This window comes from Brevibacterium sp. Z349TD_9 (genome assembly GCF_056173565.1).
This window is the reverse complement of record NZ_CM149680.1, coordinates 2,968,546-3,026,216: the sequence shown is the minus strand read 5'-3', so window position 1 is coordinate 3,026,216 and position 57,671 is coordinate 2,968,546. Positions and strand designations below refer to the sequence as shown.

Below are 57,671 nucleotides of genomic sequence, written 5' to 3'. Positions count from 1 at the left end.
ATGACGCTGGTCAGGGGAGTGGTCATGGGGTCCTTTCGCTGCTGAGCACGGCCGCGGGGGAGCACGACGCGTGCATGTGCTCAGACGATGGTAGACAGGGTCGGGTAACTCGCGGTGACTGACCGGTGAACCAGACTGCGCGTGCTATTCACCCGAAGTTCGCATTCCAGTTGTCTGGGTCGACGGTTCGGTGGCAGACAGCGGCCTGGCGCATTCATCTGCCGTTCGGTCGGGTCCACTACAGTCGTTCTATGGCGGACCTCTTCCACTTCGACATCCCGACTTGGGGCAACTACGGGGACAAAGCGCTCTTCCCCGTCGTCCGCGACGCCTTCCGCGCCTTCGACGGTGAGGCGGCGTTCACCTCGGCGGCGGCCCTGCGGCGGGAGGTCGACGGCGGCCTGGTCGACCGGATCAACGCCCGCGCCGATGCCGTCGTCATCGGCGGCGGGGGACTGTTCCTCCAGGACACGAATCCCAATCGGCTCTCCGGGTGGCAGTGGAAGATCTCCGCCGAGACGCTGGCTGGGATCGAGGTTCCCCTCATCGTCTACGCCGTGGGTGACAACCGGTTCCCCGGTCAACCGGAGTTCGACGATCTTCTCCGCACCCACGTCGAGCAGGTCCGTGAGCAGTCGGTGTTCTTCGGTCTGCGGAACTCGGGGAGCATTGCGTCGATGTCGGCGCTTCTCGGTCCCTCAGCGGTGCCGATCGACTTCCAGCCGTGTCCGACGACCCTGGGTGGTCTGCTCTACGAACCGCTGCAGGGGAGCCGACCGGATCCCCGAGAGAAACTCATCGCGATCCAGATGCTCGTCCACGGCCGACAGCAGGCGGCCGGCTACGACGCCGAGGTGATCCACCGGGCCGTCGTCGACAGCGCCCGCGCGCTCGTCGCGGACGGTTGGAGAGTCCTCAGTGTGCCCTTCCATCCTGACGACGCCGAGGTGTCACGCCGTCTCCGCGCGGAGGTGCCCGAGGTCGAGGAGATCCGCCTGTGGGGTGCGGACATCGGCTTCTTCTCAGGCTTCACACTCTTCTCCTCCGTTCCCTACGTCCTCGGCGGCCGGGGTCATGCGCAGATGATCCCCTTCGGGGTCGGTTCGATCCCTCTCTCGCTCGATCTCCACGCGAAGCTCGGGTACTTCGCCCACGACATCGGCCATCCCGAGTTCGTCGTCCCGGTCGGACCCGAAGGGATGGTCGCGGGCGGTCCCGAGGAAAGGGCCGCCGAGGCGGGATGGCTGGGCGCTGACGTCGCGCGAGGCACGGGCGCGTGCGGTGCGGACACGAGCGACGGCAGCGTCGGCCGACGCGCCCGCGGTCTCGCGGACCGGATCGTTGCGGCGGTGATGGACGCCTATTCCTACGGTGTCGACCTGCAGGAGGACCTCGCGGCGACGAGGGAGCGGTTCTGGGAGGTGACCCGGGACAATCATCGTGCCATTGGGGACGCTCTGGGGGAGTCCGGTCGGCCGCGGCGAGCGGTCCGGACCCGGAGCGCAGACCACGTGCGCGCAGAGGAGTTCCACCTCGCGGCGGTCGCCGAATCGGAGGAGGCAGGCGTCGCACAGACGCGGGCGCTGGCCCGGGTGCGCCGAGAGGCGGGTGCCGACCGCGCAACGCTCGAGCGGGTCACTTCCGAACGCGACATGGCACAGGCGGCGCTCGAGACCGCGCAGTCGGCCGTCGACGAGGCGACGGCGGCGACGAGGGAACTCGCCCATGAGCGGGACGGGTTGCGTGCGCGTGCCGAGCGTGCCGAGAACGACCTGCGCTCGCTGGCCGGAAGGACGGCACAGGCCGAGGCGCGTTCGGCCATGGCCAAGGCGGCGAAGGGACTGAGGCGGCGCGTGCGGCGCCTGCGTCGCACCCGGTGACGGACGCAGAATTGCCCCGGAGCCGTGCGGCTTCGGGGCAGTTCCGTGAGTGCGGTGCCTCAGCTCAGTGCCTCAGCTCAGGCAGTGACCTTGCGCAGAGATTCGATCTTCGACTCCTCGCCGGGCATGACGCGCTTGACGCCGTCGCCCATGGCCTTCTCAAGGACGCGGACGCCCTTGACGAGGGAGGAGAATTCGCGCGGCTCCATCGACGCCGACTGGTCCGAGCCCCACATCGTCGAATCGAGGGTGATGTGGCGTTCGACGGTGACGGCGCCGAGGGCGACCGCGGCGAACGAGATCTCGAGCCCGAGCTCGTGGCCGGAGTAGCCGACGGGCACGCCGTAGCGCTCGACCATCGCCGGGATCGCGCGGAGGTTGACCTCTTCCGGGGGCAGCGGGTAGGTCGAGGTCGCGTGCATGAGGACGAGCCTGTCCTTGTCGAAGACCTCGACGGCGGCGTCGAGCGTCGCCCAGTCGGACATGCCCGAGGAGCAGAGCACGGGCTTGCCCGTCGCGGCGATCGCACGCAGCAGCTCGAAGTCGGTCAGCGACGCCGAGGCGACCTTGTAGGTGAGGGCGTCGAACTCGTTCTCGAGGAAGTCGACGGAGTCGGTGTCCCACGGCGAGGCGAACCATTGCAGTCCGAGTTCCTTCGCGTACCGGTCGATCTCCTGGTACTCGTCCTTCTCGAACTCGACGCGGAACTTGTAGTCGAGGTAGGTCATCTCGCCCCACGGGGTCTGACGCATCTTCGACTTCTGGTGTTCGGGGACGGCGACATCGGGGTTGCGCTTCTGGAACTTCACGGCCTGAGCGCCTGCGGTGGCAGCGGCATCCATGAGCTGCTTGGCGATCTCGACGTCGCCGTTGTGGTTGATGCCGATCTCGCCGATCATGTAGACGGGCTGGTCCGGGCCGACGAGCTGGTCGCCGATGGCCACGGGGGCGATGTGATCAGTCATGAGTCCTGCTTTCGTTTCGAACGCGGTGCGATGCCTCCGCGCTGGGGTGGGTGGTGCTGTTCCGTGTGAAGTTGTCGGTGGGGTGACGGGGCCCGGGCGGCTTCGGCTCTGCGCCGAGCCGAACGGCGGTCTCAGGCGCGGACCGGGATGAGGTCGCAGACCTCCCGGACCGCACCCCGCCCGCCCGGTCGGTCGAGGACCACTCGGGCTGCCGCGAGCACCTTGGGGTGGGCGTCCGCGACGGCGATGGGCCAGCCGACGACGTCGAAGGCTTCGAGGTCGTTGATGTCGTTGCCGACATAGGCCACGCGTGCTGCGTCCAGGCCCTGCTCGTCGATCCACGACTGCAGGACCTCCGACTTATTGTCGACACCCTGGGTTACGCCAATATGAAGTTTCTCCGCCCTGCGGGTGACCACGGGGTTGCGTTCCTTTGAGAGAATCATGACAGGGAAACCTGCTTTCGCCAAGCGTGAGACCCCCATTCCGTCGCCCCTGTGGACGCGGACGTGCTCATTGCCGTCCTCGTCGACGTAGGCACCGTCGTCGGTGTGGACCCCGTCGAAATCGGTCACCAGCGCATCGACGTCGATGACCTGCGCGGTCTCCTGCGTCGAGGCGATCGCGCGGACGAGGGTGAGGTCGGACATGTCGTCGATCTCTCTCGCATGCTCGGGCGGGACCTCTTCGATGCCGACCCGGCCGAAGAAGCGGTGACCGGATTCGAGCAGTCCCGCGGTGCGCATGACGTAGAACGCTCCGGTCTCGTTGTAGTGCTTGGTGCGGTCCTGCCGGCGCGGACGGAACGCCTTGTCATGGCCGACGGAGACCGCCTCCCCGTCGTCGCCGAGGCGCCAGAGGAACGAGTGGTCCTCGACAGCTGAGAAGACGACGTCGTCCTCGTCGTCGCGGACTCGGCACACGGCGTTGTCGATCGACGCCGAGTCGATGAACGGCGAGGTGCACTGGAGGAAGACCGTCACCCCGTAGTCCTCACCGAGGTCGCCGAGGGTGTGGATGATCGCCGATTCGCTCGTCGCCGTGTCCCCGGCGATCTCTGCGGGACGGTGCGACACCTCGGCGCCGGCCCGGACCGCCTCGGCGGCGATGCCCTCATGGTCGGTCGAGACGACGACCCGGTCGATGCTCGGCGTGGCCTTCGCCGCGTTGATCGCACGGGCGAGGAGGGAGACGCCGGCGACCTTCTGGAGGTTCTTCAGCGGGATCCCCTTGGATCCTCCACGGGCGGGAATGATGGCGACGACCCCTGGTCCGGGGCCGGTATCCGAAGAGGGATTCGCCGAGGTGGGTGCTGGGTGGTTCAGTGTCGCTTCGTCAGTCACAATGCCCCGACGCTAACGACGGGTCGTGTCCGGGAGGTGAACGATCGGTGTCGGACAGACGACGAGGTCATGTCCGGTTCAGATCAGCGCCAGGTGACGTTCCACATCCGGTTGTTCCACGCCTCGAAGGGGATGACCTCGCCGGTGTAGATCGGCCAGAAGTACGCGAAGGCGAGGACGGCTGCGGCGAGGACTGCGCCGACGGCGAGTCGGCGGCCGAGCAGCGGCCACGGGGGGCGCGAGCCCAGGCGCCCGCGGTGCGTCGGCGACGCAGGCTGGTCGTCGGTCGGTGGCGTGGTCGGTGCGTCGGAGTCGGTGGCGGCCGCCTCGGCGGGACCAGAGGCAGCGGCGGCGGACGTCGGGTTCGGCTCGGTGGTGGGAACCGCCTCGGCGGGGGAGGGGACGGGCATGGTCGACGTGCGGATCTGCGGGGCGAAGGGCGGGTTCGGGGTGCGACGGCCCCAGAGGAGGGTGAGGCAGTAGACGAGCGCGAGGACGACGAAGGGGACCATGACGATCGTGTAGAAGGTGAAGATCGTCCGGTCCTGGTAGGCGAACCACGGCAGCCAGGTCGCAGCGATTCCGGAGAGGATGACGCCGGCGCGGACGTCGCGGCGCACGATCCACGCGGCGAGGACGATGAGGAGCGCGACAGGGGCGAGTCCCCAGATCACGGGATTGCCCACCGAGGTGATCGCCGAGGAGCACTTCGCCGCCGCGCAGCCGAGGTCGCCGCGGCTGAGCGATTCGTAGTAGAACGAGGTCGGCCGCCATTGGACGATCCAGCCCCAGGGGTTCGACATGTAGGGGTGCTCGGCGTCGAGGCCGACGTGGAAGGAGTACGCGGTGTAGTGGTACTGCGCGAGCGAGGGCAGCCAGTCGAGCCACGAGGGCAGGGCCTGCCACCAGCCGGGGGTCTCGGCCGCCCACTGCCGGTTCCATGCGTCGTCGGAGAGGATCCACCCGGTCCACGTCGCGATATAGGTGATGAGCGCCGTGGGCACGAGCTTGAGGAACGACGGGACGCTGTCGCGGATGAGGGCACCGAGCCACGGATGGACGACGCCGGCCCGGTAGCGCGAGTGGACGTCCCACGCGACGACGAGGATGCCGAAGGCCGCGAGCGCGTAGAGGCCCGACCATTTCACGCCCATCGCCATGCCCAGCGTGATGCCGGCGGCGATGAGCCAGGGACGCACGCCGAGGCGGGGGCCGAAGTTGATGAGGTCCGCGCGCTCGGCATCGGCGGACCGGCGGCCGCGGGCGGCCACGGGAACGCCGTCCGTGGTGTCGGCTGCCCAGCGGGCCAGGCGTTTCGTCACCTGCTCGCGGTCGAGGAGGATGAACCAGAAGGCGAGGAGGATGAAGGCCATGAGCACGATGTCGAGCAGGCTCGTGCGGGAATGGACGAAGTGCTCGCCGTCGATCGAGAGGAGGACCGCCGCCGCACACGCGAAGAACGCGGAGCGGAAGAGCTTCCAGGCGACAAGCCCCATGAGGAAGACCGTGAGCGTGCCGACGACGGCGACGGAGAATCGCCAGCCGAAGGAATCGTCGGCGCCGAAGAGATCGATGCCGAGCCCGATCACCCATTTGCCCAGCGGCGGATGGACGACGTACGCCGGCGCCGACCCGATGACGCTCGGGTCGCCGGCGTTGAAGGAGGCGTCGGCGTTCTCGGGCCAGGAGCGCTCGTATCCGTAGGTGATCATCGAGTACGAGTCTTTGACGTAGTACGTCTCGTCGAAGATGAGGCGGCCGGGGAATTCGAGCCGGAAGAGGCGCAGGATGCCGCTGATGACGGTGATGACGATGAGGGTCGGCCACATCCAGACCGGCGCCCGCGTCGCCCACATGCCGGCGGTGAAGGACTTCCGGCGCAGCGCGGCGGCGCCGGCGAGGATCTGCTCGCGGCGGCGGGCCCGCTCCTCCTTGGCGATCCGGCCCGACGCGGGCTGACGGTCCTTCGTGGCGGTGGCTGCGGCTGGGGCAGAGTTTGTGGAGCTCGGGCTCGTCGCGGCCGTGGAGTTCGAGGTCGACGCTGTTGTGGGGCCCGGGGTCGACGCTGTCGCCTCCGCGGTCGGGTGCGGGGCGGACGGGGAAGTCGAACCGGATCGGGGATCGGTCGGTCGCCTCGGCGTCGGGGGATCTGCGGGTGCTGTCATCACGGCCAAGTCTAGGGTGCGGACACTCGGAAGCCGCTCAGCCTCGGATGCGTCGTGTCCGAGGAGTGCCAGGAGCGGAGCAAGACCTCTGCGGGCGGGCAGGCTCCGGGCGTGCTGAGCTCCGTGCACGCGGAGCGGAGTGGCCGGGCTGACGGTACCGCGGGAGAGCCGGGGCGGTTAGGGTGGAGACTACGGCTATCGCACCGGTACGGGTGCGAGCGCCCCAGCACACGAGCGAAGACGGTGATGAGAGTGTCGAACAACCCGGACTACCGCCCGAGCGATCCTCCGCAGGTGGGATCGCAGCAGTTCGGCTCGGGGGCTGGGGCCTCCCCGTCGCCCTACGGCTCCGGCCAGGCCGGGTACGGCTCCGGCCAGGCCGGATACGGTCAGAGCGGGTATGGCGACCCGTCGCAGGCCGGGTACGGCGGTGGGCAGTACACCGACTACGGTCAGTACCTCGATTCGGTGGGACCATCGGGCGGGCAGCCGTATTCGGTTCAGCCGGCGTCCTACAGCCAGCCGGTCACCCACGGCACGTACGGAACGCCGATGGTCGTCTACCGCAAGTTGAACGGCCTCGCCGGTTGGGCGATGTGGATGGGCATCATCGGATTGGCGGGCGGGTTCGTCTGCGGACTGCTGTCGATGATTCCGTTCATCGGGTGGTTCTTCAGTTTCATCCTCATGTTCCTCTGGATCGCCCCGTTCCTCGCGGTGATCTTCGGCCACGTCTCCCTGGGCCAGATCAAACGCTCCGGAGAAGACGGCCGAGGGCAGGCGATGGCCGGCCTCATCATGGGATACATCAGCATCGGGCTCGGCCTCCTCGCCATCATCGTTGCCGCGGTCGTCGGCGTCGGCATTCTCGCGCTGCTGTCGACGACCTCATGATCTGGCGCATGACGTCCTGAACCGGTGGGCGGACCGGCGCGACCTCCTGCCCGTGTTTGCCTGAGTTGACTGTGCTGTGTTCGCCTGTGTGGACTGCGACGACGATGCAGGATTGCAACACGCTCGCCTTTTGCCTCGTCGTCCGCGTCTGTACCGTTGGTAGTGACCCCGAGGAGAGAAGACATGAGCAGCCAGAACAACTGGAACAACCCAGACATGTACTACCAGCAGCCCCAGTCCGGGCAGCCTGCCGGCAGCTACAGCTCGAACAGCTACCAGGCGGCGAACTACAACGCGGCGTCGAGCTACGGCAACGCGGGAGTCGCCTACCAGGCGCTGCCCCCGAACAACACTCTGGCAATCATCGCGCTCGTCGCCTCGATCTTCGGCGTCGTCTCGAGCTTCTTCATCGCAGGCATCGCCGGCATCGTCATGGGACACATCGCGCGCAAGCAGATCCGTGAACGCGGCGAACGCGGAGACGGCATGGCTGTCGCCGCCCTCTGGGTCGGCTACATCGGCACCGCCCTCTGGATCCTCGCTTGGTTGTTTATCATCCTCGCGTATCTAGGGATGTTTGCGCTCGTGTTCTTTGGCTCGTCGTCGTCCTACAGTTGAGCAGCCGACTCAATCCGCGCTCGAGCGATGCGGGCCGCGCGGACGCATCGACTGATCCAGGCATGAGCGCTGCGAGCCTTGACGGCTCAACCCTGGCGAGCGCAGACGACACGGCCCCGGCGAACGCTGACGGCGCGACCGACGAGGCGCGTGCGGCCGGGGACGGCTCGACCGCTGCGGCAGGCGAGCAGTCGCCGGAGACCGACACGCCTGCGGCGGGCATTGACGATGACGGAGCCCCGAACGCAGAACAGTCCTCAGGCCCTCGGCTCCTCGACGGCACCGGCGGGGGACTCATCCTCGTCGGGACTCCGATCGGCAACCTCGGCGATGCGGGACCGCGGATGCGGCAGGCGATCGAAACCGCCGATGTCATCGCCGCCGAGGACACCCGTCGGTTCCTTTCGCTTGCCCAGCGGCTGGGACTGAGCCACACGAAGCGCGTCATCAGCGTCTTCGACCACAACGAGGCGGGGCGGGCGCCGGAGATCGTCGACCTCATCCGCGACGGCCGGACGGTCGTCCTCCTCAGCGACGCGGGAATGCCCGCGGTCTCCGATCCCGGGTATCGGGTCGTCAGGGCCTGCGCCGAGGCGGGGCTGCCGATCACCGCGACACCCGGGCCGTCCGCGGTGCTCATGGCGCTTGCGGTCTCGGGCCTGCCGAGCGATCGCTTCAGCTTCGAGGGTTTCATCCCGCGCAAATCGGGGGCGCGCACTGCTCTGTTCGAGGAGCTCGCGAGTGAGAAGCGCACGATGGTCTTCTTCGAGAGCCCGCACCGGATCGCCGAGACGATGGACGACCTGCTCGCCGTCATCGGTCCCGACCGCCCGATGAGCATCAGCCGGGAGCTGACGAAGACCTTCGAGGAGACCCTGCGCGGAACCGTCGGCTCGCTGCGGGACCTCGCCGCCGACGGTCTGCGCGGCGAGCTCACCCTCGTCCTCGCCGGCGCCACCGAGGTGGAGACGGCTCCGGAGGACCACCTCGGCGAGATGGAGAACCTCGTCGCATCAGGGGTGAGGGCGAAGGAGGCGGCCGGGCAGATCGCGAAGCGCTTCGGTCTGTCCAAGCGCGAGATCTACGAGGCCTGGCTCCACCGCGAGTAAGCGGTGACTTGCGTGCGGACGGCTGTGCGTCGACCCGTGCTCAGGTCGGTGTGAACGGCTCACTGTCTCCGCACTGCTCTGGCTCACGCTCCCGGGACTGCTGTGAACCACTTTCCGCCCGTTTGGTCGGGTTTCGAACCGACCGATCGGGCGGAAACTGACTCGTTTCGGCGGAGGACGGTCGCGTCGTCCGGCGGCTCGGGCGTGTGGCGACTCATGGGCATCGGCGTGTGGACGGTTCCCGCACCCGTGTGCGTGAGCGCTGTGGACATTGGGCCCGGATCCACAGGTCTCCGATCGATTCTTGTGAGTGCGAGCTGAGGCGGCGAATCTGCTGTGATGGATGAGAGGGTCGAACTCAGATGCAACGTCGTTCGCAGGGATGACCTCACGGCCGCAGGCGTGTCGAACACAGAGATCAGCCGCGCCACGGACTGCTGCCTCCTGCGGCTAAGCCCGGGTGTCTACTCGATCGTGTCCGAGTGCGAGAAGCCGCGGCATGAGCGCATCCGCTCGCTCATCACCGACGCTGCGTGGACGGACTACTTCCGCACCACGACGCGCCGGCAGAGGGCCGAGGATCGGAAGTTCGCCGCCCACGTGGCCAGGCTGAAGGCCATTCACTATCCGCACTATCGGCCCGATGACGCGGTCGTCGGCACCTCGGCCGCAGTGCTCCACGAGCTTCCGATGTTCGACCTGCCGCTCGAGCCGCTGACCATCGCCCACCCGAGCTCCACTTCGACCAGTTCTGCGGTCTCGCGGCGACGACGGGCGATCCCGGACGACGACCGGACGGTGCGAAGCGGCGTGCCGGTGACCACCGCGGCGCGCACGGGTCTGGACCTCATCGAGGTCGGAGGGCCCATCGCGGGTCTGGCCGCACTCGACTCCGCGGTGCGGTCGCAGGTGCTCGCAGCCAAAGGCAACGCCCGATTGGGGATGACGGACCCGGATCGCCTGTTCGAGTTCGGACGCGAGGTGGTCGAGTCCGAGTTCGTCCCGGCTGCACACCGCCTGACCCGGGGTACGAAGAGGGCACTGACCGTTCTCGGCATCGTCAGTCCGCTGTCCGAGAGCTACGCGGAGAGCTGCTGCTCGCTCAACCTCCACCGGCTCGGGCTGCACGACTTCGCCCAACAGCGGAACGTCTTCCACGACGGGGACTTCCTCACCCGCCTCGACTTCCTCCACCGGCAGACCCGGACCGCGCTGGCGATCGACGGTACGGTCAAGTACGTCGACTTCAGCCGAGACGTGCTGAAGAAGGAGAGCTACCAGCAGAACATGCTGCTGTCGATGGGCTTCACCGTGATCCACTTCAGCTTCCGCGAGGTCATCAATCCGACTGCCTTCTCCCTCAAGCTCTTCGAACAGGCGCCGAGGCTCATGGAGTTCCGGACCGAGCCGACCCGGCTGTAGGGCGCAGCGGTCGCTGCCTGACGGCGGGTCGGCCGGGCAGATGGGCTCGGCAGCACGGTGGACTCGGACCGGTGCGGTCGTTCGATTCACTTTCCGCCCGATCAGTCGGTTCGCATTCCGACCGATCGGGCGGAAAGTGAATCGTTGCCGCCAACGGGTGGCGGAAGCCGACCGATCGGGCGGAATGCGACTCACTTCGGGCCGAGGGCTCTTGGCTCGGGGGCGTTTGGCCCCGGCACCCCCGGCGCAGCGGCTCGCCGCCTGCGGGCCCCGGCACCCCCGGCGCAGCGGCTCGCCGCCTGCGGGCCCCGGCACCCGCACCACCCCGCCATACCGCCACCACCCGCGCCACCCCGCGCGTCCCCACGTCGCCCCTGCCCACGAGCCGAACCGCGGCAAGCGGTGCGTCGCGCGTCCTCTAGACTGAGTTGCCTATGGGTTACTACGTGACAACAGCCATCGCCTACCCCAATGGGGCCATCCACATCGGGCACGCGTACGAGTACATCGCCGCCGACACGATCGCGCGGTTCAAGCGCCTCGACAACCACGACGTGTTCTTCGCCACCGGCACCGACGAACACGGCCTCAAGATGCTCCAGGCGGCGAACAGGCTGGGGATCACGCCGAAAGAGCTCGCTGACGACAACGCGAAGAACTTCCGCGACACGCAGCTCGCGCTCGGCTCGACCTTCGACCGGTTCATCCGGACCACCGACCCCGACCACTACGCCGCCTCGCAGGAGATCTGGCGTCGGCTCGAAGAGGCCGGTGACATCTACCTCGACTCGTACTCGGGCTGGTACTCGGTGCGCGACGAGGCGTTCTACACCGAGGACGAGACCGAGGTCGTCGACGGCGTGCGCCTGTCGAAGGAGACCCGCACCGAGGTGACCTGGACGGAGGAGGAGTCTTACTTCTTCCGTCTCTCGAAGTACCAGGAGCCCCTCCTCGAGCTCTACCGCGATCACCCCGAGTTCCTCGGCCCCGACTCCCGCCGCAACGAGGTCGCCTCGTTCGTCGCCTCCGGCCTCAAGGACCTCTCGATCTCGCGCACGACCTTCGACTGGGGCGTGCCCGTGCCCGGCAACGACAAGCACGTCATGTACGTGTGGATCGACGCCTTGACGAACTACCTCACCGCCGCCGGCTTCCCCGACGACACCGAGGCGTTTGCCAAGTGGTGGCCCGCCGACGTCCACATCATCGGCAAGGACATCATCCGCTTCCACAGCGTCTACTGGCCCGCGTTCCTCATGTCCGCAGGCATCGAGCTGCCCCGTCGCGTCCACGCCCACGGCTTCCTCTTCAACGCCGGGGAGAAGATGTCGAAGTCCGTCGGCAACGTTGTCGACCCCATCGACCTCGTCGACGCGTTCGGTCTCGACACCGTCCGCTTCTTCCTCTTCCGCGAGTTCTCCTACGGCCAGGACGGCTCGTACACGAAGGACTCGATCATCACCCGCAAGAACGCCGACCTCGCCAACGAGTACGGCAACCTCGCCCAGCGCTCGCTGTCGATGATCGCGAAGAACTGCGACGGACAGGTGCCGCAGCCCGGCGACCTCACCGAGGCGGACGAGTCCCTGCTCTCCCTCGCCCGCGGCACCCTGGAGACCGCCCGCCGGCACGTCGACACCCAGAGCCTCCACCTCTACGTCGACGCGTGCTGGAAGGTGCTCACCGAGGCCAACCGCTACTTCTCCGCGCAGGAGCCCTGGAAGCTGAAGAAGACCGACCCCGAGCGCATGGCCACCGTCCTCTGGGTGACGATCGAGGTCGTGCGCATCGTCTCGATCCTCATCCAGCCCGTCATGCCCGAATCCGCAGGGAGGATCCTCGACCTCCTCGGCGTCGCCGAAGGATTCCGCCGAGGCGGGCGCGAAAGTCCTGCCCACCGCGATCGAGACCGGCACCGGTGCCGAGGTGATGGACACCGTGACCGCGAGTGCCGCGGTCGGCGTCGCCGCCGGAGCGGGATTCGCCGGTGCCGGCATCGCCCCGGCCGCCGCTGAGACCGCCGAGGGCGGGGTGTCGGCCGCCGACGTCGACCCCCGCTCGTTCGCGGCCATCGACTTCCCACTCGTGCCCGGCACCCCGCTGCCCAAGCCCGAACCGGTGTTCCCGAAGTTCGTGGAGGAGACGGAGTAATGGCCTCGCGCGCTGCCGGAACGTACCCGCCGGTGCCCGAACCGCTGCCCCACCCGATCGTCGACACCCACACCCACCTCGACATCGGCACGGGCGTGCGCCTGCCGCTCGGTGCCGGCGAACCCTCCCCGGAGGTCACCCCGTCCGAGGACGAGGAGTTCCCCGATCTCGACTTCTTCTTCGACACCGCCGAGGCGGCCGGAGTGCGCCGGATCGTCCAGATCGGCTGCGACCTGCCCGCTGCCCGCTGGACGACCGCGCTCGTCGCCTCCCAGTACGCCGGGCAGGGGAATGCGGCCCTGGCCGCCGCGGCGAACGTCGACCCGGCCGTCGCCGCCCGCGTGCCGACACCGCCTGTCACCGGGCGGACGTGGATGCTCGGGGGAGCGGCGCTCCACCCGAACGAGGCCCCGCGGCTGGCAGAGCGCGGCCTCCTCGACGATGCGCTCACCGAGATCGAGGCGCTTGTGACGAGTGAGGACCGGATGCGCGTGGTCGGGGAGACCGGCCTCGACTACTTCCGCACCGGTGAGGACGGCATCGGGCAGCAGCAGCGGTCGTTCCGGGCGCATATCGAGATCGCCAAGCGGACCGGCCGGGCCCTGCAGATCCACGATCGTGAGGCCCATGCCGACGTCCTGCGCATCCTCCGCGAGGAGGGGGCGCCCGAGGTGACGATCTTCCACTGCTTCTCCGGCGACGAGGCGATGGCCCGCGAATGCGCCGAGCACGGCTACTTCATGTCCTTTGCCGGCAACATCACGTTCAAGAACGCCGATGAGCTGCGCCGGGCCGCCGCGAGCGCCCCGCTCGAGCTCCTCCTCACGGAGACCGACGCCCCCTTCCTCACCCCTCATCCCTACCGCGGCAAGCCCGGCGGCCCCTACCTCACCCCGATCACGGCCAGGATGCTCGCCGAGGTGCGGGGGATGGACGCCGGTGACCTCGCCGAGGCGGTGTGGGCGAACGCGGAGACCGCGCTCGGCAGCTGGGACTGAGCCCCCGCCTCGGCGAGGGGGAGGGCCAAGATCACGGTCGTTACGGACGTCACATCACGGTCGCCAGTCGTGCCGTGGATGACGTCTGACCTGGACGGATGCCGACTGCTGTGAACCCCGGAAATCCGGGAGTCTGAGAGATTCCTGTTACGGTTTCGTAATCTTTTGCAAGCGATGTAACGAATCGGTTACAGTGGATGAGTCGCAAACAGCTGGTCAACTCTGCTCGGGGATATTTCTGTGATTGATTTTCTCAAGAACCGCAAGGTGCAGATCGCCGCACAGGCGGTCGTCATCACCGGACTCGTCGGTGGCACCGGTGCCGTGCTCACCATGAACAAGCCCGTCACCCTCGAGGTGAACGGCAAGGCCGAAGAGATCCGCACCTTCGGGGGAACCGTCGGTGAGATCCTCGACAGCCAGAACATCGAGCTCGAGAAGCGCGATGAGGTCAAGCCGGGTGTGAACACGAAGATCGACCGCGATATGACGGTCACGGTCAACACTGCCAAGGACGTCGCGCTCACCGTCGACGGCAAGAAGACCGACGAGTGGACGAACGCGAACACCGTCGGGCAGGCTCTCGCCGACCTCGGCGTCGAAGCCAAGGATGCCGAGCTCAGCGCCGAAGCCAACGACAAGCTCAAGGTCGACGGCGAGACGAGCATCGACGTCACCACCGCGAAGGCGCTCACCGTCGTCGCCGACGGCAAGGACCACAAGGTCACCGCGCCCGTCGACACCGCCGGCGCCGCCCTCAAGGAAGCCGACATCAAGCTCGACAAGGACGACTACCTCTCCGTGCCGATGAGCGCATCCGTCACCGACGGTCAGGTCCTCACCGTCAACCGGGTGGAGAACAAGACCGTCAAGGAGAAGCAGGACATCGAGCCCAAGGTCGAGAAGAAGAAGTCGGAATCCCTCTTCGTCGGTGAGACGAAGGTCGAGGAGAAGGGCAAGGCCGGGCAGAAGGAAGTCGAGTACCAGGTCAAGATCGTCAACGGCGAAGAGGTCGAGAAGGAGAAGAAGGGCGAGAAGGTCCTCTCCGAACCGAAGGCCAAGGTCGTCGTCGAGGGCACGAAGAAGAAGGAGAAGCCCTCCTCGAACGACTCGGGCTCGGGCTCCGGCTCGGGATCCGATGACAGCGGAAGCGGCTCCGGCGGAGGCTCCGACGACGGCGGCTCGAGCTCCGGTGGCGGCGGTTCGATGACGACCGAGGAGATCAAGGCGATGCTCGGCGGACCCGGCTCCAAGTGGTACCAGGTCGCCAAGTGCGAGTCGAACTTCAACCCGCGCGCCGTGAACAAGCAGAACAACGCCCACTTCGGCCTCTTCCAGTTCAAGCTCGCCACGTGGCGCAGCGTGGGCGGCTCGGGCAACCCGATCGACGCCAGCCCGCGCGAGCAGTTCGACCGTGCGAAGAAGCTCCAGGCCAAGGCCGGCTGGGGACAGTGGGCCTGCGCCTGAGCGCAGCGCTGATGCGCTGACCGCGCGCCGGCACCAGCCGACCGTCCGCGGTCACGGCTGAGATGAGCTGAGCGATGAGGGACTCCGGATCCGTCCGGGGTCCCTCTCGCGCATTCATGGGCTTGCGCGTCCCGCCGAGGTAGCGGTGCTCGGGCCGTGGCCCTGCGGTAGCGTGCCCTGGCCGCCGAGGCGGGGGTGCGGGCCGCCGAGGTGGCGGTCCGCGCACCCCGAGGCTGAGCTTTCCCCGAGAGCCCCGCGAAATCTTGGCACTCGAGTTGACCGAGTGCTAAAGGAGTCATAGAGTCGCATTAGCACTGACACTCAGTGAGTGCCAGTTTCATCGGACGGTCGAACTCCTCGGCACCCGCGACGACGAGAGGTTCCTCAGGCGCACGCCGCCGTCTGACTCCACCAGTATCGAACCCAGCGAAGGGAGAGAGCCCGATATGTCGGTCTCCATCAAGCCACTCGAAGATCGGATCGTCATCCGTCAGGTCGAAGCCGAGCAGACCACTGCCAGCGGTCTGGTCATCCCCGACACTGCCAAGGAGAAGCCGCAGGAAGGCGAAGTCGTCGCAGTGGGCCCCGGCCGCGTTGCTGACAACGGCAACCGCGTTCCCGTCGACGTCGCTGTCGGCGACAAGGTCATCTACTCGAAGTACGGCGGCACCGAGGTCAAGTACGCCGGCGAGGAGTACCTCGTCCTCTCGGCCCGCGACGTGCTCGCCGTCATCGGCTGAATCCCCTGAACGACTCTCAAGACAGGAGGACGAATGCCTAAGAATCTGGAATTCAACGACGAGGCCCGTCGTTCACTCGAAAAGGGTGTCAACACTCTCGCTGACACCGTCAAGGTGACGCTCGGACCCCGCGGCCGCAACGTCGTTCTCGACAAGAAGTGGGGCGCACCCACGATCACCAACGATGGCGTGACCATCGCGCGTGAGGTCGAGCTCGACGATCCCTACGAGAACCTCGGCGCACAGCTGGCCAAGGAAGTCGCCACCAAGACCAACGACATCGCCGGTGACGGAACCACCACTGCGACCGTCCTCGCCCAGGCCTTCGTCAACGAGGGTCTGCGCAACGTCGCCGCGGGCGCCGCTCCCGGTGCCCTCAAGCGCGGCATCGAGACCGCCGTCGAGGCCGTCTCCGACGAGCTCGGCTCCATCTCCCGCGATGTCGCCGGCTCCGAGGAGATCGCCCACGTGGCCGGTCTGTCCGCCCAGTCCGAGGAGATCGGCGCACTCATCGCCGATGCCTTCGAGAAGGTCGGCAAGGACGGCGTCATCACCATCGACGAGTCCCAGGCCTCCGATGTGGAGCTGGAGATCACCGAGGGCATGCAGTTCGACAAGGGCTACCTGTCCCCGCACTTCGTCACCGACGCCGACCGCCAGGAAGCCATCCTGGGCGATGCGCTCATCCTCATCAACCAGGGCAAGATCTCCAACATCCAGGAGCTCCTGCCCGTCCTCGAGAAGGTTCAGCAGGCCGGCAAGCCGCTGTTCATCATCGCCGAGGACATCGAGGGCGAGGCACTGTCGACGCTGGTGGTCAACAAGCTGCGCGGCATCCTCAACGTCTGCGCGGTCAAGGCTCCCGGATTCGGTGACCGCCGCAAGGCCATCCTCGAGGACCTCGCCGTCCTCACCGGCGGCCAGGTCGTCACCCCGGACATGGGCATGAAGCTCGACCAGGTCACCCTGGACGAGCTCGGCAATGCCCGCACGATCACCGTCACCAAGGACACCACCACCATCGTCGATGGTGCCGGTGCCGATGACGCTGTGGCCGGGCGTGTGGCCCAGATCCGCTCCGAGATCGAGAACACCGACTCCGACTGGGACCGCGAGAAGCTGCAGGAGCGCTTGGCCAAGCTCTCCGGCGGTGTCGCCGTCATCAAGGTCGGCGCCGCCACCGAGGTGGAGCTCAAGGAGCGCAAGCACCGCGTCGAAGACGCTGTGTCCGCGACCCGTGCTGCCATCGAGGAGGGCGTCGTCGCCGGCGGCGGTTCGGCTCTCATCCACGCCGCCAAGGTCCTCGACGGCAAGGACTTCGGCCTCGACTACGACGGTGCCACGGGCGTGGAGATCGTCAAGCGCGGAATCGTCCAGCCGCTGCGCTGGATCGCCGAGAACGCCGGTCAGGACGGCTACGTCGTCGTGTCCAAGGTCCAGGACCTCGAGTCCGGCCAGGGATACAACGCCGCCACCGACTCCTACGGCGACCTCATCTCCGCAGGCATCATCGACCCGGTCAAGGTCACCCGTTCGGCTCTGCGCAATGCGGCGTCGATCGCGGCCCTGGTGCTCACCACCGAGACCCTGGTCGTGGAGAAGAAGGACGACGAGGACGAGGACTGACCTCCGTCCCCGCTCAGGCTGAGCCCTCAGCCTGATCCCTCATCGGATGGCCCGGAACGCCTGTTCCGGGCCATCGGTGTGTCCGGGATGTCCCTCGCCGAGGCGGCCGACCGACTCCGGCCCGGCCCCCTGACATCGTCGTCCGGCCCCGCCCCATGCACTCGTCCCCTGCCCCAGCTGTGAGTTCGCCGCCTGTCGTTGCCACCGCCTGTGATGAGTGCCATACTCGTGAACTGTTGAAACGTGAACGATCTCATCAGAGGCGAGGGCGAGTGGACTACCGACAGACCGCGATCTTCCGCGCCGGTGCCGCACAGCGACGCGCGCGCATCGAGCACGCCGCCCGCTTCGTCGTCGCCGAACGCGGCTTCGGCGCTGCGAGCATCGGTGCGATCGCCCGCGCCGCCGACTGCACCCCGCGGCACATCCACACCCTCTACGGCAACCGCGTCGCCCTCCTCCTCGCCGTCTTCGCGAGTGCGGCCGGCCGTGAACTCGAGGTCGTCTCCGACGCCGTCGAGTCCTGTTCGAGCCCGGCACAGATCGTCGACGCCGTCGTCGACGTCTTCGTCTCCCGCGCCGTCGCCGGCCGCGGACTCGCCCATGCCCTCCTCCTCGAGGACGTCCCCGATGCCGTGCAGCGCGAACGCCGAGCCCTGCGCCGCGGGTACGTCGCCGTCATCGCCGCTGGACTCCGGCGCACCCTGGGAGGCGACTATCCCGCCGAGATCTTCGCCCGCTCCCTCATCGGCGCGATCTCGGAGAACCTCGTCGATCTCCTCGACCCGGACCGGGCGCGACCGAACCCCGCCGAGGTGCAGTGGCACATCGCAACGATCGCGTCCTACTCACGGGCTGCTCTGACCGCCCTGCCCCGCGACAATGCCCCGCTCACCCGCGTCCCCGCAGGCAGCTGACGTCACCGCTGTTCGAGCACCGATCTCAATCGCTCGAGATCCGCGGCCACGGCCGCGGCATCGCGGTCGACATCGGCGGCGCTCATGCCCGGGTGCTGGGCGACGGTGAAGACGACCTCGCAGCCGGATCCGCAGACGCGCACCCGCAGGCGATTGCGATTGACCGTGCCGTCGGGGAAGACGACATCGTGGTCGAGGACACCGGAGCCGACGTCGCCGACGAAGCGGACCTCGACCGGGCCCATGGGAGAGTCGGCGATCCACCGGCCGTTATCGTTGCGGATGCCGGTGCTCAGTCCGGCCGCCCACCGGGGAAGATTCGCAGGGTCCCCGGCGAAGGCGGCCACCTCGGCGAGGGGCCGGGAGAACATGCAGGCGACGTCGCGCGGGTGGGCTTCCATGTGCCCAGTAGACCACACGGTCCTCGTAGACTGAAGGGCATGCCGCGCAGTCCGTTACCGCCGAGAGAGGGGATCTCGGCGACCGTGCTCCGCGCTCCCGGCGGACTCGCCACCCATGCGAAGGCCCACCTCCCGGTGCCGGCGACGATCGGCCGCTGGCTGGGCGAGGAGTTCCCCTCCGCTTCGGAGTCCGCCAGACGCGCCCTCGTCGCCCAGACCCCCGCCGAGGCGGCAGAGATCGTCGATGCTGACGTGGAAGGCAAGGGGAGGCTCGGCGAGCCACTTTCCGCCCCCGAGGCACTCGGCCCATTGCTGCCCGGCCAGATGTGCGACAGCCTCGGCGTCCCGGTGCACTGGGATGACCCCGTCACTCCCGGAGGCTTCTACTTCTTCCACCGGCCGGTTCCCGCCGAGGAGCGCATCCCCTTCGAGGTGAGCATCGTCTGGGAGGACGACGATCTCCTCGTCGTCGACAAACCCCACTTCCTCGCGAGCACCCCGAACGGCCGGTTCGTCCGCGAAAGCGTCGTCACCCGACTGCGCGTCGACGCAGGCGCACCCGACCTCGTCGCCATCCACCGCCTCGACCGAATCACCGCGGGCCTCCTCATCCTCTCGAAGCGGCCCGAGACCCGCGGTCGCTACCAGCGCCTCTTCCAGGACCGGCGGGTGACCAAGACCTACCGGGCGCTCGCCCCGACCCCGATGGGCGACCTCGACTTTCCGCTCACCCGGCACTCGCGCCTGCACAAGCCGACCGGGGGCCGCCAGGTCCTCGAAGTCCCGGGGGAGGCCAATGCGATCAGTCGGATCGACCACCTCGGCGAGGTGGCGGGGCGTGTGGGAGTGAGCGAATACCGGCTCGAACCGCTCACGGGAAAGACCCACCAGCTGCGGGTGCACATGAACGCGCTCGGGCTGCCGCTCCTCGGCGATCCCGTCTACCCGCGCGATCTCAGTCCGGACCCCTACGATTTCGCGTCCCCGCTCCAGCTGCTCGCTGCGACGATCGAGTTCACGGACCCCCTCGACGGGCGCCCGCGGCGCTTCGAGACGGGCCTCGCCCTCGACGGCGGTGCCGGCGCCGATGCCGTCACCGGGGACGGCCGACGACCGGACGGGCCATCAGCAGAGATCACGGGTATGCCGCAGGCGTAGTGACCCCGTGGCGCGCGCGACGGGTGGACACGGTAGCCTGGAGGGTATGAGCCCGAACGCACCCGGATGCACGTCAGAGGCGATCGTCGCCTTGGTCCGGACCCGAATCACCACCGGCGAGTACCCTGCGGGGTCCCCGGTCCGCGACGGTGCCCTGGCCAAGGAATTCAACGTCTCCCGCAACACCGCGCGCGAATCGCTCAGCCTGCTGCGCCACGCCGGCCTGCTCACTCAGGAGCCCAACCGCGGGTTCTTCGTCCGCACCTTCGGCATCGACGAGCTCAAGGATCTCTACCGCGCCCGCCGGGTCTTCGAGATCCGCGCCGTCCAGGAGTCCCAGGACGCCACTGACGAGGCGATGGCGGCCGTCGAGGCCTCGGTCGTCCGCGCGGAGAACGCCCCGGAGAACGAAGGCTGGGCCGATGCGCAGGAGCACTCCGCGTCGTTCCACCGCGCGATCGTCGGACTCCTCGGCTCGCCCCTGCTCGATGAGTTCTACCTCAATCTCATGGCCCGCCTGTCGACGACGTTCTCCCGCTCGCCCGAACCGGGGAAGTACCACTCACACTGGGCGAACCCGCACCGCGACATCCTCGAGAAGATCAAATCGGGGGACCGCCAAGGCGCCGAAGGACTCCTGCGCATCCACCTCGACGACTCAGAGGCCTCGACCCTCGACCTCGCGCGTTCGGTCGGCGCGGGTCGCTGACACCGCTGGTTGGCCGGGCGGAGGGCTGACTGTGTCGATGTTCGTGCCGACGCGATCGACCGGCTGTTCCATGAAGGGTCAGAGGCCCTCGGGACTGCCGGGCGGGGTGAAGTACCGTTTCCTCAGCAGATACAGGACGAACCAGACGACGGTGGCTGCGACGATTGCGGTGTACACCAGGTCGACCACGTCGGCACCACGAGCGAAGAAACCGGGAAGCACGAACGCGAACACATAGGTGCACAACAGTGCCGCGCCCCGCGGAATGCTGCCGACGAAGCTCTTCACCTCGGGGCGGACACCTTTTGACCGGAAGAGCAACCAGACTCCCACTGCACCGAGTGCCGAGATGACCAATGCCGTCCAGACGGCACCCGCCACCGGTTGCTGTCGTAGGAGAGCTTTGACGATCTCAGCGAGGGAACCCCACGCGCAGAGCACAGTGGCGCCGAGCAGGACCGTGTAGAACTTCGACGTCATTCGAGTGCAGGTCTTTCGAGCGGGTGGCCTCCATGGTAATTCGCCCACGGCACTGACGACGGGGACAGGATTGCCGAGCGATCGACCGCCTCGGCGAGGTGTCCATTCTCACAGCCCGAGGTAGTTGAAACCGTAGAAGCCTCACAGTCCGCTCCGATACCATGGATCAACTGATCTTCCGCGTCGAAAGGCTGGACTCATGGGGAACTCCGAGCAGGAATCACAGGCCGCACACGATCCGTTCGCGCTTACCGGACTCACGTACGATGACGTGCTCCTCCTGCCCGGCGACACCGATGTCATTCCCTCCGAAGCCTCGACGACGACCCGCCTGACCAAGGACATCGAACTCAACATCCCGCTCGTCTCCGCGGCGATGGACACGGTCACCGAATCGCGGATGGCGATCGCCATGGCCCGCATCGGGGGACTGGGCATCATCCACCGCAACCTGTCCAAAGAGGACCAGGCCGACCAGGTCGACTACGTCAAGCGCTCCGAGTCGGGGATGATCAACGACCCGCTGACGATCACCCCGGAGAAGACCCTCGAGGAACTCGACGAGATCTGCGGCCGCTACCGGATCTCCGGCCTGCCCGTCGTCGATGAGAACGACGTCCTCGTCGGCATCGTCACCAACCGCGACCTCCGCTTCGTCACGCGCAGCGAATTCCCCACGCGCACCGTCGCGGAGACGATGACTCCGATGCCGCTCGTCACCGCCCCCGTCGGCGTCTCTCCGGAGAAGGCGTTCGAACTGCTCGCCGACAACAAGGTCGAGAAGCTGCCGCTCGTCGATGAGAACAACGTCATCAAGGGCCTCATCACCGTCAAGGACTTCGTCAAGACCGAGGAGTACCCGTTGGCGACGAAGGACTCCGAAGGCCGCCTGCGAGTCGGCGCGGCCGTCGGCTTCTACGGCGACGCCTACGAGCGCGCAGGTCTCCTCGCCGAGGCGGGCGTCGACGTCCTCGTCGTCGACACCGCCAACGGCCACGCCCGCGGGGTCACCGACATGATCAAGACGATCAAGGCCGACCCGGCGTTCTCCCACGTCCAGATCATCGGCGGCAACGTCGCGACGAAGGAGGGCGCTCAGGCGCTCATCGACGCAGGCGTCGACGCCGTCAAGGTCGGTGTGGGCCCCGGCTCGATCTGCACCACTCGCGTCGTCGCCGGCGTCGGCGTCCCGCAGGTCACCGCGATCCACCTCGCCGCGCAGGCCGCCCGTGCCGCCGGCGTCCCGGTCATCGGCGACGGCGGCCTCCAGTACTCCGGCGACATCGGCAAGGCGCTCGTCGCCGGTGCCGACACCGTCATGCTCGGCTCGCTGCTCGCCGGCTGCAACGAGTCGCCCGGAGAGCTCATCTTCGTCAACGGCAAGCAGTACAAGGCCTACCGCGGCATGGGTTCGCTCGGCGCGATGGCACCGCGGAAGGGCAAGTCGTACTCGAAGGACCGCTACTTCCAGGCCGACATCGCCACCGACACCGACCTCATCCCCGAGGGCATCGAAGGCCGCGTCGCCTACCGCGGGCACCTCAAGCAGGTCGCCCACCAGCTCACGGGCGGTCTGCGCCAGACGATGTTCTACGTCGGCGCGCGCACGATCGACGAGCTCAAGGCCAAGGGCAGGTTCGTCCGCCTCACCACGGCCGGGCTCAAGGAGAGCCACCCGCACGACATCCAGATGACCGTCGAGGCCCCGAACTACGTCTCGAAGTGAGGCACACTGAGCGCGCTGCGCTCAGCGCGCTTCGCTGAGCACGCCTCGCGGAACACCGGATCGGCCGCGGCACCCCGCACACGCAGGGCGCCGCGGCCGTTCTGATTCACTTTTCGCCCGATCCATCGGGTCGCGAACCGACCGATCGGGCGAAAAGTGAATCAAGCGGGCGCGAGGCGGCGACGCGGCGGACCGGGAGTGGCTCCGACCGGCCGCAGACGTGCCCACGAGTGCGGGTGTGACGGGAATCACAGATCGGATCTCAGGGCAGGAGACCTTGCGCAGGCGGTCCCTGCGATCCGCGCGCCTGCGGGGATCTCCCGCACGGGCATTCCGGCAAGGTCACTTCTGTAGTCGCCGCGCGCGGGTGGTTGCTCAGCACATTTCCGTCGACTTAGGGTAGGTTTCCCTAATGCAATCGGGTTGACCCGGTCCGCATACGAAGGAGGCTGCCGAACGCCCATGACTGCCCAGCATTCTCACACGCACGCACCGCCGTCCATCTCTCGATCGAACCCCCAGGTGAGCGACCCGGGTCGACAGCAGATCAGCGCCGCTGACACCCGTGTCCACGACATCGTCGGCATCGGCATCGGGCCCTTCGGCCTCGGGCTTGCCGCCCTGTCCGACCCGCTGCCCGACGTCGACGCGGTCTTCCTCGACCGGCGACCGGAGTTCCGATGGCATCCGGGCATGATGATCGAAGGTGCCACGGTCCAGGTCCCGTTCCTTGCCGACCTCGTCACCATGGCCGATCCGACCTCACCCTTCTCGTTCCTCCAATTCCTCAAGGACCGCGGCCGGCTCTATCCGTTCTACATCCGCGAATCCTTCTATCCCCTGCGCGCCGAGTTCGACGAGTACTGCCGGTGGGTCGCCGCGCAGCTCGGGAGTCTGCGCTGGAACCGGGCCGTCACCTCGGTGACCGATGTCGATGGGATCTATGAGATCACCGCCGAGGTGACCGACACTTGCGGACGGATCGTCGACATCGAGAGCTACCACGCTCGCCACGTCGTCCTCGGCGTCGGCACCCAGCCGGTCCTGCCCGAGGCCCTCGCCGAACTGCTGACAGGCGAGCGGACCGAGACCGGCATCAGCACCGCCGGGACTCGTCGCGGTGACGCGGGCGCCGCTCGCAGGGGCGGGCCGGTCATCCACACCGCGGACTACCTCGATCACCGCGAGGAGCTGCTCGAGAGCGGATCCGTGACGATCATCGGCAGCGGACAGTCCGCCGCCGAGATCTACCGCGACCTCATCGAAGACGCCGAGGCGCGCGGTGTCCGCCTCGACTGGGTGACCCGCTCGCCGCGGTTCTTCCCGATGGAGTACACGAAGCTCACCCTCGAGATGACCTCCCCGGAATACACCGACCACTTCCGCGCCCTGCCCGATGACCTGCGCGGACGCATCGGCCGTGAACAGCGCACCCTCTACAAGGGCATCAGCGGCGACCTCATCGACGACATCCACGACACGCTCTACCGGCTCAGCCGCGGCGGCCGATCGCTGCTGACGAACCTCGTCACCGACGCCGAACTCATCGCCGCGCACACCGATGAGCGAGGCGCCGCCGCCCACCCTGATGGGCCAGGTGCGTCCGCGCACCCGCACGAGCACGGAGCTGACACCCGCAGCGCCCCGGGGGAGTACCTCCTCGAGTTCCGCCACACCGTCCTCGATGAGCGCTTCACCCGCCGGACCGGGGCGATCGTCGCGGCGACCGGCTACCGAGCGAGCGTTCCCGACTTCCTCACCCCGATCCGAGAGGAGATCCGCCTCGACGATCAGGGGCGGTTCGCCGCCGACCGCGACTACACGCTCAACGAGGCGGGGACGCTCCACGTCCTCGGAGTCGAGGAGCACACCCACGGCGTCACCGCGCCTGACCTCGGCTTCGGCCCGTGGCGTGCCTCGGTCGTGCTCGCGCAGGTGACCGGCCGGGAGCCCTACCTGATCGAACGTCGGATCGCCTTCCAGACCTTCGGAGTCCCCAGCGCCGAGGCGCCTGCGCAGTCCCCTGCGGCCGCTGTGGCCCAGCCCGGGCACCCTGATGACCCCGGAGTCCCAGCCCATCCCGGCGACACGGCCCACCCCAACGACACGCATCCCGACGACACCCATCTCGGCGACGCAGCCGCACCATCCAAGGAGATGACCCACGCATGAGCACCGACACGACAACGGCCGACACACCGACGGTCGACCCCACGACCGAGACCAGGGGCACGAGCACCTCGGCGCCGGAGATCATCATCCTTCCCCTGCGCCCCGACCGGCACTCCGCAGACGTTCATACGTGGCTGAGCCATCCGCGTTCGCACTTCTGGCAGATGACCGACCTCGACGAACCGGCGGTGCGGAACTACCTCGCCGCAATCCGCGCCTCGGTCGATGAGAACGGATGGATCGGGCTCGTCGACGGGAGACCGACCTTCTACGTCGAGACCTACCTGCCGGCGATCCTCATCCCCACCGAGGTGGTCCCCGAGACCCCGGGCGACATCGGCATGCACCTGCTCGTCGCGCCACCGGACGGGCGCGTCGTCCGCGGGCTGACCGATCGGATCATGGCGCACGTCATCGACTTCTGCCTCCGCCCGCGAGTGGAGGGCGGACGGGGTGCCACCCGTGTCATCGTCGAACCCGACGTTCGCAATGCGGCGATCCATGCGAAGAACGCGGCGGCCGGGTTCGAGGTCATCGGCGAGGCCGAGATCCCGATGGGCAATGAGACGAAGACAGCGCTCGTCAGCGTGTGCACAAGGGCGGACTTCGCGGCGAGCAGGCTCGCTGAGCTCATCGACTCGCCCGTGCGTGCGGCAGCGAGAAGCGTGGGCGACGGGAACTCCGCGGGCGCAGCCTCGGGGGCGACGCGGGCCGGGACCCACCTCGGCGGGGAGGGCAGCGCTCACCTCGACGGGGAGGACTATGCCCACCTCAGCCCGGAGGTGTTCGCCGAGGTCAACAGGCACCTCGTGGCCAAAGCGCTCGCCGAGTTCGCCCACGAACGCCTCATCGCCCCGGTCCGCGTCGGGGAGAGCAGTGAGGAGAGCGGTCCGGACGGTGGTCCAGAGAGGACTGCGGCGTCCTGGGTGCTCACGATCCCCACCGGAACCGGCCCTGACACTGGAACCGGCACGATCCACTACACCTTCGACGCCTCGCTGCTGCCCCTCGAGCACTGGGTCATCGACGAGACGACGATCGTGCGCCGTCGGGACGGGCAGGCCATCGGTCTCGACGCGCAGGAGTTCGTCCTCGAACTCCAGGACGTCCTCGGAGTGCCGGAGAACCTCATGTCAACGTATCTCGAGGAGATCGCGTCGACCCTGGCAGGCGGGGCCTTCAAACTCACCGAGGCGCGTGAGGGCAGGAGACCCACTGCCGCGGGACTCGCCGACGCGGACTTCCAGACGATCGAAGCGACGATGACCGAGGGTCACCCGGGTTTCGTCGCGAACAACGGCCGCATCGGCTTCGGGCTGCGCGACTACCGGCGCTGGGCCCCGGAGAACGGGCGGCGCAACCGTCTCGAATGGGTCGCCGTGAGCCGGGAGCATGCGCACCTGGCGCTCGGTGACGGACTCGACGAGAGCGGGCACCTGTCCTGGGCGCTCAGCGACGATGAACGCGAACTCTTCAGCGCTCGCCTCACCGCAACCGGGCGTCGCCTCGACGAGGTCCACCTCATGCCGATCCACCCGTGGCAGGCCGAGCACCGGCTGGCGATCACGTTCGCCGCCGACATCGCGCGGGGCGATCTCATCCCTCTCGGTCCCGGCCTCGACGAACACCAGGCCCAACAGTCCCTGCGGACGTTCTTCAACCACACCCGTGCCGGAGCGCCGTACGCCAAGGTCGCCCTCGCCGTGCAGAACATGGGATTCCTCCGCGGGCTCTCACCTGCCTATATGCGGGACACCCCGGCGATCAACGACTGGGTGGCCCGCCTCGTCGACGGTGATCCGACCTTCGCCGACTCCGGGTTCGGGGTGCTGCGGGAGCGCAGCGCGATCGGCTACACCGGTGACGCCTACCACCGCACTCGGGAGACGAATCCGCACCGGAAGATGCTCGCCGGGCTGTGGCGGGAGAACCCGCTGCCGCTGCTCGGCGAGGGGGAGCGGACGATGACGATGGCCGCACTCCTGCACCGCGATCACCTCGGCGCCCCCGTCGTCGGCGAACTCATCCGTCGGTCGGGACTGGATGCCGAGGACTGGATCCGGGCCTATCTCGAGACCTATCTCCAGCCGCTCGTCCACGCGCTGCTCGCCCACGATCTCGTGTTCATGCCGCACGGGGAGAACCTCATCCTCGTGCTCGAGGACGACGTCGTCACCGGGGCGTTGATGAAGGACATCGGCGAGGAGGTCGCCTACCTCGGTGAGGGCCGACTGCCGACCGAGGTCGAGCGGATCCGGGCGATCGTGCCGGGAGAGGAGAAGGCGCTGTCGATCTTCACCGACGTCTTCGACGGGGTGCTGCGCCACCTCGCGGGGATCCTCGACGTCGACGGCATCCTCGCCGCCGGTCGGTTCTGGTCGCTTGTCGCCGAGGTGCTCGACCGTTACGAGTCCACGCATCCCGAGACTGCCCGTGGGCTCGCGGGTGACATCGACCTGCGCGCCGGACGCTTCAGGCACTCGTGCCTCAACCGTCTGCAGCTGCGCAACACGACGCAGATGGTCGACCTCGGCAACCAGGCCGATTCGCTCATCTATGCGGGAACGATGCGCAACCCCGTGGGACGGTGAGTGGCGGGCCGCCGGCTGCCCGGTGCTGGGTGGAATTCCCGGCCTCCGGCTATCATCGATCCCACGGTCGCCTGCTCCGAGGCGGCTGCCGGGGCCGATGCTCCGGACTGTCCTGAAGGCGCACACATGGTCAAGCAGCACGACCGGCCGACGCTGGCCACGGTCGCCGAGCGCGCCGGAGTGAGCATCAAGACGGCCTCCCGCGTGCTCAACGGGGAGAAGCACGTCGCCAGCACCACCGCCGCCAAGGTCGAGACGGCTGCGGAGGAGCTCGGATTTCGGCTCAACTCGGCCGCGCGCCGGCTGCGGGAGGGCAGTCGCTCGCCCTACATCGGAGTCGTGCTCTCCGACATGGGCGACCCCCTCCAGGTGCGCATCCTCGCCCGCCTCGAACACGACCTCGCCGACCGCGGGCTGCGTCCCGTCGTCACCGTGACCGGGGGAGACCCGGACATCGAGCGCAGCTTCGTCGACGACTGCCTCGGCGGGGACATGTCGGGGATCTGCGTCGTGTGCTCGCAGCCGGAGTCCGCGGACCTCTACGCCCGAGTCCCAGGGCAGGCCGCCTCGGCGAAACCAGGAGAAGTCGGGGTCGTCTCCCTCGATCCCGCCGTCGCCGGACCCGGAATCACCACGATCGCCGCCGACGACGTCGCCGCAGGCCGCCGAGCCGCCGAACAGCTCGTCCGTCACGGCCACATCAGCATCGGCGTCATCGGCGACCGATCCCTGATCGAATCGCAGGCGCGGAGGTTCGCAGGCATCCGCGAGGTCCTCGCCGGTCGCGGGGACATCGGCTGGCGGGCCTACCTCGAGACGGGTGCCCACGACCAGTCGAGCGCGAAGAACGTCGTCGCCGCCCTGCTCGGGTCCCGGGCCGCCCCGACCGCGCTCATCACGCTTTCTGCGACGGTGACGATGGGGGCGATCGACGCGAGCCGGCGACTCGACCAATGGCCCGCGGTCGTCGGCATCGACGACTTCCCCGGAGCAGACCTCCTCGACGTCACCGTCGTCGACCCGGATGTCGACGCGATGTCCGCCGAGGCAGTGCGGGTCCTCACGGGCGACCACCGTCGCAGCTCCGCAACAGGGTCGATACCCCTCCTCACCTCGGCGAACGGCCTCACCCCGGTCCGCCTCATCCGTCGCGGCAGCGGTGAGGAGTCACCGCGCCAGGTCGCAGCACGCTGAGCAGGCGGCTGTCGGATCCTCGGAGGGAATTCCGCGCGGACAGTTGACAAACCTCATCGGTGAGCGAAGTATGACTACCATCCTGACAACGTTGTCAGAATGAGGAAAGGTTTCGAGAATGCGCAGTTCCCACACCCGCGAATCAGCATCGCCGAGGCGCGCCCACCGCCGGCTCACCATCCTCGGTGCCGCCGTCGCGATCTCCGCGCTCGCCCTCAGCGGCTGCGGCAACCAGAAGGGCCAGGGCAACGACGAGGCCGGATCCGGTACCGGCTCCGACGGTGACGTCACCATCGCCCTTCTCCTGCCCGAGTCGAAGACCACCCGCTACGAGTCGCTCGACAAGCCGAACTTCGAGAAGTACGTCGCCGAAGCGAACCCGGATGCGACGGTCGAATACCGCAACGCCAACCAGGACGCCTCCCAACAGCAGCAGCAGTTCGAGGCTGCGGTGACCGAAGGAGTCGACGTCATCGTCCTCGACCCGGTCGACGCCTCGGCGGTCGCGTCGTCCCTGGCGAAGGCCGAAGCGAAGCAGATCCCCGTCGTCTCCTACGACCGCTTCTTCGACGGAGCCGACTACTACACCTCGTTCGACAACAAGAAGATCGGCAACCTTCAGGGTCAGGCCCTCCTCGACGGGCTCAAGGCCAAGGGCGTCGACCCGAAGTCCGGGCCGGTGTGGATGGTCAACGGCGACCCGAAGGACCCCAACGCCGCCGACTTCAAGGCCGGTGCCGAGGAGACCCTCAAGGCCGCCGGCGTCGACATCGCCGCCAGTCACGACACCCTCGACTGGAACCCCGATGACGCCCGGCAGTGGGTCGAAGGCCAGCTGCAAGGCGGAGGAGAGAAGCCGATCGCGATCTACGCGGCCAACGACGGCACGGCCGGTGGGGTGCTCGCCGCAACGACGAAGGCGAAGCAGGAACCCGTCGTCACCGGCCAGGACGCCGAAGTCGACGGCCTGCAGAACATCCTCAAGGGCGAGCAGTACGCGACGATCTACAAGTCCATCCCGCCGCAGGCCGAGTACGCGGCGAAGGCCGCGGTCGCGCTCGCCAACGGCGAGGAGCCGAAGGCTGCGACGACGTACAAGGACACGCCGACGGACTTCGTCGAAGCCAAGGTCGTCACGAAGGACACGATCAAGGACATCGTCGGCGATCAGATCAAGGCCTCGGACATCTGCTCGGGCATCGATGAGAAGCTCTGCGCCGACGCCGGAATCGAGTAGGGGACGCTGAGCGCACGCCGATGACTTCACAGACGAACGAGCCGATGCCCGCCTTCGGGCGGGCGTCGGCGACCACACAGCCCGTGCTCGAACTGCGCGGAATATCCAAGCGCTTCGGTGCCGTCCAGGCACTGACCGACATCAATCTCACCATCGGCCGCGGCGAAGTCGTCGGGCTCGTCGGCGACAATGGTGCCGGCAAGTCGACGCTCATCAAGATCATCGCCGGCGTCCATGGCGCCGACGACGGCGAGCTCCTCATGGACGGCCGCCCGCAGAGGTTCTCCTCACCCAAGGACGCGCAGAAGGCGGGGGTCGCCACGGTGTTCCAGGACCTCTCCCTGTGCGAGAACCTCGACGTGGTGGCGAACCTCTTCCTCGGCCACGAGGACACTCGCGCAGGCGTCCTCGACGAAGTCGCCATGGAGGCGAAGTCGTGGGAGCTGCTGCGCAGCCTCTCGGCGAAGATCCCCAGCGTCCGGGTGCCCATCGCCGCCCTCTCCGGCGGGCAGCGGCAGACAGTCGCGATCGCTAGGTCCCTCCTCGGTGAACCGTCGATCGTCATGCTCGACGAGCCGACCGCGGCCCTCGGAGTCGCCCAGACCGCCGAGGTGCTCAACCTCATCGAACGCCTCCGCGACCGCGACCTCGGCGTCCTCCTCGTCAGCCACAACATGGCCGACGTCCAAGCCGTGTGTGACCGCGTCCACGTCCTGCGCCTGGGCAAGGACGCCGGCGACTTCCCCGGTGATGAGCGCACCGACGTCCTCATCGCCGCCATCACGGGAGCCAACGACAACGTCGTCACCCAGCGGGCGGCACGCAGGGGTGAGCGCCGATGACCCGGAACTCGTTCATCACTGACGAACGGATCTCGCAGGAGGGGTTCGTCCGCACCTTCGTCCGGCGGATCAAGGAGGGTCAGCTCGGCTCGTTCCCGGTCATCCTCGCCCTCGTCATCATCGTCATCGTCTTCCAGTCGGCGAACAGCAACTTCATCTCCCCTGCCAACCTCGTCAACCTCTCCACGCAGGTCGCCTACCTCGCGATCCTCGCCCTCGGGATCAACCTCATCCTCCTCCTCGGCGAGATCGACCTCTCGCTCGCCCAGCTCGGCGGTCTCTGCGCCTCCGTGCTCGGTGTCCTCGTCGTCAGGCAGGGTGTGCCCCCGATCATCGCCCTGACGATCATGCTCCTCCTCGGCCTCGTCGTCGGCGCCATTCAGGGCTGGTTCTTCGCCGTCGTCGGCATCCCCGCCTTCGTCGTCACCCTCGCCGGCCTCCTCGCCTTCACCGGCCTGACCCTGACGACGCTGGGCACGCAGAAGAACCTCTCGATGGCCGACACCTTCGCCTTCGACTTCGCGAGCTACTACTTCCCCGCCATCTGGGCCTACGTCTTCGGCGCGGTCGCGGTGCTCGGCTTCGCCGCCGGGATCATCCACTCGAAACTGCGCCGGCACAATGCCGGACTCGACAGCGCGAGCTGGACATCGGTGATCATCCGCATCGTCCTCCTCACCGCGGTCGTCTTCGGATTCCTCATCCTCGTCAACCAGGACTTCGGGCTGGCGATGCCGTTCTTCCTCATGCTCGTCATCGCCATCGTCATCGACCTCGTCCTGCGGAAGACGAAGTACGGTCGATCGATCTACGCCGTCGGCGGCAAGGTCGAGGCCGCCAGGCGCGCAGGCATCCGGGTGACCTGGGTGCGGATCAGCGTGTTCATGACCGCCGGAGTCCTCGCCGCGCTCTTCGGCTTCGTCAAGGCCGGGGTGACGACGAACGCGGGGTCGACGCTCGTGGGCACGCAGGACCTCCTCAACGCCATCGCGGCGGCCGTCATCGGCGGCACCTCGCTCTTCGGCGGGCGCGGTTCGGCGTGGGCTGCGGTGCTCGGGGCGCTCGTCGTCGGCGCGATCAACAACGGCCTCTACCTCATCGGCTTCAACTCCGACGCGCAGCAGATCATCACCGCGCTCGTCCTCCTCACCGCCGTCGTCATCGACGCGATCAGCCGCCGCGGCCAGCGCTACGTCGGCAGAGGGTAGGCGTCGGAGGGTAGGCGACAGAGGTCCGACGGCCGCCGATAGGCGGCTGGGTCGGTCGCCGAGGCGGAACTGAGTCACTTTTCGCCCGATCAGTCGGTTCAAGACCAGACCGATCGGGCGAAAAGTGAATCATCGGGGCCGGGCGGCTGGATTGAAAGTGGGGTCGGGCGGGTTCGCGGCGGTGGGCCGTGCGGGCACCGTCGTCGCCCCCTAGGTGTCGGTGATACAGTCGGGGGCAAATGACATGGGGTGCCCGGTGCGACTCGCGCAGGGCTGAGAGAACACCCATCGAACCTGATCTGGGCCATGCTAGCGAAGGGATCGTCATGACCGACATCGACCTGTCGTCGGCGCATGCGCGGCTGCGCGCGTCGAACCCGCTCATCCAATGCATCACGAACACGGTCGTGCAGCAGTTCAGCGCGAACGTGCTCCTCGCCGTCGGGGCGTCACCGGCGATGCTCGACCACGACGCCGATGCCGCGCAGTTCGCCCACCTCGCCGGCGGTCTGCTCGTCAACTTCGGCACCGCGACGGACCAGCAGTTCCTCGCCGCCGACGCCGCCGTCGACGCCGTCGACGCCGTCACCGAGGATGCCAAACCCTGGGTGCTCGACCCCGTGAGCATCGGCGCCGCCGACCACCGCACCACCCGGATCCGCCGCGCCGCGGCCGCCCACCCGACCGCGATCCGCGGCAACGCCTCGGAGATCGCGGCACTGGCCGGAGCCGGAGCGGGCGGGCGCGGGGTCGAGTCCACCGACGAGGTCGACGCCGTGCTCCCGGCCGCCGCCGAGCTCGCCCGCACGACCGGCGCCATCGTCGCCGTCTCCGGTGCCCGGGACGCCATCGTCGCCCACATCGACGGGGCCGACCACATCGCCCGCGTCGACGGGGGACACTCATTCATGCCGCTCGTCATCGGCACCGGCTGCTCACTCGGCGCCGTGACCGCCGCTTACCTCGCCGCCGTCCCGCCGGCGGGGACGAGTTCGCAGGCGGGCCCGGCAGGATCGGCCGCGTTCGAGCGCTTCACCGCAGTCGTCGCCGCCCACGCCCACTTCGCCGTCGCCGGAGAGGCCGCCGCCACCGGGGCGCTCGGACCGGGCACCTACTCGGTGCACTTCCTCGACGCGCTCTTCACCACCGACGACGACCGGATCGGCCGCGCCCGGGTCGAGGTGACCACAGTATGAGCGGCGATCGGCTCGCGGGCATCGACACCCGCCTCTACCTCGTCACCGATACCGCGCAGTGCGCGGAGGCGGGACGAACCGTCGCCGAGACCGTGCGCGCGGCCGTGACCGGGGGAGTCGGTGTCGTCCAGGTCCGCGACAAGGACATCGACGACACCGAATTCCTCGTCCTCACCCGTGAGGTCATCGCCGCCGTCACCGAGGCGATCGCCGGGACCGACCGCCGCGTTCCCGTCTTCCTCAACGACCGGGTCGCCGTCGCCCGCCGCCTCCTCGACGAGGGCAGCGACGTCCACATCCACGTCGGCCAGACCGACACCCCCGTCGCCGAGGTGCGCGACCTCCTCGGCGACGGCCCCCTCGTCGGCCTCTCCGCCGCCGAACCCGAGGAGTTCGCCACGGCCCAGGAGACCGGCGGCGTCGACCTTGTCGGCATCGGACCGGTCTTCGACACGACGACGAAGACCGACGCCCCGGCCGGGATCGGTCCCGACCGCCTTGGCGAACTCACCGCCTCGGCGGGGATCCCCGCGGTCGCGATCGGCGGCATCGACGCCGAGCGCGCGCACGAACTGCGGGGACGAGGACTCGTCGGCATCTGCGTCGTCTCCGCGATCTGCCGCGCCGAGGATCCCGAGCAGGCGGCCGCGGACCTCCTCGACGCCTTCGGCGACGGCACCCGAAAGGACGGGGAACAGGCATGAGCGAGCGACCACCGATCGCGCTGTCGATCGCCGGCACCGACCCGAGCGGCGGGGCGGGAATCCACGCCGACCTCAAGACGTTCACCGCCCTCGGCGTGCTCGGGACGACGGCGATCACCGCCCTCGTCGCGCAGAACACCCACGGGGTGTCCCGCGTCTACCCGATCGACGAGGACTTCGTCACCGATGAGCTCGACAGCGTGCTGAATGACATGCCCGTCGACGCGACGAAGACGGGCATGCTCGGATCCCGGTCGCTCGTCGACCTCGTCGTCGACCGGGCAGCGACCTCCGACTTCGGGTTCTTCACCGTCGACCCCGTCATGGTCGCGACCTCCGGACACCGCCTCCTCGAGGTCGATGCCGTCGACGCCGTGCGCACGCGCCTGCTCCCGGCCGCCGACCTCATCACACCGAACCTCCCCGAGGCGGCCCTCCTCCTCGGCGACGACGTGCCCGAGGCGACGACCCCTGAGCAGATGCGCGACCAGGCCAGGGAGCTCGTCGCGCGCGGCACGCGCGCCGTCCTCCTCAAGGGCGGGCACGCCGCAGACGGCGAGGTCGCCGACATCCTCGTCACCGCCGACGGGGAGGTCACCGAGTTCGCCCACCCTCGGATCGCGACCCCGAACACGCACGGGACCGGGTGCACGCTCTCGGCTGCGATCACCGCCGAGGCGGCCGTCCTCCGGCGGGCCAACGGCGGGAAGACGCTGGCCTCTGAGGACATGCGGCAGGCAGTCGAACGGGGACTCGACTTCCTTGCCCGGGCGCTCGCCTCGGCGGCGGACTGGAAGGTCAGCCTCGACCCCGCGGGCGCCCACGGACCGGTCGACCATCAGGTCGACATCGTCCGCCGCTGACCCCGCCCGAGCACCGTACCCGGAGCGCTTCACCATCGCAGCACCGCGGCGCCCCGGACCCGACCCGATCGACGACGATTCGACCCAAGGAGACACGTATGACGACGACCTTCGCCGCCGGCCCGCAGACCACCGAACTCTGGGACCACGTCCGCCCGATCATCGAGGCGATCGAGGCGCTGCCGTTCCTCAGCCAGCTCGCCGAGGGCAGCCTCGATCCTCTTGCGTTCACGAACTACATCACTCAGGACAGCATCTACCTCAGCGGATATGCGAAGGCGATGTCCTTCCTCGCCGGGAAGACGACGGACCGGGACGAGTCCCGGTTCTGGTCCACCTCGGCGGCGGAGGCGATCACCGTCGAGGAGGAGATGCACGCCCAACTGCTCTCCGATGCCCGCCTCGGGCAGGCGCACTCCCAGCTCGAGGCCGAGGACCGGGTGGGTCCGTCGCCGACGACGCTCGGATACGTCTCGTTCCTCGTCGCCACGGCCGCGACCCGGTCCTACGGTGAGGGCGTCGCGGGAGTGCTGCCCTGCTTCTGGGTGTACGCGCACATGGGCAAGGTGCTCATCGAGCGCGCCGGAGAGATGGACGAGAACCACCCGTATCGGACGTGGGTGCAGACCTACGACGCCCCGGAGTTCGACGAGTCGACGCGGAAGGCCGTCGAGATCCTCGAACGCGAACTCGACCGGGCGCCAGCCGATGAGGCGGCGCGGATGCGGGCCGCGTTCGAACGCGCGTGCGTCTACGAACTCCACTTCTGGGCCTCGGCGCACGCGTTGCAGGACTGGGACGCGGGCGTCTTCGCGGTGCCCGCGGCCGAACCTGTGCGGTGAGCGCCGACGCTGCGCGGAGGGCGGCCTCCGCGCAGACGGCGACCCCTCCGCTGCGGCGGCGCAGTGACCTCCTCCGCGGCGGCGCAGTGACCTCCTCTAAGCGCGGCCCTCGCGGCGGTCGTCGACGATCATGGTCAGCGGGGCGAACTGTCCGAGAACCATCCAGCCCCGGCACAGTGTCGTCCAGAGGATGACGCGATCGACCTGGGACAGGGGGACACGGTCGTGCCGCGGACACGTGAGGCGCCCGAGGGCGAAGACGATCGCCGCAAAGCCGGCACCGATGATGGTGATGATCAGCAGATCCATGACGAAACCCCCTCGCAGCCGCAGTGGAACCCTGGATTCCAGTGTCTCTCCGAAGTGGCGCTGTGGAAAGGGGCCAATCGCACATCAGTGGCCTCTTCGCGCCGCAGTGAGGGCGAGGCGGCAGGGCTGGCGCGACCCGAACGGGCTGAGGCCTACGAATACGCGAGGCTGAGCCGGTTCGCCGCCTCGACGACCGCCGCTGCCGCAGCTGAGCCCTGCTCGGCGGTGATGGCAGACGGGAACGTGAAGCGCACGCTCGTCTTCGCGACCTCGGCGTCGATGCCGAGAGCGAGGAGCACATGCGAGGGCTCATCGGAGCCGACCGCGCACGCCGATCCGCTCGAGGCCGTGACCCCGAGGCGTTCGAGCTCGAGGAGCACGGCCTCCCCGCTCGTGCGGGAGAAGCAGAACGACGCGTGGTTGGGGGTCCGCGACTCAGCACTGCCGGTGAGGAGTGCCCCGTCGACGGACCGGAGCACCTCGGCGATGAAGTCGTCACGGATGCCGGCCACCCGGGCGGCCGCCTCGGCGCGTTCGGACTCCGCGAGCTCAAGCGCGGTGGCGAACGCGACGGCGAGGGCGACGTTCTCCGTCCCCGACCGCCTGCCCGACTCCTGACCGCCGCCGTGGATGATCGGCTCGATAGGGATGCGGGCGCGGATCGCCGCGACTCCGATGCCCTTCGGCGCACCGACCTTGTGCCCGGCCAGCGTGATCGCGTCGACGCCGAGGCCCGCCAGCGGCAGCCATCCCGCGGCCTGCACGGCATCGGTGTGGACGTGCGCGCCGGCGGCATGGACGACCTCGCTCAGTGCCGCGATGTCGGCGACCGTGCCGATCTCGTTGTTCGCATAGCCGAGGCTGACGACCGCGGTGTCCTCCCGCAGGACCGCCCGCAGGGCCTCCGGGGTGATCGTCCCGTCGGGGTCGACCTCGACATACGCGACATCGAACCCGTGGCGTCGGGCGAGGAAGTCCGCCGAGGCGAGCACCGCTTCATGCTCGAGCGGAGAGGTGACGAGGTGCCGGCGTCCGGGATCCGTCCCCGCCGAGGCGGTGGCGTCGGGAAGCCCGCCGAGCGCCATTCCGATGACCGCGAGGTTCGCCGCCTCCGTGCCGCCGCCGGTGAAGACGATGTCCGTGCTCCGCATCCCGAGCACCCGCGCCACCCGGGCCCGCGCATCCTCGAGCGCCTCCGCGGACACGCGCCCGAACTCGTGGTGGCTCGACGGGTTCCCGAACGCCCCGCTCAGGTACGGCCAGGCCGCTTCGAGCGCCTCCCGACGCACGGGTGCCGCGGATGCGGTGTCGAGGTAGAGCGGGCCCATTTCAGTCCGCCGCCGGTCGGATCTCTGCCGCAGCGGTGTCGCCGTGAGCATCGCCTGACGCGTCGGCACCGCCCTGGTGAACGTGTTCACCGACAGCCGTGACCGCGCCGCGTGCCGGGTGCGACCGCTCGGTCGCCTCCGACAGCACGAGATCGAGTCCGAGGTCGATCGCCCGGACGCTGTGGGTGAGCGCCCCGGAGGAGATGACGTCGACGCCGGTGTCGGCGATCTCCGCGACGGTCTCAAGGCTGACGTTGCCGCTCGCCTCGATGATCGCCCGGTCCCCGATGAGCGCGACCCCGCGCCGCAGGTCGGCCAGGGAGAAGTTGTCGAGCATGATGATGTCGGCGCCTCCGTCGAGGACCGCAGGGATCTGCTCGAGCCGGTCGACCTCGACCTCGATCATCGTCGTGTGCCCGAGCCTCTCGCGCGCCGCCAGCAAGGCGGCAGTGACATCACCGCCTGCCCCGGTGAGCACGCCGAGGTGGTTGTCCTTGACCATGACCGCATCCGAGAGCCCGAACCGGTGACTGCTCCCACCCCCGCACACGACCGCGTGCTTCTCGAACGCACGCAGACCCGGAGTCGTCTTCCGGGTGTCGGCGATCCGCGTCCGCCCGTCGACCGCGTCGACGAAAGCCCGGGTCAGGGTCGCGATCCCGCTCATCCGCTGAGTGAAGTTGAGCGCGATCCGCTCCGCCCGCAGCACCCCGCGGGCCGGCCCCGAGACGGTGGCGAGCACCTGGCCCGCACTGAACCGCTCACCGTCGCCCGCGAGCACCTCGACCGCGATGGCTGGGTCGGTGAGGGTGAAGGCCCGCGCGAAGACCTCGCAGCCTGCGAGCACCCCGTCCTCCCGGGCGCGCAGCTCCGCGGTCGCCTGCGCATCCGCCGGCACGAAGACCTCGCCGGTGATGTCACCCCACGGGGCGTCCTCGTCCAGCGCCCGGCGCAGGGCGGCATCGATCGTGGTCGTCGTCAGCATGAGGCTGCCTCCTCGTGGTTGCGGTCGAGCACGGGATGCCCGGCCCCCGACCATGATGCCGCAGGTCGCCGCGCATCCACGTCCGTGCGGACGTGAGCTCCGACGCTCTCCGTGCGGGCGAGCGCGGCGCCGGCCATGGCCTGGGCGATGAGCGCGAGATTCGCCGTTTCGATCGCCTGGACGTGGTCGCCCTCGCCGAGGTGATCGACCGGGAACCCGTGAGCGCCCGTGCCGTCGGCGGCGCGTCCGATCCCGTGGGATTCGCCGAGGTGGTCGTCAGTGTCCTCGCCGAGGCGGTCGAAGAGCACCATCAGACCCTCCTCGGTGCGTTCGAGACCGAGATGTTCCCAGGTGAGAGCCTGGAGTTCGGCGCGGGAGAGCGGGGCAGGATGCGGCAGGGCCGGTGCGGGGCGCGAGAGTGCGGCGGCCGATCGCGCACCGAGCGATCGTGTACGCCGGCGATCTGCCGTGATCGCCTCAGCCGCCCGCGCTCCGAATACCGCACCCTCGAGCAGCGAGTTCGACGCCAGCCGGTTCGCTCCGTGGACACCGGTGCACGCGACCTCGCCGACGGCGAAGAGACCGGGCAGAGAGGTCCTGCCGTCGAGGTCGGTGGCCACCCCGCCCATGACGTAGTGCGCGGCCGGGGTGACGGGGATGAGGTCGTCGGCGAGGGAGAGGCCCTGGGCGGCGAGGGTCGCGGCGATGCTCGGGAAGCGTGCCGACACGTCGGGCACCGCCCGGGCGTCGAGGTGGCACGGCAGTCCGTTCTGCTCCGCCATTGCGCGGTGCAGGGCGAGGGCGACGACGTTGCGCGGGGCGAGTTCGGCCCGCGGGTCGATGTCCGGCATGAACCGACGACCGCGTGCGTCAAGCAACAGGGCTCCGGCCCCGCGGACGGCTTCGGAGACGAGGAACCCGGACCCCACGAGGGCCGTGGGGTGGAACTGGACGAACTCGAGGTCGCGGACCGCGGCGCCTGCGCGGATCGCCGCGGCCAGCCCGTCCCCGGTCGCCCCAGGCGGGTTCGTCGTGTGGGCGAAGACCTGCCCGGCCCCACCGGTGGCAAGGACGACCGCCTCGGCGGGGATGACCTCGGGCACGCCCCCGCAGCCGAGCACGCTCACCCCGGTCACGGTCTCACCGTCGACGACGAGGTCGACGAGCAGGGTCTCCGTGCGCAGATCGACGGTGCCTGCCGTCGCCTCGGCGAGGAGGCGGGAGACGAGTGCATCGACGATGGCCCGCCCCGTCGCATCCCCACCGGAGTGATAGATCCGGGGCGCCGAGTGCGCGCCCTCGATCCCGCGCGCCCAGCCTGCGGGGTCGAGAGGATCGACCCTCACCTCGGCGGGGCTGTGGGACCCGGCACCCCCGGCACGGTTCCGGTCGAAGACGACCCCCGCCTCGGCGAGGTCGAGGATCCTGTCCGGACCCTCGGTGCAGAGGACGCGCACGGCCTCGGCGTCGCCGAGCCCGGCGCCCGCGGTGAGGGTGTCGTCGATGTGGGAGCCGACGGTGTCATCTGCGGTGAGGACGCCGGCGATCCCGCCCTGGGCGAGCGCTGTGTTCGACTCGCCGAGGCGGCTCTTCGTGACGACGGTCACCTCGTGGGTCCCGGCCAGGCGCAGGGCCGTGGTCAGGCCCGCGATGCCGGTCCCGACGACGATGACGCGGCTCATCCTCAGATCCTCGGCTTCGCGGCGAGCATCCGGTCGAGCGCGATGCGGGCGGGGTCGGCCACCTCGGCGTCGACGGTGACCTGGTTGACGATCGAGCCGTCGAGCAGGGATTCGAGGACCCAGGCGATGTAGCCGGGGTGGATGCGGTACATCGTCGAGCACGGGCACACGACGGGGTCGAGGCAGGTGATCGTGTGCTGCGGGTGCTCGGCGGCGAGTCGCTGGACGAGGTTGATCTCGGTGCCGATCGCGAAGTTCGTCGGATCGCTCGCCTCGCTGATCGCCTTCGTGATGTAGGCCGTCGACCCCGATTCGTCGGCGGCGGCGACGGTCTCGCGCGGGCATTCGGGGTGGACGATGACGCGGACGTCCGGATCGGCTTCCCGGGCGGCGGCGATCTGGGCAGGGGTGAAGCGCTTGTGGACGGAGCAGAAGCCCTGCCAGAGGATGACGCGGGAGTCCTCGAGCACCTCGGCGGTGTTGTTGCCCAGCGGTCGGCGCGGATTCCACAGCGGCATCGCCTCGGGGTCGATGCCCATGTCGATCGCGGTGTTGCGGCCGAGGTGCTGGTCGGGGAAGAAGAGGACCCGGTGCCCGCGTTCGAATGCCCACTCGAGGACCACCTCGGCGTTGGACGAGGTGCACACGATGCCGCCGTTGCGGCCGCAGAATCCCTTGATCGCGGCCGAGGAGTTCATGTAGGTGACGGGGACGACGGGCACCTTCCCGGTCTCGTCGGGCTCGGTGCCCCAGAGTTCGGCCAGCTGCTCCCAGCAGTCCTCGACCTGGTCGATCGTCGCCATGTCGGCCATCGAGCAGCCGGCGGCGAGGTTGGGGAGGATGACGGACTGCTCAGGGGTCGAGAGGAGGTCGGCGGTCTCGGCCATGAAGTGGACACCGCAGAAGACGATCGCCTCGGCGTCGGGATGGTTCTGGGCGGCCTTGGCGAGCATGAACGAGTCCCCGATGTAGTCGGCGTGCTCGACGACCTCGACCCGCTGGTAGTGGTGGCCGAGGACGACGACGCGGTCGCCGAGCGCGGCCTTCGCGGCGATGATCCGCTCGCGCAGCTCACCCGCCGAGGCGTCACGGTACTCCTGCGGGATCTCGCCCTGGCGCGGGGAAGCGGCGGGGATCGGGTCGGCGAGCGAGGCGCCGGGACCGTAGCCCGGGGAGGCATCGACGTCCCATGGGGCGTCGACGAGGGAGGAGGAGCACATCGACCCCGATGTCCTTCCGGCGGAGATGTCCTTGAGGGTGAGCTCGATCGAAGCTGTCGTGGTCATCGTCGTCCTTTGCTGCTCGGCGCACTTTTACGCACATTTGAGCTTAATCACGGTCGTCCGTAAAGTACAACTCGGCCACCCGCCGCCGCGGTGCCGCCCTCCACGCGCAGTGCGGATGTTCTACGCTGGTGACAGGCTCGTGATCCGAGCCGGCGCCGTCCCGGCCAGCCCGCACACCCCGCGCGGCGACCGCCGATCGTGCTCGATCGGAAGGCCCGCGCAGGAACCGGGGGACTCCCGTGCGAGAGCGCGGAGTCCCTGCGCTCGGACGAGGAGCAGCTCCGGTGCGAGGCCGCGGGGCAGGACGGGCGCACATACCCAGACCACCAACCACTTGAGGATTCCCATGCCCGATGCGGCAGGCACCACCGAGTCAGACGAGACGACGCCCGTCTACGGGCCCGGAGCGGCCGGGGCCGCGTCCCCTGGGGGAGACGGGTCGTCCAGCCCGACGGCAGCCGGGGAGTCGAGACCGCCTCGGCGGGTCCGCACCCTCGATCTCCTCCGCGCGAAGGCCGAGGGCCGGCGCTGGGCGATGCTCACCAGCTACGACCAGTACACGGCCGCGCTCTTCGAGGAGTCCGGCGTCGAGGTGCTGCTCGTCGGCGATTCGGCGGCGAACAACGTCTACGGCCATGCCACGACTCTGCCCGTCACGGTCGATGAGCTCATCCCGCTCGCCCGCGCGGTGGCGAAGGCGACCTCCCGCGTCCTCGTCGTCGCCGACCTGCCCTTCGGCAGCTACGAGATCTCCGACGAACAGGCCGTTGCGACAGCGGTCCGGTTCATGAAGGAGGCCGAGGTCCACGCGGTCAAACTCGAAGGCGGCGCCCACGTCGCCTCCCGGATCAGGGCGATCACCTCGGCGGGGATCCCGGTCATGGCGCACATCGGCTTCACCCCGCAGTCCGAGCACAACCTCGGCGGGTACCGGGTCCAGGGGCGCGGAGATGCGGCAGAGGCGCTGCTCGCCGATGCCCGCGCCGTCGCCTCGGCGGGGGCGTTCTCCGTGGTCATGGAGATGGTTCCGGCCCCGCTCGCCGCCCAGGTCACCGCGGAGCTGGAGATTCCGACGGTGGGGATCGGCGCCGGGGCCGACTGCGATGCCCAGGTCCTCGTGTGGCAGGACATGGCCGGCCTGCGGCCGGGTCGGTCCCCGCGGTTCGTCAAGCGCTACGCCGACCTGCGCACGGTCCTCGGTGATGCCGTGCGGGCCTATGTCGCCGAGGTGGGGGCTGGGGAGTTCCCCGAACCGGAGAGGAGCTTCGAGTGATGGAGATCGGCGGGATCGAAGCGCTGCGGGCGTGGCGGGAGAGGCAGAAGGGGACCGTCGCGCTGGTGCCGACGATGGGGGCGCTGCACTCGGGGCACCGGGCGCTCATGGATCGGGCCCGGGAGTCGGCCGACCACCTCGTCGTCAGCCTCTTCGTCAATCCGCTCCAGTTCGGTCCGGGGGAGGACTTCACCCGGTATCCGCGGCCGATCGAGGCCGATCTCGCGATGTGCGAGGATGCCGGGGCCGAGTTCGTCTTCGCCCCCGCGCTCATCGAGATGTATCCCGCGGCGCCGGAGGTCACCGTGTCCTCGGGGCGGATGGGCGCGATCTTCGAGGGTGCGGACCGCCCCGGCCACTTCGACGGGGTGCTCACCGTCGTGACGAAGCTCTTCCATCTCACTCGCCCCCACGTCGCGGTCTTCGGGCTCAAGGACATCCAGCAGTTCTCCCTCGTCCGGCGCCTCATCGCCGACCTCGACTTCGACATCGAGCTCATCGGACTCCCGGTCGTCCGCGACCGGGACGGTCTGGCCGTCTCGAGCCGCAACGACTATCTCACCCCGGGGGAGAGGCTCGCGGCGCTGGCGATCCCGCGCGCCCTCGATGCGGGCGAATCCGCGCTGACCGACGGCGGACTGCCCGAGGACGTCCTCGCAGCCGCCCGCGCGGCTCTCGACGGCGACCTCGACGTCCACTACCTCGCCCTCGTCGAGGCGGCGACCCTGCAGCCGGTGCGCGAGCAGTTCCGTGGCTCAGCCCTCCTCCTCATCGCCGCCACCGTGGGGACGACGAGGCTCATCGACAATCGGCCGCTCGAGTTCTGAAAATCCTTCCGTTGCCCAATCGTGATCGCCGCATGAACGTATTGTTAAGGCCCTGAGATAAACGCGTGAATGCGGCGATCGCTAATCGCATTTCAGGACATGATTCGAGATGACAGGCGCACGACCCTTGTCCAGAGTGCACCCGTGGAATAGGCTCCGAAATAACAAGTGACAAAGACGCCTTGTTAGTCGCAGCATCCGAAGGAGACAACGGAAATGCAGGACATATGGCCGGTCCTCATCAATGTGGGCCTTGCAATCGTCATTCTCATCGTCACCTGGATCGTCGCCTCGATCGTCAAATGGGCGATCGCGAAGCTCGTGGCGAAGGTCCCCGCTCTGCAGAGAGACGGGCACAACGGGCAGCAGGTCGGCAGATCCGTCGGTCAGATCGCCGGGCTCATCATCTGGATCCTCGGCCTCATCGCCGTCCTCCAGCTCTTCGCCCTCGACCAGGTGCTCACGCCGCTGCAGGGTCTGGCGAACGGGATCTTCAGCTTCCTGCCGAACATCATCGGCGCCGGCTTCATCTTCCTCATCGGCTACGTCTTCGCGAAGATCGCCAAACAGCTCGTCGTCACCGCGCTCGGCGCCGTCGACCTGACGAAGATCACCGCGAAGTTCCGCTCCATCGGCGACCGCGCCGTCAGCGTCGCCGACTCCGACGGAGGCTTCCGTCGTCGTGAGGCACCCGGACAGCAGACCGCCGCCTTCGACCAGGTGCAGCAGGGCGGACCCCAGCAGAGCGGTCCTGCAGGTCCCGGTCAGCCCGACCCCGGTCAGCAGGGTCCGGGCCAGCCGGGCTTCGGTCAGCCGGGTCCCGGCCAGACGATGCAGCACGGCCAGCCCGGACAGCCGCCGCAGGGGCACCCGCAGCAGGGCTACCAGGGTCAGGGTCACCCGCAACAGGGTCACCAGGGTCAGGGTCACCCCGGTCAGTCGATGGGACGCTCACCGGAAGCCGAGGCGAACGCCCGCATCTCCAACCTCGTCGGCAACGTCGTCTTCGGAATCATCATCATCGTCGTCTCGATCGCCGCACTCCAGGTGCTCGGGATCGCCGCGATCTCCGGCCCTGCGCAGCAGATGCTCGAGATGTTCCTCAACGCCATTCCGCTCATCGTCGCCGCGGCGATCCTGCTCGCCATCGGCTTCGCGATCGCGAAGTTCCTCGGCAACCTCCTCGAGGAGATCCTCCGCGGTGTCGGCACCGACCGGGCCATCGAGTCGATCGGCATCGTCCCCGAGGGCACGAGCGCGTCCTCGGTGATCACGAAGATCGTCCAGATCGCGATCATGATCTTCTTCGCGATCATGGCCACCCGGATGCTCGGCTTCCCGGAGATCACACGGATCCTCAATGAGATCCTCGCCCTCGGCGGCAGCGTCCTCTTCGGTGCGGTGATCATCGCAGCGGGCTTCCTCATCGCGGGGATCATCGGGCGGTTCATCACCAACAGCATCGCGAGCAAGGTGCTGCGCTACTCGGCGATCGCCCTCTTCATCGCCATGGGTCTGCGCTACATGGGCATCGCCGATTCGATCATCAACCTCGCCTTCGGCGCCGTCGTCATCGGCGGTGCGGCAGCCGCGGCGCTCGCCTTCGGCCTCGGCGGCCGCAACGCGGCGGCCAGGCTGCTCGACAAGGTCGAGGATGAGGCCGCCGAGGCGGTCGACGCCGCGACCGGTGACGCCGCAGGTGACCGTCCCGGTGCCGCGGGCCGGCCCGGTGCGGCGTCCGGTCTCGGCCGTACGCCCGGCAGCGGCACCCCCGGCAGCACGCCTGGTGCCGACCCGCTCGGCGGTCGCCCCGGCAGCGGTGGTGTCGGCAGCGCTGGTTCCGGAAGCGGGGGAGTGGGCGACGGACCGTTCAGTGACGGCCCGCTGGGCGACGGTCCCAACCACAGCAGGTGAGTCGACGCCGCTCTCGGTGCCATCTGCCGGGAGCGGACACCGCTCGGTTGACTTGTGCGACTGCACTGTCAACGGCGCCGGTGCCTGAGAGCGATCTCGAGCACCGGCGCCGTCGTGTGCCTGCCGATACGAGTCACTTTCCGCCAGACCGGTCGGTTTCCGCCGGCCGCCGCGCTCAATGAGTCTGTTTCCGCCCGATGGGTCGGGTTCTGCCGCGTGCCTGCCGAAACGAGTCACTTTTCGCCCGATCGGTCGGATTGCGAACAGACTGATCGGGCGAAAAGTGAATCAAACGCGGCGGGCAGGCGAGCGGCAGGGTCGCGTCGCTGGGCCGGTCCGGTGCTGCGAGTGGCTGGCCCGCGCCCCGTGGCGGGCGGGTGAGTGCCCCGCAGCCTGCGTCACATCGGCAGCGCGGCGACGGTGATGCCCATGACGACGAGGATGCCTGCGGAGACCGCCTCGATCCAGAAGTCGGTGCTGCGGCGCTGGAGGGCGGCCGCGGCGAGACCGGCGATGAGGGCCAGCATGATCTGGTAGGCGAGGAGGAGGCCGACGACGATCGCGACGAGGAGCACGTAGTCGGTGCCCGCCGGGGATGCGGGAACGAGGGTCGGCATGACGGCGAGGAAGAAGAGTCCCGCCTTCGGGTTGCTCAGGGAGGAGAGCAGGCCGCGACGGTAGGAGATGACCGATCGCAGTTGGCCCCACGGGTGTCCGGCGGTGACCGGGGCCTCGACGAGCGAGCCGTCGGAGACGATGTCGTCGCTGGCCGCGGCGATCTCACCGACCGGGCCGAGGGGAGCCCCACGCAGCTCGGAGCGGATCCGCAGCGCCTGCCGGGCGGCGAGGACGCCGAGGAAGCAGAGGTAGGCGCCGCCGACGATCTTGAGCACGAGCAGCGCCGAGGGGTAGGCGGTGAGCAGTGCGGAGATGCCGGTGAGCGCCGCGACCATCCAGATCGTCATGCCCGTGGCCGAACCGAGGGAGTAGATGAGCCCCGCCTTGCGGCGCAGTGCCGAGAGTCTGACGGTGAGGATCGTCTCGGGTCCGGGGGTGACGGCGAGGACGGTGGCGGCTCCGGCGATGGTGATGAGCTCAGGACCGGTCATGGGACTCCTCCGAATGGTGGTGCGGAACGTGCGGTGGTGCTGATCGTGCGTGTTGCCGATCGTGCGGTGGTGCGAGGGGTGCTGCGGGGACAGGCGGGGATGGGCGCGGTCGTCGACCGCGCCTGAATCATTCTCACCCATGTCACGCGTCAGGAAAAGCAATCATTGACGAATGATCATCAGGCCGAACCGAACGATTCTCGGATAGGCTGTCTCCCATGTGGGATCTCCAGCGTCTGCGCGTGTGGCGGGCCGTCGTCGCGACGGGCTCCGTCGTCGCCGCCGCGCGCAGCCTCAACTACACCCCGGCCACCGTCAGTCAGCACATCACGACGCTGCAGAAGGCCGTCGGCGCCCCGCTCTATCGGAGATCGGGCCGGGGCATCGAGGTGACCGAGCTCGGTCGCAGGCTCGCCGAGGAGTCCGCCGACGTCTTCACCGGCCTCGGTCGCCTCGACAGCCTCGTCGAGAGCTACCGCACGGTCTCGCGTCCACGCATGCGCATCGCGGCCTTCACCTCGTTCAACGCCGTCCTCCTGCCCGACATCATCGCCCCCGTCGCGCTCGCGCATGAGGACCTGCGCTTCGACATCCAGCTCAACGAGCCCGCAAAGGTCCGGCGCAGCCACTGCACGATCGAGATCCGCAACGAAGTCCCCCAGGATGAGGAGGTGCACCTGCCGGGGATGTCGCGGACGGTGCTCTTCGACGACGACTACCGGGTCGTCGTCTCCACCCGCCATCCCTTCGCACAGCGGGGGTCCGTGCCCTTCTACGAACTCGCCGCCGAACGGTGGGTCGACTACGACCTGTGGAGCGGGCCGACGAGCCGCGTCGTCGAACTCGCGTGCGCCGCCGCCGGGTTCGAACCGACGATGTTCGCCGCCTCCGAGGACGACGACGCCGCCCTCGCCCTCGTCGGCGCGAATCTCGCCATCACCGTCCTTCCTCGGCTCTCGACCGTCCACCTGCCCGCCGGTCTCACCGCCGTCGACCTCACCGATCCGGTCCCCGTCCGCCGGGTCGTCATGCACGTCCGCGACCGGGAAGCGCACCTGCCGCATGTGCGGGCCTTCGCCTCCGCCGCCGAGGCGGTCGCCGCCGACCGCGTCCCCTGAGAACCAGCCCGCACCGTTACCTGGAGCTGCGTCGTCCGCCTTGCCATCCGTGCCCCGCGCCCTGTCTCACGCGTCACACCGCGGGTTGCGCTTCGTACCTCTCACCGCACGTCGCACCTGTGACCGCACGTCCTCCGCTGCACCGCACGTCCTCCCCGCAGCGGTGCCCACGAGGTGGATCCGAGCCGAAACCGGGCTCAGAATCGCATCGGATCCTCCTCGGGGAGGCGCCGGCGCGGCCGCGAGCGGGCCAAGGCGCGGCCGCAGCGTGATCCCAGCGCGGCCCCCGAAACGCGGCCGCGCGTGACCCCGAGCCTCACAGCTGCCTGAGACCCGGCTGAGTCCCGGTGGGATAGGCTGTGCGCGTGAGTTCTGAAATCGAGATCGGCAAAGGCAAGCGCGGTCGGCGCGGGTATTCGCTCGACGACATCGCGATCATCCCCGCACGTCGCACACGCGACCCCGAGGACGTCTCCCTGTCATGGCAGATCGATGCCTACCACTTCGATCTCCCCTTCATCGGCGCTCCCATGGACTCCGCGATGTCCCCGGACACTGCGATCTCCCTCGGCAGGCTCGGCGGCCTCGGCGTCCTTGACCTCGAAGGCCTGTGGACCCGCTATGAGGATCCCGCCCCCCTGCTCGCGGAGATCGCCCAGCTGCCCGGTGACATGGCGACCGCCCGGATGCAGGAGCTCTACTCGGAGCCGATCCGCGCCGACCTCATCACCGCCCGCCTCGAGGAGATCCGCGAAGCCGGCGTCACCGTGGCCGGTGCCCTGACCCCGCAGCGGACCCAGCAGTTCTACAAGACCGTCGTCGATGCCGGCGTCGACATCTTCGTCATCCGCGGCACGACCGTCTCGGCCGAGCACGTCTCCTCGCAGGCCGAGCCGCTCAACCTCAAGCAGTTCATCTACGAACTCGACGTCCCCGTCATCGTCGGCGGCGCCGCGACGTACACAGCCGCCCTCCACCTCATGCGCACCGGTGCGGCCGGCGTCCTCGTCGGCTTCGGCGGGGGAGCGGCGGCGACGACGCGGCGCACGCTGGGCATCCACGCGCCCATGGCCACGGCCATCGCCGATGTCCACGCTGCCAGGCGTGACTACATGGACGAGTCCGGCGGCCGCTACGTCCATGTCATCGCCGACGGCGGACTGGGCACGAGCGGGGAGATCGTCAAGGCCTTCGGCGTCGGCGTCGACGCCGTCATGCTCGGCACCGCCCTCGCCCGCGCCACCGAGGCGCCCGGGCGCGGGATGCACTGGGGTGCCGAGGCCCACCACCCGCAGCTGCCCCGCGGCCACCGCGTCGAGCTCGGCACCGTCGGCAGCCTCGAGCAGGTCCTCTTCGGCCCCGGGCGCACGGCGATCGGCGAGCTCAACCTCGCCGGTGCTCTGCGCCGGGCGCTTGCGACCACCGGCTACGTCGACCTCAAGGAGTTCCAGCGCGTCGACGTCACCGTCTCGCCCTACCAGCCTGGATCGGTGGTCTGATCTGTTCCGTCTGGCCCTCACTCCCAAATGGCTGGGGTCGCTGCTCTTCGTGCTCGTCCTCGTCAGCTGCTTCGTCGGCCTCTCGGCGTGGCAGGTCGACCGGGCGCAGCACAAGAACGACGTCGTCGCGGCCGCAGACGTCGATGAGCTCAAACCGTTCAACGACGTCATGGGCGCGCAGGCGCCGATGCCCGGCATACTCGCCGACCAGCGGGTCTCGCTGACCGGCCGGTGGCTGCCCGACGCCCAGGTCGTCCTGCCCGGACGGGTCCAGGACGGCAAGGAGGGCTACTGGGTGGTGACGATGTTCGCTCCCGACGGCGCCCGCCTCGGCGAGGGAGCGGTCGCGGACACCGAGGGCAAGACGATCGCCATCCCCGTCGTGCGCGGCTTCACCACCGATGAGACCACGGCGATGAACTCCCGTGCCGCGGAGGGGTCGGTCGAGATGGAGGCCCGGATCGGACCCGTCGAGGGTCCCGAACCCGGATCGGACCTTCCCGAGGGGCAGGTGCGCACGGTCTCGACCTCGCAGCTGATCAACCTCTTCCCCGACCTCCTCACCTACTCGGGATTCCTCATTCCCGAGACCGAGGCCGGCGCAGGCGCCTCGGTGGGCACCGGCGGACTCGTCCAGGTGCCGACGACGACGACCCGCGACGAGGGCGGATTCGACATCCAGTCGGCCGTCTACGCGATCGAATGGCTGATCTTCGCAGCGATGGCCCTCTACATGTGGTGGCAGCTGCTCCGTGACGACTACCTCGGCCGCCGCCTCGGCGACGGAGATCCGCAGGGCTCGACAGGCGACGTCGAGTACGTCGTCGTCAAGCCCGCAGGCGAGTCGCGGATCGACCCCGAGGTGATGTCCGGGCTCACCGGACTGCCCGCACACCGGCACGGCGGGACGAAGCCGCGCAGGCACCGAGACCAGAGAACACCGACCGGAGGACCCGAAGCGTGAGCGACGACCCGAACCTCGATTCCCGCCCCGAGATCGATGAGGCCAACGTGTGGAGCGTCAAGCGCTTCACCTCGGCGCGCAATGCGCTGAAGTTCTACCGTGTGATGGCGATCATCACGGGGACCATGCTCATGATCCTCACGGTCGAGATGATCTACAAGTACCTCATCGCCGCCGACCCGAAGACCGCGCTGATGTTCGGCGACTTCAACCTCGCCGCCGCGATCGCCATCAGCCACGGCTGGTGCTACGTCGTCTACCTCATCGGCTGCTTCTGGCTCAACCAGCAGATGCGCTGGAGCCTCGGCCGCTACCTCGTCCTCGCGCTCGCCGGCGTCGTGCCCGTGATGTCGTTCATCCTCGAACGCCGCATCCACCGTCAGGTCGAAGCCGAACTCGCCGCAGCGGTCGTCGTCGCCCCGAAGAGCTGAGACCCGCCCCGAAGAGCTGAGCCGAGTCCCGGCATCGAGCCTCGGAGCAGGCGTCGAAGTGCGCCCGAACCCGCGGTTCGGGAGGTGCGCCGACGCCGTCTAGAATTGGGCGCATGACGCAAACCCAGAGCACACAGGTGCCTCCTGTCCTCGTGGTCGACTTCGGCGCGCAGTACGCGCAGCTCATCGCCCGCCGGATCCGCGAGGCGGGACTGTATTCCGAGATCATCGCCCATGACGCCCCGGCGGCCGAGTTCGCGGCCAAGAACCCGGTGGCCATCGTGCTCTCCGGTGGACCCTCGAGCGTCAACGACGAGGCCGCCCCGCCCTTCGACACGGCCGTCTTCGACCTCGGGGTGCCGACGATGGGCATCTGCTACGGCTTCCAGCTCATGTCGACGAGCCTCGGCGGACGGGTGGCGAAGACCGACAAGCGCGAGTACGGGTCGACCCCGGTCACCGTCGCCGACCAGGGGGCGCTGCTCGCCGAGACGCCCGACGCCTACAAGGTCTGGATGTCCCACGGGGACTCCGTCGCCGAGGCGCCCGCGGACTTCACGGTCCTCGCCTCGACCCCCGACACCCCGGTCGCGGCCTTCGAGCACCCCGAGCGCCGCTTCGCCGGCGTCCAGTGGCACCCCGAGGTCCTCCACTCCGAGAACGGGCAGAAGATCCTCGAGAACTTCCTCTACCGCGTCGCCGGCCTCGACGCCGACTGGACGAACGAGTCCGTCATCGACGAGCAGGTCGAACTCATCCGCAACCGGGTCGGCGACAAGCAGGTCATCTGCGCGCTCTCGGGCGGAGTCGACTCCTCGGTCGCCGCCGCCCTCGTCCACAAGGCCATCGGCGACCAGCTCACGTGCGTCTTCGTCGACCACGGACTGCTGCGCGAAGGCGAGCGGGAACAGGTCGAGAACGACTACGTCGACTCGATCGGCGTCCGGCTCGTCACCGTCGACGCCCGGGAGCGGTTCCTCACCCAGCTCGCCGGGGTCACCGACCCGGAGGAGAAGCGGAAGATCATCGGCCGCGAGTTCATCCGCACCTTCGAGCAGGCCGCTGCCGAACTCGTCCGCGAGGCCAAGGACGAGGGCGAGGAGATCGGCTTCCTCGTCCAGGGCACCCTCTACCCCGACGTCGTCGAATCCGGCGGCGGTTCGGGCACGGCGAACATCAAGAGCCACCACAACGTCGGCGGTCTGCCCGAGGACATCCAGTTCCAGCTCATCGAACCCCTGCGCACCCTGTTCAAGGACGAGGTGCGCTCGATCGGCCGCGAGCTCGGCGTGCCCGAGGCGATCGTCTCCCGCCAGCCGTTCCCCGGACCGGGACTCGGCATCCGCATCATCGGCGAGGTCACCGAGGACCGTCTCGCGATCCTCCGCCGGGCCGACGCCATCGCCCGCGAGGAGCTGACGAAGGCCGGCCTCGACGCCGAGATCTGGCAGTGCCCCGTCGTCCTCCTCGCCGACGTCCGCTCCGTCGGCGTCCAGGGCGACGGCCGGACCTACGGCCACCCCGTCGTCCTCCGCCCCGTCTCGAGCGAGGACGCGATGACCGCCGACTGGACGCGGATCCCCTACGACACGCTCTCGGTGATCTCGAACCGGATCACCAACGAGGTCGACGACATCAACCGCGTCGTCCTCGACGTCACCTCGAAGCCCCCGGGCACGATCGAATGGGAGTGAGCACCGCTCAGGAGTCCAAGTAGTCGGGGCGCGAACTGTGCCCCGCCGACAACTCCTGAACGGTGTTCAGTTAGGGTGGGGTCAGCCCGGGTGGGACCCGGGCCAGACCCGACCCACGGAGAACTCATGACACACGCATCGTCCAGCCCCGCCTCGGCGGCATCCGTCTCGCCCAAGCCCGCGAGCCGGGCCGGTGACATCGCCCTCATCGCCGTCTTCGCCGCCCTCATCGCCGCGTTCGCGATGCTCCCGCCCATCCCCGTCGGCCCGCTCGGGGTGCCGATCACCCTGCAGACCTTCGCGATCGCGCTCACCGGACTCGTCCTCGGACCGTGGCGGGCTGCGGCCGCGACCGGCCTCTACGTCGTCCTCGGCCTCATCGGACTCCCGATCTTCTCCGGGATGCGCGGGGGCATCGCCGTCCTCGCCGGCCCGAGCGCCGGCTACATCCTCGCCTTCACCCTCTACGCGCTCGCCGCCGGAATCGCCGCCCGCTGGGCGCTGCGCCGGTTCCGCGGCGGACGCCTGTGGGCCGCGATGTTCGTCGGCGCCCTGGCCGCGAGCCTGCTCATCGTCCATCCCCTCGGCATCCTCGGGATGTCGATCAACGGCGACCTCCCGCTCGGCGTCGCCGCCGCAGCCGACCTCATCTACTGGCCCGGCGACATCGTCAAGACCGTCCTCTCCGTGTCCGTGGCCCTCCTCATCCACCGCGCCTTCCCCGACATCCTCCGTCGCCGAGGCGCACGCCCCCAGGTGACGGACACGCCGTGATCCTGCGCCGCCGACCTGAGCGCTCTGCCGGTTCCCCTCCGCCCGCCGAGGCGGGGGCCGGGTCCGCCGCGTCCGCCGAGGCGGGGGTCCGGGAGATCGCCCTGACCGGGGTGTCCGTCGGCGTCATCGACGACACCCCCGACGGCGAGGCGCACCGGTCGATCCTCGACGGCGTCGACCTGCGGCTGAGCGAACCCTCGGTCGCCGTCATCGGCGCCAACGGCTCGGGCAAGTCGACGCTGCTCCAGCTCCTCAACGGCCTCGTCACCGCAAGCGCCGGGCAGGTCCTCATCGACGGCCTCGATCCGGCCAGGCACCCCGCCGAGGTGCGTGCCCGGGTGGGGTTCGTCTTCACCGATCCGGCGGCTCAGCTCGTCATGCCCACCCCGCTCGAGGACATCGAGCTCTCCCTGCGCAGGCGGGTGCCCCGCGGGCAGCGGCGGGCGGCGGCACTGACCGTCCTCGACGAACTCGGGATCGCCGAACTCGCCGACCGCAGCGTCTACGAGCTCTCCGGAGGCCAGCGTCAGCTCGTCGCGCTCGCCGCCGTCCTCGCCGTCGACCCGCAGATCCTCGTCCTCGACGAGCCGACGACCCTGCTCGATCTGCGCAATCGAGAGCGCCTGCGCACCCGTCTGGCCGACCTCGTCGAGCGGCGCGGGGTGCGCATCGTCTTCTCCACCCATGACCTCGAGTTCGCCTCGATCGCCGACCGCGCGATCGTCGTCGACGACGGACGCATCGCCTGGGACTCCACCCCCGCCGAGGCGGTCGCCGCCTACCGGGAGATCATCATGAGCGAGACCCATGAGTGAGGCTCCCCCGACGCGTTCGCGGCCGACGCCGAGCCGCCGCGCGGGCAGGCGCACCGGCATCCGAACGCGTCCCCAGCTCTTCGGCCGGGTCGTGCGGACGTCGACGTGGCTCCACCGCGTGCCGACGGGATGGAAGCTCGCGGCGATCGCCGTCATCGGGCTGACCGCACTCGTCTTCCGCAACGGCGTCGTCAACTGGTCGATCTTCGTCGTCCTCGTCGTCCTCGGACTGAGCGCGCGGCTCCCGCTGCGCCGCTTCCTCATCCCGTGGGCCTACGCGGCGGTCCTCGTCGCCATCGTCATCGGACTCCAGTACCTCTTCGGCACCCTCGAGGCGGGGCTCGTCGTCGCCGGCACCGTCTTCGCGTGCGTCCAGGCGGCGCTCCTGCTCACCCTGACGACGACGATCGGCGAGCTCCTCGACGCCTTCGCGGTCATCGTCTCCCCGCTGCGCCGCCTCGGTGTCGACCCCGAGGTCATTGCGCTCACGGCGAGCCTCATGGTCCGGGCGATCTCCCATCTCTCGGGTCTGCTCGCCGAGGCGGACCGGGCAGCCCGCGCCCGTGGCCTCGAGACGAGCCTCAAGGCGCGGGTCGTCCCCGCGATCCTCCGCTCGGTCAAGTACGCGCAGGACACCGGGCGGGCGCTCGACGCCCGCGGCATCGTCGACTGACGTTCGCCTCAGCGTCGCGCAGGAGGGGTATCCTCGGGCATGCAGGCCGCCTGACCTGCAGAAGAGGAGCGAATCATGACCGATGGCACTGTCCTGCTCGCCATGGACTTCCAGAACGGCATCGCCGGCGGCCTCGCCGAGGCCCCGATCATGGACCGCGTGCGCGAAGCGCTCGCCCACGCCCGGGAGACCGGGATCCCCGTCGTGTGGGTCCGGGTGGCCCTGCGCCCGGGGTACCCCGAGCTGCCAGAGACCTCGCCGTTCCAGCGCATCGCCGCGCTCGGCGACCTCAGCGAGGACAGCGACTCGACGCAGATCCTCGAGGTGCTCGGCCGGAAGGAGGACGAACCGCTCGTGACCAAGCGCCGCGTCGGCGCATTCTCCGGCAGCGACCTCGCCACCGTCCTCGCGGGCCTCGGGGCGACGAACCTCGTCCTCACCGGCGTGGCCACCCGCGGTGTCGTGCTTGCGACGTGGCGACAGGCCGCCGACCTCGACTTCGGCGTCACGGTGCTCTCCGATGCCTGCGCCGATCCCGACCCGGAGGTCCATCGCGTGCTCACCGAGGAGGTCTTCCCGTGGCAGTCCGACGTCCTCACCGTCGCGGAATGGACGGGGAAGTGACGCCCTGAGCCACCGAGACCGTCGAGACCGACACTAAGAAGCGTCGGTCCCGGCGCGAAGTGTCCGGCTCGGCGCGAGGAGGGTTCTCAGCGGGCGGTCGTGCCCTCGGCACCGGCCCAGGAGAGGACCGTGAAGCTGCGACCCATCACCTGCGGGGCCGGGTTCTCGATCGCCCGCGAGTAGTGGCCGACGAGCTGTGAGCACACGCTCTTCCACGAACAGCTGAGGACCTGCTCGCGGCCGGCGATGCCGAAGGCCCGACGCTTCGCCTCGTCGCCGAGGAGGTCGACGACGTGGGCACGCATGGCAGGGAGATCCTTCGGCGTGTAGAGCCATCCCGTGCGGGAGGAGTCGACGAGGTCGAGGGGACCGCCGCGGGCCGGGGCGATGACCGGGACTTCGGAGGCCATGGCCTCCTGGATCGTCTGGCAGAACGTCTCGAGCTCGCCGGGGGCGACCATGAGGTCGAAGCTCGCGACCGCCTGGGCGAGTGCGTCGCCGCCGAGGAACCCGGTGAAGTGGGCGCTCGGCAGGAGCCGCTCGAGCTTCGCCCGCCACGGACCGTCACCGACGATGACGAGCTTCGCATCGGGGATGTCGGCGAGCACCGCGAGGTCCTCGACCTGCTTCTCGGCGGCCAGCCTGCCGACGAAGCCGATGATCCGCTCCCCGTTCGGTGCCACCGACCGTCGCCACTGCTCGGAGCGGTGGGACGGGTCGAAACGGGTCGAATCGACGCCGCGCGCCCAGTGGTCGACCTCGGCGACGCCGAGCCTGCGCAGCTGATCGATCGTGTACGACGACGGGGCGAGTGTGAGCGAGGCGTGCTGGTGGAGGTTGCGGACGTGGGTCCAGAGCACCGCCTCGATGCCGTGCATGCCGTAGCGGGCGGCGTAGGCGGGGACCTCGGTCTGGTAGATCGCCACGGTCGGCAGACCGAGGCTCTGCGCGGCGAGCACACCGCGCCACCCGAGGACGAAGGGGCTGGCCAGGTGGACGACGTCGGGGGAGAACCGCTCGAGGAGGCGGCGGATGCGGGTGACGCCGCCCGGGGCGACGCGGATGCGCCGGTACTTCGGCAGGGCGATCGAGGGGACCCGGACGATCTTCGCGCCGGAGACCTCTTTGGGTCCGTCGCGTCGGGTGCCGGGAGCGATGACGAGGACCTCGTCGCCGCGATCGGACAGGTGGTCGAGGACCCGCAGCAGTGAGTGGGTGACCCCGTTCATGTTGGGGAGGAAGGATTCTGCAATGATCGCTACTCTCACACCACCCAGTGGACGCTCCCATGGTGAAGACGCGACGACTCGGAGGCGAAGTGTCGGCGACGAGTTGCCGAAATCAGTTCACTCAGGCAGACGTCCGGTGACCGGTGACCGACCCGTTCGCGGCGGGGGTGAACCCCACGTAAACTTGTACCGCGCCCGCGGGCTGGGCGCGGCCGGCACGAGAGGGGAGGACTGCGCGTGGTCTGGACCATCATCGCCGCCGCTGCGGTCTCCGTCCTCCTCGTCGCTGCGGTCATGCTCACCATCCTTCGGTTCAACCAGCTCTCGATGGCCCGTTCCCTCTGCGACGAGGCCAAACGGCAGCTCGTCGTCGAACTCAAGGCCCGGCACGCCCTCGTCCCCGCCTACATCGGCACCCTGCAGCAGGTGACCACCCGGGACCTGAGCAGCCTCGAACTCGCCCTCGCCTCAGCCGAGCGCGCCGTCTTCGGCCCGCGCGGAGCGGCCGCCGAGAACGCCCTGTCCACGGCGATCGACGGTGCGGCCCTCATCCCGACCACCCCCAGCGGAGGCGCCGACGCGGCCACCTCGGTGCAGGCGGGGATGCGCGACGAGCTCGAGACCACCGTCCTCCTCCTCCTCCATGGCCAGCTCACCGTCCTCTCCGAACGGATCGTCGCCGTGAGCCGGCTCTACAACGCCAACGTCGACCGCTACCACCGGCAGCGCGCCCGCTTCCTCTCCCGCCTCTTCGGCCGCGTCTTCCGCCCCCGGGAGCACTTCACAGAGGACTCCTCCCGAGACGGCACGGACCCCCGTCGCGCCGAGGCGGACGGTCCTGCCGGCACCGAGGGCCGCACCAGCACCGGGGACCGCACCGGCCGGGGAACGGTCGAGGCATGACCCGGTTCCGCATCGACCTCGGCTACCGGGGCACCGACTTCCACGGCTGGGCGAAGCAGCCGGGCCTGCGCACCGTCCAAGGCAAGCTCGAGGACGGTCTGGCCCGGGTCGCCGGCACCGAGGTGGCCGCCGTCGTCGCCGGACGCACCGACGCCGGCGTCCACGCGAGGCGCCAGGTCGTCCACCTCGACCTCGGCGACGAGGCCATCGCCCGGCTCGTCGGACGCTCGTCCCGAACCGCGGAGACGGCGCTGCTCTCGCGTCTGCGCGGGGTGCTCACCGCCGACGGCTCCGACGACCTCGTCGTCCACGCCGTGAGCGAGGCTCCCGCGGACTTCGACGCGCGCTTCTCCGCGCTGTGGCGCTCCTACCGCTACCGCCTCGCCGATCATCGGTCCTTCGTCGATCCGCTCCTCACCGCGGTCACCCCCCGCCACAAGGGCGAACTCGACGCCGAGGCGATGGCCGAGGCCGCCGACGAGGCGCGCGGACTCCACGACTTCCTTCCCTTCTGCAAACCGCGGGAGGGGGCGACGACGATCCGCACCCTCCACGACCTCGACGTCGTCCGCGACGACGACGCCGTGATCACCATCGACCTGCGTGCCGACGCGTT

At 69.1% G+C, this 57,671-nt stretch carries 52 protein-coding genes and 1 riboswitch (2 of these 53 only partly in view); of the genes, 39 read left to right on the top strand and 13 right to left on the bottom strand.

All coding sequences use genetic code 11. The annotated features are described in order from the left end of the window. Positions 1–26 carry the 5' end (the start) of a glycosyltransferase family 2 protein gene (locus AC0VYB_RS14100; RefSeq protein WP_063250664.1) on the bottom strand. It extends 949 nt beyond the left edge of the window, so the window shows 26 of its 975 coding nt (coding positions 1–26); it begins with the start codon at positions 24–26; its stop codon lies beyond the left edge, outside the window. A gap of 225 nt (positions 27–251) precedes the next feature. Here AC0VYB_RS14100 and AC0VYB_RS14095 point away from each other — a divergent pair, with 225 nt between their 5' ends. Beyond that, positions 252–1,880, top strand: coding sequence for a polysaccharide pyruvyl transferase family protein (locus AC0VYB_RS14095; protein WP_259819628.1), 1,629 nt, complete (start codon positions 252–254; stop codon positions 1,878–1,880). Positions 1,881–1,957: 77 nt separating this feature from the next. Here the strand turns inward: AC0VYB_RS14095 and AC0VYB_RS14090 are convergent, their stop codons facing one another. The 3 genes from AC0VYB_RS14090 to AC0VYB_RS14080 all read right to left on the bottom strand — a co-directional run bounded on the left by AC0VYB_RS14090 (position 1,958) and on the right by AC0VYB_RS14080 (position 6,353). Further along, the gene (locus tag AC0VYB_RS14090; protein ID WP_009376254.1) at positions 1,958–2,845 is read right to left on the bottom strand and encodes an N-acetylneuraminate synthase family protein; all 888 of its coding nucleotides are present in this window, start codon (positions 2,843–2,845) and stop codon (positions 1,958–1,960) included. Between the two features lie 131 nt (positions 2,846–2,976). Then, entirely contained in the window at positions 2,977–4,188 is a 1,212-nt protein-coding gene (locus AC0VYB_RS14085) for an acylneuraminate cytidylyltransferase (RefSeq protein WP_259819626.1), read from the bottom strand. An 83-nt stretch (positions 4,189–4,271) separates the two neighbouring features. Then, entirely contained in the window at positions 4,272–6,353 is a 2,082-nt protein-coding gene (locus AC0VYB_RS14080) for a phospholipid carrier-dependent glycosyltransferase (protein WP_475384754.1), read from the bottom strand. Positions 6,354–6,599: 246 nt separating this feature from the next. Here AC0VYB_RS14080 and AC0VYB_RS14075 point away from each other — a divergent pair, with 246 nt between their 5' ends. The 11 genes from AC0VYB_RS14075 to AC0VYB_RS14025 all read left to right on the top strand — a co-directional run bounded on the left by AC0VYB_RS14075 (position 6,600) and on the right by AC0VYB_RS14025 (position 18,295). Continuing rightward, positions 6,600–7,247: a DUF4190 domain-containing protein gene (locus AC0VYB_RS14075; protein WP_231882263.1), complete on the top strand. Its 648-nt coding sequence runs from the start codon at positions 6,600–6,602 to the stop codon at positions 7,245–7,247. 183 nt (positions 7,248–7,430) lie between these two features. Then, positions 7,431–7,865 (top strand): DUF4190 domain-containing protein, encoded by a 435-nt coding sequence (locus AC0VYB_RS14070; RefSeq protein WP_063250657.1) that lies wholly within the window; start codon positions 7,431–7,433, stop codon positions 7,863–7,865. Positions 7,866–7,927: 62 nt separating this feature from the next. Continuing rightward, positions 7,928–8,974: a 16S rRNA (cytidine(1402)-2'-O)-methyltransferase gene (rsmI, locus tag AC0VYB_RS14065; protein ID WP_306460272.1), complete on the top strand. Its 1,047-nt coding sequence runs from the start codon at positions 7,928–7,930 to the stop codon at positions 8,972–8,974. Between the two features lie 339 nt (positions 8,975–9,313). After that, positions 9,314–10,396, top strand: a complete 1,083-nt coding sequence (locus AC0VYB_RS14060) for a hypothetical protein (protein WP_193338265.1) — start codon at positions 9,314–9,316, stop codon at positions 10,394–10,396. Positions 10,397–10,830: 434 nt separating this feature from the next. Next, a complete protein-coding gene (gene metG / locus AC0VYB_RS14055) occupies positions 10,831–12,411 on the top strand; it encodes a methionine--tRNA ligase (protein WP_475384753.1) in 1,581 nt (526 codons plus the stop codon). Then, positions 12,335–12,547 (top strand): hypothetical protein, encoded by a 213-nt coding sequence (locus AC0VYB_RS14050; RefSeq protein ID WP_475384752.1) that lies wholly within the window; start codon positions 12,335–12,337, stop codon positions 12,545–12,547. Before metG ends, AC0VYB_RS14050 begins: the two co-directional genes overlap by 77 nt. Then, on the top strand, positions 12,547–13,545 hold the full coding sequence (locus tag AC0VYB_RS14045; protein WP_063249388.1) for a TatD family hydrolase: 999 nt from the start codon (positions 12,547–12,549) through the stop codon (positions 13,543–13,545). Before AC0VYB_RS14050 ends, AC0VYB_RS14045 begins: the two co-directional genes overlap by 1 nt. Positions 13,546–13,785: 240 nt before the next feature. Continuing rightward, positions 13,786–15,012 (top strand): resuscitation-promoting factor, encoded by a 1,227-nt coding sequence (locus AC0VYB_RS14040; protein ID WP_063249387.1) that lies wholly within the window; start codon positions 13,786–13,788, stop codon positions 15,010–15,012. A 446-nt stretch (positions 15,013–15,458) separates the two neighbouring features. Beyond that, positions 15,459–15,752, top strand: coding sequence for a co-chaperone GroES (gene groES, locus AC0VYB_RS14035; RefSeq protein WP_009376237.1), 294 nt, complete (start codon positions 15,459–15,461; stop codon positions 15,750–15,752). Positions 15,753–15,785: 33 nt separating this feature from the next. Next, positions 15,786–17,378 carry a chaperonin GroEL gene (groL, locus tag AC0VYB_RS14030; RefSeq protein WP_009376235.1) on the top strand — a complete coding sequence of 531 codons (1,593 nt, stop codon included), beginning with the start codon at positions 15,786–15,788 and terminating at the stop codon, positions 17,376–17,378. Between the two features lie 272 nt (positions 17,379–17,650). Further along, positions 17,651–18,295 carry a TetR/AcrR family transcriptional regulator gene (locus tag AC0VYB_RS14025; protein ID WP_063249384.1) on the top strand — a complete coding sequence of 215 codons (645 nt, stop codon included), beginning with the start codon at positions 17,651–17,653 and terminating at the stop codon, positions 18,293–18,295. 2 nt (positions 18,296–18,297) lie between these two features. On the opposite strand, the gene AC0VYB_RS14020 is transcribed toward AC0VYB_RS14025, so the two are convergent. Next, positions 18,298–18,696 carry an SRPBCC family protein gene (locus AC0VYB_RS14020; protein ID WP_063249383.1) on the bottom strand — a complete coding sequence of 133 codons (399 nt, stop codon included), beginning with the start codon at positions 18,694–18,696 and terminating at the stop codon, positions 18,298–18,300. A gap of 39 nt (positions 18,697–18,735) precedes the next feature. Between AC0VYB_RS14020 and AC0VYB_RS14015 the strand changes: the two genes are divergently transcribed. Both AC0VYB_RS14015 and AC0VYB_RS14010 read left to right on the top strand, forming a co-directional pair. Further along, on the top strand, positions 18,736–19,854 hold the full coding sequence (locus AC0VYB_RS14015) for a pseudouridine synthase (RefSeq protein ID WP_231882190.1): 1,119 nt from the start codon (positions 18,736–18,738) through the stop codon (positions 19,852–19,854). A gap of 46 nt (positions 19,855–19,900) precedes the next feature. Further along, on the top strand, positions 19,901–20,563 hold the full coding sequence (locus AC0VYB_RS14010) for a GntR family transcriptional regulator (protein WP_009376224.1): 663 nt from the start codon (positions 19,901–19,903) through the stop codon (positions 20,561–20,563). A 78-nt stretch (positions 20,564–20,641) separates the two neighbouring features. Here the strand turns inward: AC0VYB_RS14010 and AC0VYB_RS14005 are convergent, their stop codons facing one another. Continuing rightward, entirely contained in the window at positions 20,642–20,851 is a 210-nt protein-coding gene (locus AC0VYB_RS14005) for a hypothetical protein (protein WP_475384751.1), read from the bottom strand. A gap of 391 nt (positions 20,852–21,242) precedes the next feature. Here AC0VYB_RS14005 and guaB point away from each other — a divergent pair, with 391 nt between their 5' ends. The 11 genes from guaB (at position 21,243) to AC0VYB_RS13950 (ending at position 35,618) form a co-directional block, all read left to right on the top strand. Continuing rightward, on the top strand, positions 21,243–22,769 hold the full coding sequence (gene guaB / locus AC0VYB_RS14000; RefSeq protein WP_009376220.1) for an IMP dehydrogenase: 1,527 nt from the start codon (positions 21,243–21,245) through the stop codon (positions 22,767–22,769). A gap of 462 nt (positions 22,770–23,231) precedes the next feature. Further along, on the top strand, positions 23,232–24,941 hold the full coding sequence (locus AC0VYB_RS13995) for a lysine N(6)-hydroxylase/L-ornithine N(5)-oxygenase family protein (protein WP_144588713.1): 1,710 nt from the start codon (positions 23,232–23,234) through the stop codon (positions 24,939–24,941). Continuing rightward, positions 24,938–27,532 (top strand): GNAT family N-acetyltransferase, encoded by a 2,595-nt coding sequence (locus AC0VYB_RS13990; RefSeq protein ID WP_259820896.1) that lies wholly within the window; start codon positions 24,938–24,940, stop codon positions 27,530–27,532. The genes AC0VYB_RS13995 and AC0VYB_RS13990 overlap by 4 nt, the downstream gene beginning before the upstream one ends. Positions 27,533–27,658: 126 nt before the next feature. Further along, positions 27,659–28,726, top strand: a complete 1,068-nt coding sequence (locus AC0VYB_RS13985; protein ID WP_259820895.1) for a LacI family DNA-binding transcriptional regulator — start codon at positions 27,659–27,661, stop codon at positions 28,724–28,726. Between the two features lie 118 nt (positions 28,727–28,844). Further along, entirely contained in the window at positions 28,845–29,963 is a 1,119-nt protein-coding gene (locus AC0VYB_RS13980; protein ID WP_259820894.1) for a substrate-binding domain-containing protein, read from the top strand. Positions 29,964–29,983: 20 nt separating this feature from the next. Beyond that, a complete protein-coding gene (locus tag AC0VYB_RS13975; protein WP_259820886.1) occupies positions 29,984–30,805 on the top strand; it encodes an ATP-binding cassette domain-containing protein in 822 nt (273 codons plus the stop codon). After that, positions 30,802–32,013, top strand: a complete 1,212-nt coding sequence (locus tag AC0VYB_RS13970) for a sugar ABC transporter permease (RefSeq protein WP_193338261.1) — start codon at positions 30,802–30,804, stop codon at positions 32,011–32,013. The genes AC0VYB_RS13975 and AC0VYB_RS13970 overlap by 4 nt, the downstream gene beginning before the upstream one ends. 235 nt (positions 32,014–32,248) lie before the next feature. Then, a riboswitch (TPP riboswitch) is annotated at positions 32,249–32,352 on the top strand. Further along, complete coding sequence (gene thiM / locus AC0VYB_RS13965) at positions 32,340–33,209, top strand: hydroxyethylthiazole kinase (protein WP_278373293.1); 870 nt, start codon at positions 32,340–32,342, stop codon at positions 33,207–33,209. (Overlaps the previous riboswitch by 13 nt.) After that, positions 33,206–33,913 (top strand): thiamine phosphate synthase, encoded by a 708-nt coding sequence (thiE, locus tag AC0VYB_RS13960; protein WP_063249374.1) that lies wholly within the window; start codon positions 33,206–33,208, stop codon positions 33,911–33,913. Before thiM ends, thiE begins: the two co-directional genes overlap by 4 nt. Further along, complete coding sequence (gene thiD / locus AC0VYB_RS13955) at positions 33,910–34,776, top strand: bifunctional hydroxymethylpyrimidine kinase/phosphomethylpyrimidine kinase (protein WP_009376197.1); 867 nt, start codon at positions 33,910–33,912, stop codon at positions 34,774–34,776. Before thiE ends, thiD begins: the two co-directional genes overlap by 4 nt. A 98-nt stretch (positions 34,777–34,874) precedes the next feature. Next, positions 34,875–35,618 (top strand): TenA family protein, encoded by a 744-nt coding sequence (locus AC0VYB_RS13950; protein WP_009376196.1) that lies wholly within the window; start codon positions 34,875–34,877, stop codon positions 35,616–35,618. A 96-nt stretch (positions 35,619–35,714) separates the two neighbouring features. Here AC0VYB_RS13950 and AC0VYB_RS13945 read toward each other — a convergent pair whose 3' ends face one another. The 5 genes from AC0VYB_RS13945 to nadA all read right to left on the bottom strand — a co-directional run bounded on the left by AC0VYB_RS13945 (position 35,715) and on the right by nadA (position 41,208). Beyond that, the gene (locus tag AC0VYB_RS13945) at positions 35,715–35,927 is read right to left on the bottom strand and encodes a hypothetical protein (RefSeq protein WP_095376416.1); all 213 of its coding nucleotides are present in this window, start codon (positions 35,925–35,927) and stop codon (positions 35,715–35,717) included. Positions 35,928–36,079: 152 nt separating this feature from the next. Next, positions 36,080–37,255, bottom strand: a complete 1,176-nt coding sequence (locus tag AC0VYB_RS13940; RefSeq protein ID WP_144588701.1) for a cysteine desulfurase family protein — start codon at positions 37,253–37,255, stop codon at positions 36,080–36,082. Position 37,256: 1 nt separating this feature from the next. After that, positions 37,257–38,240: a carboxylating nicotinate-nucleotide diphosphorylase gene (nadC, locus tag AC0VYB_RS13935; RefSeq protein WP_144588699.1), complete on the bottom strand. Its 984-nt coding sequence runs from the start codon at positions 38,238–38,240 to the stop codon at positions 37,257–37,259. Beyond that, positions 38,234–39,922 carry an L-aspartate oxidase gene (gene nadB / locus AC0VYB_RS13930; RefSeq protein WP_144588696.1) on the bottom strand — a complete coding sequence of 563 codons (1,689 nt, stop codon included), beginning with the start codon at positions 39,920–39,922 and terminating at the stop codon, positions 38,234–38,236. The genes nadC and nadB overlap by 7 nt, the downstream gene beginning before the upstream one ends. A gap of 2 nt (positions 39,923–39,924) precedes the next feature. Next, complete coding sequence (nadA, locus tag AC0VYB_RS13925; RefSeq protein WP_278373294.1) at positions 39,925–41,208, bottom strand: quinolinate synthase NadA; 1,284 nt, start codon at positions 41,206–41,208, stop codon at positions 39,925–39,927. Positions 41,209–41,554: 346 nt separating this feature from the next. Between nadA and panB the strand changes: the two genes are divergently transcribed. The 3 genes from panB to AC0VYB_RS13910 all read left to right on the top strand — a co-directional run bounded on the left by panB (position 41,555) and on the right by AC0VYB_RS13910 (position 45,222). Beyond that, a complete protein-coding gene (gene panB, locus AC0VYB_RS13920) occupies positions 41,555–42,481 on the top strand; it encodes a 3-methyl-2-oxobutanoate hydroxymethyltransferase (protein ID WP_259864347.1) in 927 nt (308 codons plus the stop codon). Then, positions 42,481–43,308, top strand: a complete 828-nt coding sequence (gene panC / locus AC0VYB_RS13915) for a pantoate--beta-alanine ligase (protein WP_193338280.1) — start codon at positions 42,481–42,483, stop codon at positions 43,306–43,308. Before panB ends, panC begins: the two co-directional genes overlap by 1 nt. Positions 43,309–43,524: 216 nt before the next feature. Further along, the gene (locus tag AC0VYB_RS13910) at positions 43,525–45,222 is read left to right on the top strand and encodes a mechanosensitive ion channel (RefSeq protein ID WP_259864351.1); all 1,698 of its coding nucleotides are present in this window, start codon (positions 43,525–43,527) and stop codon (positions 45,220–45,222) included. A 398-nt stretch (positions 45,223–45,620) separates the two neighbouring features. Here AC0VYB_RS13910 and AC0VYB_RS13905 read toward each other — a convergent pair whose 3' ends face one another. Further along, a complete protein-coding gene (locus tag AC0VYB_RS13905; RefSeq protein WP_063249370.1) occupies positions 45,621–46,331 on the bottom strand; it encodes a LysE family translocator in 711 nt (236 codons plus the stop codon). A 218-nt stretch (positions 46,332–46,549) separates the two neighbouring features. Between AC0VYB_RS13905 and AC0VYB_RS13900 the strand changes: the two genes are divergently transcribed. The 9 genes from AC0VYB_RS13900 (at position 46,550) to AC0VYB_RS13860 (ending at position 54,923) form a co-directional block, all read left to right on the top strand. Next, a complete protein-coding gene (locus AC0VYB_RS13900) occupies positions 46,550–47,449 on the top strand; it encodes a LysR family transcriptional regulator (protein WP_009376171.1) in 900 nt (299 codons plus the stop codon). A gap of 365 nt (positions 47,450–47,814) precedes the next feature. Beyond that, positions 47,815–48,948: a GuaB3 family IMP dehydrogenase-related protein gene (locus AC0VYB_RS13895; RefSeq protein ID WP_475384750.1), complete on the top strand. Its 1,134-nt coding sequence runs from the start codon at positions 47,815–47,817 to the stop codon at positions 48,946–48,948. Positions 48,949–48,997: 49 nt separating this feature from the next. Then, positions 48,998–49,912, top strand: coding sequence for an SURF1 family protein (locus tag AC0VYB_RS13890; RefSeq protein ID WP_063249368.1), 915 nt, complete (start codon positions 48,998–49,000; stop codon positions 49,910–49,912). After that, positions 49,909–50,343 carry a DUF3817 domain-containing protein gene (locus AC0VYB_RS13885; RefSeq protein ID WP_009376168.1) on the top strand — a complete coding sequence of 145 codons (435 nt, stop codon included), beginning with the start codon at positions 49,909–49,911 and terminating at the stop codon, positions 50,341–50,343. Before AC0VYB_RS13890 ends, AC0VYB_RS13885 begins: the two co-directional genes overlap by 4 nt. A 113-nt stretch (positions 50,344–50,456) precedes the next feature. Continuing rightward, entirely contained in the window at positions 50,457–52,037 is a 1,581-nt protein-coding gene (guaA, locus tag AC0VYB_RS13880) for a glutamine-hydrolyzing GMP synthase (protein ID WP_063249367.1), read from the top strand. A gap of 126 nt (positions 52,038–52,163) precedes the next feature. Continuing rightward, complete coding sequence (locus AC0VYB_RS13875) at positions 52,164–52,811, top strand: biotin transporter BioY (RefSeq protein WP_193338253.1); 648 nt, start codon at positions 52,164–52,166, stop codon at positions 52,809–52,811. Further along, complete coding sequence (locus AC0VYB_RS13870) at positions 52,808–53,626, top strand: energy-coupling factor ABC transporter ATP-binding protein (protein ID WP_082834880.1); 819 nt, start codon at positions 52,808–52,810, stop codon at positions 53,624–53,626. Before AC0VYB_RS13875 ends, AC0VYB_RS13870 begins: the two co-directional genes overlap by 4 nt. Next, a complete protein-coding gene (locus AC0VYB_RS13865; protein WP_101624639.1) occupies positions 53,619–54,299 on the top strand; it encodes a CbiQ family ECF transporter T component in 681 nt (226 codons plus the stop codon). The genes AC0VYB_RS13870 and AC0VYB_RS13865 overlap by 8 nt, the downstream gene beginning before the upstream one ends. 75 nt (positions 54,300–54,374) lie before the next feature. Further along, on the top strand, positions 54,375–54,923 hold the full coding sequence (locus AC0VYB_RS13860) for a cysteine hydrolase family protein (RefSeq protein ID WP_063249363.1): 549 nt from the start codon (positions 54,375–54,377) through the stop codon (positions 54,921–54,923). 86 nt (positions 54,924–55,009) lie between these two features. On the opposite strand, the gene AC0VYB_RS13855 is transcribed toward AC0VYB_RS13860, so the two are convergent. Continuing rightward, entirely contained in the window at positions 55,010–56,152 is a 1,143-nt protein-coding gene (locus tag AC0VYB_RS13855) for a glycosyltransferase family 4 protein (protein WP_415711688.1), read from the bottom strand. A 237-nt stretch (positions 56,153–56,389) separates the two neighbouring features. Here AC0VYB_RS13855 and AC0VYB_RS13850 point away from each other — a divergent pair, with 237 nt between their 5' ends. Further along, positions 56,390–57,055, top strand: a complete 666-nt coding sequence (locus AC0VYB_RS13850; protein ID WP_415711687.1) for a LemA family protein — start codon at positions 56,390–56,392, stop codon at positions 57,053–57,055. Beyond that, on the top strand, positions 57,052–57,671 hold the 5' portion of the coding sequence (gene truA / locus AC0VYB_RS13845; protein WP_190247016.1) for a tRNA pseudouridine(38-40) synthase TruA. Its footprint extends 235 nt past the window's final position; the window shows 620 of its 855 coding nt (coding positions 1–620); its start codon is at positions 57,052–57,054; the stop codon falls past the right edge of the window. The genes AC0VYB_RS13850 and truA overlap by 4 nt, the downstream gene beginning before the upstream one ends.

Coding starts and splice junctions, on each gene's coding strand:
- AC0VYB_RS13905 (WP_063249370.1), bottom strand. CDS start 46,331: ATGACCGGTCCTGAGCTCATCACCATCGCCGGAGCCGCCACCGTCCTC.
- nadC (WP_144588699.1), bottom strand. CDS start 38,240: ATGCTGACGACGACCACGATCGATGCCGCCCTGCGCCGGGCGCTGGAC.
- AC0VYB_RS14070 (WP_063250657.1), top strand. CDS start 7,431: ATGAGCAGCCAGAACAACTGGAACAACCCAGACATGTACTACCAGCAG.
- AC0VYB_RS13875 (WP_193338253.1), top strand. CDS start 52,164: ATGACACACGCATCGTCCAGCCCCGCCTCGGCGGCATCCGTCTCGCCC.
- thiD (WP_009376197.1), top strand. CDS start 33,910: ATGAGCGAGCGACCACCGATCGCGCTGTCGATCGCCGGCACCGACCCG.
- AC0VYB_RS13855 (WP_415711688.1), bottom strand. CDS start 56,152: ATGAACGGGGTCACCCACTCACTGCTGCGGGTCCTCGACCACCTGTCC.
- AC0VYB_RS13995 (WP_144588713.1), top strand. CDS start 23,232: ATGACTGCCCAGCATTCTCACACGCACGCACCGCCGTCCATCTCTCGA.
- AC0VYB_RS14015 (WP_231882190.1), top strand. CDS start 18,736: ATGCCGCGCAGTCCGTTACCGCCGAGAGAGGGGATCTCGGCGACCGTG.
- AC0VYB_RS13910 (WP_259864351.1), top strand. CDS start 43,525: ATGCAGGACATATGGCCGGTCCTCATCAATGTGGGCCTTGCAATCGTC.
- AC0VYB_RS14080 (WP_475384754.1), bottom strand. CDS start 6,353: ATGACAGCACCCGCAGATCCCCCGACGCCGAGGCGACCGACCGATCCC.
- AC0VYB_RS14060 (WP_193338265.1), top strand. CDS start 9,314: ATGGATGAGAGGGTCGAACTCAGATGCAACGTCGTTCGCAGGGATGAC.
- AC0VYB_RS13900 (WP_009376171.1), top strand. CDS start 46,550: ATGTGGGATCTCCAGCGTCTGCGCGTGTGGCGGGCCGTCGTCGCGACG.
- AC0VYB_RS14045 (WP_063249388.1), top strand. CDS start 12,547: ATGGCCTCGCGCGCTGCCGGAACGTACCCGCCGGTGCCCGAACCGCTG.
- AC0VYB_RS14075 (WP_231882263.1), top strand. CDS start 6,600: ATGAGAGTGTCGAACAACCCGGACTACCGCCCGAGCGATCCTCCGCAG.
- AC0VYB_RS13945 (WP_095376416.1), bottom strand. CDS start 35,927: ATGGATCTGCTGATCATCACCATCATCGGTGCCGGCTTTGCGGCGATC.
- nadB (WP_144588696.1), bottom strand. CDS start 39,922: ATGAGCCGCGTCATCGTCGTCGGGACCGGCATCGCGGGCCTGACCACG.
- thiM (WP_278373293.1), top strand. CDS start 32,340: ATGACCGACATCGACCTGTCGTCGGCGCATGCGCGGCTGCGCGCGTCG.
- thiE (WP_063249374.1), top strand. CDS start 33,206: ATGAGCGGCGATCGGCTCGCGGGCATCGACACCCGCCTCTACCTCGTC.
- AC0VYB_RS13990 (WP_259820896.1), top strand. CDS start 24,938: ATGAGCACCGACACGACAACGGCCGACACACCGACGGTCGACCCCACG.
- AC0VYB_RS13940 (WP_144588701.1), bottom strand. CDS start 37,255: ATGGGCCCGCTCTACCTCGACACCGCATCCGCGGCACCCGTGCGTCGG.
- AC0VYB_RS13970 (WP_193338261.1), top strand. CDS start 30,802: ATGACCCGGAACTCGTTCATCACTGACGAACGGATCTCGCAGGAGGGG.
- AC0VYB_RS13950 (WP_009376196.1), top strand. CDS start 34,875: ATGACGACGACCTTCGCCGCCGGCCCGCAGACCACCGAACTCTGGGAC.
- AC0VYB_RS14020 (WP_063249383.1), bottom strand. CDS start 18,696: ATGGAAGCCCACCCGCGCGACGTCGCCTGCATGTTCTCCCGGCCCCTC.
- rsmI (WP_306460272.1), top strand. CDS start 7,928: ATGAGCGCTGCGAGCCTTGACGGCTCAACCCTGGCGAGCGCAGACGAC.
- groES (WP_009376237.1), top strand. CDS start 15,459: ATGTCGGTCTCCATCAAGCCACTCGAAGATCGGATCGTCATCCGTCAG.
- AC0VYB_RS13985 (WP_259820895.1), top strand. CDS start 27,659: ATGGTCAAGCAGCACGACCGGCCGACGCTGGCCACGGTCGCCGAGCGC.
- panC (WP_193338280.1), top strand. CDS start 42,481: ATGGAGATCGGCGGGATCGAAGCGCTGCGGGCGTGGCGGGAGAGGCAG.
- AC0VYB_RS13980 (WP_259820894.1), top strand. CDS start 28,845: ATGCGCAGTTCCCACACCCGCGAATCAGCATCGCCGAGGCGCGCCCAC.
- AC0VYB_RS14010 (WP_009376224.1), top strand. CDS start 19,901: ATGAGCCCGAACGCACCCGGATGCACGTCAGAGGCGATCGTCGCCTTG.
- AC0VYB_RS14095 (WP_259819628.1), top strand. CDS start 252: ATGGCGGACCTCTTCCACTTCGACATCCCGACTTGGGGCAACTACGGG.
- nadA (WP_278373294.1), bottom strand. CDS start 41,208: ATGACCACGACAGCTTCGATCGAGCTCACCCTCAAGGACATCTCCGCC.
- AC0VYB_RS13975 (WP_259820886.1), top strand. CDS start 29,984: ATGACTTCACAGACGAACGAGCCGATGCCCGCCTTCGGGCGGGCGTCG.
- AC0VYB_RS13860 (WP_063249363.1), top strand. CDS start 54,375: ATGACCGATGGCACTGTCCTGCTCGCCATGGACTTCCAGAACGGCATC.
- metG (WP_475384753.1), top strand. CDS start 10,831: ATGGGTTACTACGTGACAACAGCCATCGCCTACCCCAATGGGGCCATC.
- groL (WP_009376235.1), top strand. CDS start 15,786: ATGCCTAAGAATCTGGAATTCAACGACGAGGCCCGTCGTTCACTCGAA.
- guaB (WP_009376220.1), top strand. CDS start 21,243: ATGGGGAACTCCGAGCAGGAATCACAGGCCGCACACGATCCGTTCGCG.
- AC0VYB_RS13865 (WP_101624639.1), top strand. CDS start 53,619: ATGAGTGAGGCTCCCCCGACGCGTTCGCGGCCGACGCCGAGCCGCCGC.
- AC0VYB_RS14090 (WP_009376254.1), bottom strand. CDS start 2,845: ATGACTGATCACATCGCCCCCGTGGCCATCGGCGACCAGCTCGTCGGC.
- guaA (WP_063249367.1), top strand. CDS start 50,457: ATGACGCAAACCCAGAGCACACAGGTGCCTCCTGTCCTCGTGGTCGAC.
- panB (WP_259864347.1), top strand. CDS start 41,555: ATGCCCGATGCGGCAGGCACCACCGAGTCAGACGAGACGACGCCCGTC.